Origin of the sequence: Laceyella sacchari (genome assembly GCF_024927925.1) — a bacterium.
GTDB classification, from domain to species: Bacteria; Bacillota; Bacilli; order Thermoactinomycetales; family Thermoactinomycetaceae; genus Laceyella; species Laceyella sacchari.
This window is the reverse complement of record NZ_CP103866.1, coordinates 2,035,001-2,082,500: the sequence shown is the minus strand read 5'-3', so window position 1 is coordinate 2,082,500 and position 47,500 is coordinate 2,035,001. Positions and strand designations below refer to the sequence as shown.

Genomic DNA, 47,500 nt, shown 5'->3' with positions numbered 1-47,500 from the left:
TGAAAAACCATAGGATGAGGTGTGGGTAGGGGTGAAATGCCAATCGAACCCGGAGATAGCTGGTTCTCCCCGAAATAGCTTTAGGGCTAGCCTCGGATCAAGAGTCATGGAGGTAGAGCACTGATTGGGCTAGGGGCCCCCACAGGGTTACCGAACTCAGTTAAACTCCGAATGCCATCGACTCATGTCCGGGAGTCAGACTGCGAGTGCTAAGATCCGTAGTCAAGAGGGAAACAGCCCAGACCACCAGCTAAGGTCCCCAAGTAATCGTTAAGTGGCAAAGGATGTGGAGTTGCCCAGACAACCAGGATGTTGGCTTAGAAGCAGCCACCATTCAAAGAGTGCGTAATAGCTCACTGGTCAAGTGACTCTGCGCCGAAAATGTAACGGGGCTAAACGATTCACCGAAGCTGTGGATGCCGCCACATTCACTCTGTCTTTCATGATCGTCGGCGAAGGACATTTGCCGAAAACATCTTTTCGGCTAAATGCCATAGCGAAACGATGTGTGGAAGCTGGAGTGAATGCGGTGGCATGGTAGGGGAGCGTTCCAAGCAGCAGCGAAGCTGCTTCGTGAGAAGTGGTGGAGCGCTTGGAAGTGAGAATGCCGGTATGAGTAGCGAAAAGAGGGGTGAGAATCCCCTCCACCGTAAGCCTAAGGTTTCCTGAGGAAGGTTCGTCCGCTCAGGGTTAGTCGGGACCTAAGCTGAGGCCGAAAGGCGTAGGCGATGGACAACAGGTTGATATTCCTGTACCACCTATTTTCGTTTGTACGATGGGGGGACGCAGGAGGGTAGGGAATCGCGCGACTGGAAGTGCGCGTCCAAGCAGTGAGGCCGAAAGGATAGGCAAATCCGTCCTTTCTACAGGCTGGGCTGTGATGGCGAGGGAAATTATCAGTACCGAAGTTCCTGATCTCACACTGCCAAGAAAAGCCTCTAGGAGAAAATAGGTGCCCGTACCGCAAACCGACACAGGTAGGCGAGGAGAGAATCCTAAGGTGCTCGGGAAAACTCTCGTTAAGGAACTCGGCAAAATGACCCCGTAACTTCGGGAGAAGGGGTGCCCCGGTAGGGTGAAAGCCCGAGGGGGCCGCAGTGAAGAGGTCCAGGCGACTGTTTAGCAAAAACACAGGTCTCTGCTAAGCCGCAAGGCGATGTATAGGGGCTGACGCCTGCCCGGTGCTGGAAGGTTAAGGGGAAGGGTTAGCGCAAGCGAAGCTCTGAACCGAAGCCCCAGTAAACGGCGGCCGTAACTATAACGGTCCTAAGGTAGCGAAATTCCTTGTCGGGTAAGTTCCGACCCGCACGAAAGGCGTAACGATCTGGACGCTGTCTCAACGAGAGACCCGGTGAAATTGTACTGCCAGTGAAGATGCTGGCTACCCGCGACAAGACGGAAAGACCCCGTGGAGCTTTACTGTAGCCTGATATTGAATCTAGGTACGACTTGTACAGGATAGGTGGGAGTCTGAGAAGCCGGAGCGCCAGCTTCGGTGGAGACGCCGGTGGGATACCACTCTGGTCGTATCGGGGTTCTAACTCGCCGCCGTCACCCGGCGGGAGGACCGTGTCAGGTGGGCAGTTTGACTGGGGCGGTCGCCTCCTAAAAAGTAACGGAGGCGCTCTAAGGTTCCCTCAGCGCGGTCGGAAATCGCGCTCCAGAGTGCAAAGGCAGAAGGGAGCTTGACTGCGAGACCTACAAGTCGAGCAGGGACGAAAGTCGGACTTAGTGATCCGGTGGTTCCGAGTGGAAGGGCCATCGCTCAACGGATAAAAGCTACCCCGGGGATAACAGGCTTATCTCCCCCAAGAGTCCACATCGACGGGGAGGTTTGGCACCTCGATGTCGGCTCATCGCATCCTGGGGCTGTAGTAGGTCCCAAGGGTTGGGCTGTTCGCCCATTAAAGCGGTACGCGAGCTGGGTTCAGAACGTCGTGAGACAGTTCGGTCCCTATCTGTCGTGGGCGTAGGAAATTTGAGAGGAGCTGTCCTTAGTACGAGAGGACCGGGATGGACGCACCTCTGGTGTACCAGTTGTTCCGCCAGGAGCACCGCTGGGTAGCCAAGTGCGGACGGGATAAGCGCTGAAAGCATCTAAGCGCGAAGCCCCCCTCAAGATGAGATTTCCCATTCCCCTGTGGAAGTAAGACCCCTTGTAGATGACGAGGTTGATCGGTCCGAGGTGTAAGCGCAGCAATGCGTTTAGCTGACGGATACGAATCGGTCGAGGGCTTATCCTACTTCATCTCTTCATCTTGCAACACGCTTTATTCCAATCTAATTTTCAGGGTGTGGTTCACACCTTGAAACAACAACATAACGTCTGGTGATGATGGCGGAGGGGATCCACCCGTTCCCATACCGAACACGGAAGTTAAGCCCTCCAGCGCCGATGGTACTTGGGTCTAAGCCCTGGGAGAGTAGGTCGTTGCCAGGTCACCAACCCCCACTTCATTCTGAAGTGGGGGTTTTTGTTGAATAAGGGCAGAGTGAGGGGGTACAGCACTCTTTTTGCAAAACAAATTAAAGAAAATTCATTTACTCGGTTGCATTTACAGGCGATTCTGATATACTACTGATAACAACAGAGATCATACCTATTAACACTTTGTTTTTAGCAAGAGTTCGAATCCTTAAGCAAATTAAAAATGAAGCAGCCGACTTATGCAAGAGAATGATCGTAAACTTATTTTAAACAATAGGATTATTTATTTTATTCATTATATAACTACAATAGTTGTTGACAAGATGAATAGAGGTTACTATAATCGTTTTTAATAACTTGACAAAGCAATCATTTCACATTCTCACAAACTCACACCCTTACAAAATGGTTTACCGGTGGCTTCAACCGGATGACAGGCAAGAAGACGGTTAAGTGTTTTAAGATTGAATTTTTAGAAAATAACAACACAACTTTATCACTCAACTACGGTGAAGAGGACAAGCGGAAGTGGGCGCTGACGGTACAGAGAACCATCTCATGGCTGAGAAGATGGGCGTCATCCCATTTCATGCATCACCTCTGAGTTTTGCCTTTCAAAGAGGAAGCATTCTCAAGTAGAAGGCAACGGCTGGTTTCCGTTAGCAAACTAAGGTCCTGCAAAGGACTTGGTGAGTCTGCTTTTCGTGAGAAAAGTAGAGAAGCTGAGTGGTACCGCGAGTGTTTCTCGCCTCAGCGTCAAATCAAACGTTTGAAAGGAAGAGAAACGTTTGTTTGATCGCTGGGGCTTTTTTGTACTGACTCATGGGATGGCAATCGCTTAGGAGAACTCCCGACCATGCCTTCAATAAACAAATCAGCTTGTAGGCGTTTCTTGTTGAGAAGCGAATGTTGGGTAAACCATTGTGAGGAAAGGTTGTGAAACAGGATGAACACTGGAGTTAGTCAGAAGATTGAAAAAATATCCGGTGCCAGGATGGTTGTCCAGTGTTTGAAACGCTTAGGTGTCGACACGATTTTTGGATATCCTGGTGGTGCGATATTGCCGATTTATGACGCGCTTTACAACAGTGGAATCCGTCATGTGTCGACGCGACATGAACAGGCAGCCATCCATGCTGCCGAAGGATATGCCCGCGCAACGGGGAAGGTGGGAACGGTGATGGTCACCTCGGGGCCAGGTGCAACCAACTTGGTAACCGGCATTGCTGACGCTTTTATGGATTCTGTCCCTCTTGTCATCATTACGGGTCAGGTGGCCACATCTATGTTGGGAACAGATGCTTTTCAAGAAGCGGATGTGCTGGGAATCACGTTGCCTGTAACCAAATACAGTTACCAAGTGCATGATCCAGCCGAGATTCCAAAGATTATCCAAGAGGCTTACCATGTAGCTGGTTCAGGTCGACCCGGGCCCGTTTTGATTGACATACCGAAAGATGTGTCTAATGCGGAGGCTGAATGTCAGTATCCAGACCGAATCTCTTTGCCCGGCTATCGTGTCGCGGAAGAACCCGATCCAGAGCAAATTGCCAAGATCGCCACTGCGATTGCCCAAGCTCGGCGCCCCCTTTTATATATCGGTGGTGGCATCATTCACGCTGAAGCGTCAAGGGAGTTGAGGAATTTTGCCAAACAGGCCAACATTCCCGTTGTCACGACGCTGATGGGCTTGGGGGCATTTGAACCAGATGATCCGTTGTTTTTGGGAATGCTGGGCATGCATGGAACCTATGCCGCCAACATGGCTGCTTATGAATGTGACTTGTTGATCGCCTGTGGTGTGCGCTTTGATGATCGAGTCACAGGCAAGTTGGAACGATTCTCTCCCCATTCAAAGAAGGTGCATATCGACATCGACCCCGCGGAGATCGGCAAAAATGTAGCAATTGATTATCCGTTGGTATGTGATGTGCGAAAGGCGTTACTGCGACTGTTGGATCAAGCCCCCCGACCAGACAGCGATGCGTGGGTTAACCAAACAACAAACAGGGCACAAGCGTTTCCTTTAACCTATGAGCAACGTCCGGATGGGGAGTTGAAACCACAATTTGTTATCGATTATTTGAGTAAGGTGACGGAGGGCAAAGCGATCGTCACGACTGAAGTAGGGCAACACCAGATGTGGGCGGCGCATTTTTACCGGGTATGCCAACCGCGCAGTTTTATCACATCAGGTGGTTTGGGGACGATGGGATTTGGCTTTCCGGCGGCCATGGGGGCGCAGTTAGCCAAACCGGATGCGACCGTCGTTTGCATCGCCGGGGACGCTTCATTCCAAATGAATATACAGGAACTGCAAACGATCGCGGAAATGAACATCCCCGTGAAGATTTTTGTCATCAACAATCATTTCTTGGGGATGGTGCGGCAATGGCAGGAGATATTCTACGATGGACGTTATTCAGAATCGCGGCTTAGTTCGCCCGATTTTGTGAAAGTGGCGGAAGCGTTCCATGTGAGAGGGATACGCGCCACCACCAAGGAAGAAGCGGAACGCGCCATTGACGAAGCGTTGCGTTATCCTGGTCCGATCGTGGTTGACTTCCAAGTAGAAGAAGAGGAAAGTGTGTTTCCGATGGTACCTCCGGGCAAAGGCAATAATGAGATGATTTTGGGAAGGTGGGAAGGATGAAGCAGACAATCAAGCTGAGGGTGAATCCCAAGTCTAGCGCATTGGCGAGAGTTGTGGGGATGTATGTGCGCAGGGGCATCGACATAGAACACCTGCTGGTGGAGAAAGAGGAGCGATCCGACTTTTCTACCATGACGATCACCATGGATTGTGACACTTTCAAATTGGAGCAGATGATAAGGCAGTTAAGCAAGCAAATTGATGTCATCGCTGTTCAGAAATTGTCTGGCGAAAGCCATTAAATCTCACATTCACACAAATATCGAAAAAGGGAGACGGATAACATGCATATGTATTATGACAATCATGCGGATTTAAGCGTTTTGGCAAACAAGACGGTGGCGGTGATCGGCTATGGGTCTCAAGGGCATGCTCAAGCACAAAACTTGCGGGATTCCGGCGTAAACGTGGTGATTGGGTTGAGACCCGGCAAATCATGGAAACAAGCAGAGGCTGACGGATTTGAGGTGCTGACGGTTAGAGAAGCGAGCGCCCGCGCCGATGTGATCCAACTTTTGTTGCCTGATGAATACCAAGCCAAGGTGTACAAGGAAGAGGTGGCGCCTGGATTGACTGCCGGCAACATGCTGCTGTTTTCACACGGGTTTAATGTTCACTTCGGCCAAATCGTTCCTCCTGAAGATGTGGACGTGGCCATGGTGGCACCCAAGAGCCCTGGTCACTTGGTGCGTCGCGTATTTAAACAAGGCGGTGGTGTGCCGGGGTTGCTGGCGGTTTATCAGGATGCGACGGGCCAAGCCAAACAGGTTGCACTTGCTTATGCCAAAGGATTGGGCTGTACCAAAGCGGGGGTATTTGAAACAACTTTCCGTGAAGAGACCGAAACAGATCTGTTCGGTGAGCAAGCTGTTTTGTGCGGAGGCATGACGGCCTTGGTCAAAGCAGGATTTGAAACGTTGGTGGAGGCCGGATACAGTCCTGAGATTGCCTACTTTGAATGTCTGCACGAATTGAAACTGATCGTAGATTTGATGTACGAAGGAGGTCTTTCCCGGATGCGCTATTCCATCTCCGACACAGCCGAATTTGGGGATTACATGACCGGGAACCGCATTGTCACTGATGCGACCAAAGAGGAGATGCGCCAAGTGTTGCGTGAAATTCAACAAGGGGAATTCGCGAAAAAATGGATTCTCGAAAATCAGGCAGGGCGTCCTTCTTACAACGCGATCAAGCAGCAAGAGGCCAATCATCCGATTGAAGAAGTGGGGGCCAAATTGCGTCAAATGATGAGTTGGATGCAGAAATAAGCGAAGCAGAGGGCTGGATGCGGAGGTCGGTGAGGAGATGATCAATGTAAAAGAGGCCGTCGGCCCGGGCGATGTGGTGAGTGCCCGGAGCGCGCTCAAGGACGTCATCAGACAAACGCCACTGGAGTATGACGCGCTATTATCCGATCGGCATCAATGTCAGCTTTATCTCAAACGTGAAGACTTACAGGTTGTTCGTTCTTTTAAACTCAGAGGGGCTTATCACTTTTTAAGCCGCCGTTCAAGAGATGAATTGGATCGCGGGGTCGTATGCGCGAGCGCTGGCAATCATGCGCAGGGGGTTGCCTACTCTTGTCGCATGTTGCAGGTGCAAGGAAAAATATTCATGCCTACCACTACGCCTAATCAAAAGGTGAACCAGGTTGCGCGTTTTGGCGGTCCATATGTGGAGATCGTCTTGACCGGAGATACGTTTGACGCTTCGTTCGCTGAGGCGATGCGAGTGTGTGAGCGAGAACGAAAGCTGTTTGTGCATCCTTTTGATGACCCGGATGTGATCGCTGGGCAAGGAACTGTGGGATTAGAGATCATTGAACAGTTTCCCGGTTCCATTGATTACTTGTTTGTCGGCATTGGCGGAGGAGGATTAGCTGCCGGTTTGGGCACCTACCTAAAAAAGGTCAGTCCTATGACCAAAATCATTGGTGTGGAGCCCGCCGGCGCCCCGGCGATGCATGCGTCATTGTGCCAAAACGAAAGAGTCATGTTGCGCGAACTGGATAAATTTGTTGATGGTGCGGCAGTGCAGCAAGTGGGCACGCTGACACTGGAGATTTGCAAACAAGTGCTGGACGACGTGGTACTGGTGCCAGAAGGGAAAGTTTGTTCTACCATCCTGCAATTGTACAATGAGAATGCGATAGTTGTAGAACCTGCAGGAGCGTTGGCTTTGGCTGCCCTCGATTTTTATCGGAATGAGCTCAAGGGCAAAAACGTGGTCTGTGTGATCAGCGGCGGGAACAACGATATTGACCGTATGTCTGAGATTAAGGAAAGATCGTTGATTTATGAAGGATTGAAGCATTATTTCATCATTAACTTCCCGCAACGAGCCGGCGCTTTGCGGGAATTCATCAATGGGACTTTGACGGAGCAGGCGGACATCACCCGATTTGAATATATCAAGAAAAATAACCGTGATAGCGGCCCCGCTCTGGTGGGAATTGAGTTGAAGGAGAGGGATGAATATCCACTGTTGATTGAACGAATGGAACAAAATCAGGTGGATTACATGGAAATCAATAAGGATCCGAACTTATTTCATCTGTTGATTTGACTGACCAGGAGGGATGCCGTGTGAGAAAAATGAGAAGCGACACGATCAAACGAGGGTTTGACCGCGCTCCGCATCGTAGCTTGTTGCGGGCGACTGGACAAATTCGGGATGAGTCCGATTGGGATAAACCGTTCATCGCCATCGCCAATTCATATATTGACATTATTCCCGGACACGTTCATCTGCAAGCGTTTGGCGAATTGGTGAAAGAAGCGGTGCGTGAAGCGGGCGGCGTACCGTTTGAATTTAACACGATCGGGGTGGATGATGGGATTGCCATGGGACACATCGGCATGCGCTATTCCCTTCCCAGTCGAGAGATTATCGCTGATTCCATAGAAACGGTGGTGTCAGCCCATGCGTTTGACGGTTTGATCTGCATTCCCAACTGTGACAAAATCACTCCGGGCATGATGATGGCGGCTTTGCGAGTAAATATTCCCACCATCATCGTGTCCGGCGGTCCCATGAAAGCGGGGAAAACAAGTGACGGTCGCTCCATTTCTTTGGCTTCCGTGTTTGAAGGTGTCGGCGCTTACCAAGCGGGCAAGATTAACCAAGCCAACCTGGAGGAATTGGAACGGTATGGCTGTCCAACATGCGGCTCTTGTTCAGGGATGTTCACCGCCAATTCTATGAACTGCCTGCTGGAGGCAATCGGTTTGGCTCTCCCGGGCAATGGAACCATCCTGGCTGTGAGCGAAGAGAGAAAAGAGCTGGTCAAGCAAGCGGCGAAACAACTTTTGCGATTGATCGAGTTGGATTTGAAGCCGCGTGACATTGTGACCGAGAAGGCCATTGACAACGCGTTTGCTTTGGACATGGCCATGGGAGGATCTTCCAATACAGTGTTGCATACGTTGGCTATTGCTCATGAGGCGGGATTAGACTATTCATTGGAGCGGATCAACCAGTTGGCCCAAAAAGTGCCGCATTTGTGCAAAGTCAGCCCCGCTTCCGACTATCACATTGAAGACGTGCATCGGGCAGGCGGCGTCTCCGCCATTTTGAACGAGCTTAGTAAAAAAGAGGGAGCCTTGCACTTGGATCAGATCACTGTCACGGGCAAAACCTTGGGAGAGAATATCTTGGGAGCGGATATCTTGGATCAAGATGTTATTCGGCCATTGCCGGATGCCTACTCGCACACAGGTGGTTTGTCGATCCTGTTTGGCAACTTGGCTCCCGATGGCGCTGTGATCAAATCAGGCGCCGTTCAAAACGGCATCACCCGCCACGAAGGGCCGGCCATTGTTTTTGATTCCCAAGATGAAGCTTTGCAAGGTATTGCTTCAGGAAAAGTGCAAGCGGGACATGTTGTCGTCATCCGATATGAAGGTCCCAAAGGAGGGCCGGGCATGCCCGAAATGTTGGCGCCAACATCTCAAATTGTGGGGATGGGCTTGGGAACGAAAGTGGCCTTGGTGACAGATGGGCGCTTTTCGGGGGCAACTCGAGGGATTTGCGTTGGCCATGTTTCCCCTGAAGCTGCGGAAGGAGGCCCCATTGCCTTCATTGAAGACGGAGATATTGTAGTGATTGACATCGAGCAAAAGAAATTGGAAGTGCAGTTGTCGCCAGAAGAGCTTGAACGAAGACGAGCCAAGTGGTCCGGTTTTGAGCCAAAGGTGAAAACGGGGTATCTTGCTCGTTATTCCAAACTGGTTACCTCCGCCAGCACCGGGGGAGTTATGAAAATTTGAGGGTAGTAAAAGCGGGCACAGCCAATCTTATTCATATTGTTGCCCGCCTCCTCCTCATTCCCGCAGGATAAAGAAGTGAAATAATCTGAATAGATGAAATAAGGGTTTATGTGTTGACTTAAATGCAATCATTTAGTAAGATCGTATTTGTCGCCGCGATGAGCGGTGCAAAATGATATGAAGTGTTCCTTGAAAACTAAAGAGTGACAACGTGACCTGTCAATTCGATGAAACACTAAACACTAAAGTGTTAAGTGTTTCACAACTCCGCGAGCTTTGCTCGGCGGAGTATCAACTTCGAGCATAGACTCAAACCTCAGTTTCGCACTTCGGTGTGAAACCTTTAACGGAGAGTTTGATCCTGGCTCAGGATGAACGCTGGCGGCATGCCTAATACATGCAAGTCGTGCGGGGGTCTCCGGACCCTAGCGGCGAACGGGTGAGTAACACGTGGGCAACCTGCCCGTAAGACTGGGATAACTCCGGGAAACCGGTGCTAATACCAGATAATCTCTTTCTCCGCATGGAGAAAGAGTAAAAGGCTTCGGCCACTTACGGATGGGCCCGCGGCGCATTAGCTGGTTGGTGAGGTAACGGCTCACCAAGGCGACGATGCGTAGCCGACCTGAGAGGGTGATCGGCCACACTGGGACTGAGACACGGCCCAGACTCCTACGGGAGGCAGCAGTAGGGAATTTTCCGCAATGGGCGAAAGCCTGACGGAGCAATGCCGCGTGAGTGATGACGGCCTTCGGGTTGTAAAACTCTGTTCTGAAGGAAGAAGTTCTGACGGTACTTCAGGAGAAAGCCCCGGCTAACTACGTGCCAGCAGCCGCGGTAATACGTAGGGGGCGAGCGTTATCCGGAATTATTGGGCGTAAAGCGCGCGCAGGCGGTCATTTAAGTCAGGTGTGAAAGGCTGCGGCTCAACCGCAGAGCGGCACCTGAAACTGGATGACTTGAGTGCAGGAGAGGAGAGCGGAATTCCCGGTGTAGCGGTGGAATGCGTAGAGATCGGGAGGAACACCAGTGGCGAAGGCGGCTCTCTGGCCTGTTTCTGACGCTGAGGCGCGAAAGCGTGGGGAGCAAACAGGATTAGATACCCTGGTAGTCCACGCCGTAAACGATGAGTGCTAGGTGTCGGGGGGTCCTACCCTCGGTGCCGAAGGTAACCCATTAAGCACTCCGCCTGGGGAGTACGGCCGCAAGGCTGAAACTCAAAGGAATTGACGGGGGCCCGCACAAGCGGTGGAGCATGTGGTTTAATTCGAAGCAACGCGAAGAACCTTACCAGGGCTTGACATCCCGCTGACCGCTCCAGAGATGGAGCTTCCCTTCGGGGCAGCGGTGACAGGTGGTGCATGGTTGTCGTCAGCTCGTGTCGTGAGATGTTGGGTTCAGTCCCGCAACGAGCGCAACCCTTATCGCTAGTTGCCAGCATTCAGTTGGGCACTCTAGCGAGACAGCCGGTGAAAGCCGGAGGAAGGTGGGGATGACGTCAAATCATCATGCCCCTTATGTCCTGGGCTACACACGTGCTACAATGGCCGGTACAATGGGTCGCCAACCCGCGAGGGGGAGCTAATCCCACAAAACCGGTCTCAGTTCGGATCGCAGGCTGCAACTCGCCTGCGTGAAGCCGGAATCGCTAGTAATCGCGGATCAGCATGCCGCGGTGAATACGTTCCCGGGCCTTGTACACACCGCCCGTCACACCACGAGAGTTTGCAACACCCGAAGTCGGTGAGGTAACCTTTTGGAACCAGCCGCCGAAGGTGGGGCAGATGATTGGGGTGAAGTCGTAACAAGGTATCCCTACCGGAAGGTGGGGATGGATCACCTCCTTTCTAAGGAGCTCTTTCTAGAGCATATCGATCATTTTCTTGGGTCACGTGATACTCACTCTTTAGTTTTCAGGGAATACCAAGCCCCAGCCTTAGGCTGGGGCTTTTTGATTTGCATGGATAGGATGTCGGACGGTTGGGATGTTGACCTAGTTTGGATAGAAAAAACACGTTTCCTTAGAATGATTATATGTGCAAGATGAAGGGTTTGAGAAAGCGTAGGGACATGTTCATTGTACATGGATAGAAGAGGTGAACTAAATGAATGAAGACAATTCCTGCAATTGATCCAAAAGCATGAACAGTATGCAAACCAAAAACCGCAAGGATATCGCTTGATTGGATTTTTTGGGCTATGCCGTTTTTGGCGGCGCGTTAATTTTGACTTTGGGCTTGCTGGCGCTTTCGATATTTATATTTATTTAAAAAGGATTTAGTTTTGGCGCCTTAAAGCTATTATTGATGACTCTGCCATTGTCCTACTTCCTGCTTCGTGTACATAAGGTGAAAAAATACCAACCTAAGGGGATTGTTTTGTCTCCAAAAGATGTGCCACAGTTGTTTCGCACATTGGATGAGTTGACTACTAAAATGAAAGCGCCGCGATTTGATACCGTTATTTTGGACGACAAGTGGAACGCTTCTGTTGTGAGCATATCCAAGTCGATGCTTCTAGGTTCTCGACGGCATGTGTTACATATTGGCTTGCCTATGCTTATTGGTCTCGATGATCAGCAAGTGAAAGCTGTATTGGCGCATGAGATTAGGGCGTGTCTGGTGAATGATTAATTGAGCCACATGATCAAGGAAATCAAGGTAATGGCGGCACAAAAATAAACCGCCCGTTTTTCATAACGAGTGGCGAAGCCACGCCATTGCTTCAGGCGGTTAATACAGCGTTCAATCACGTTTCGGCGTGAATATTGTTCTTTGTTGAAGGTCAGAGGACGCCCCGGCTTTTTGGCCCGACGCTCCGCCTGATCTCTGCGTTCGGGGATGGTATGGGAAATCCCACGTTTTTGAAGAAATCGACGACAAGACGGATAACTGTAGCCGCGATCGGCAATCAGATGATCCGGCCTCTTGCGAGGCCTTCCTTTTCCCAAACAGGGAACGGAAATGGAATCGAGTAATGCTTGTAATTGGGTACAGTCATGCTGTTGACCGGGAGTGATTGTAAAAGCAAGCGGTCGACCTTTTCCGTCACAAGCAAGATGGATTTTGGTCGTCAGACCTCCGCGGCTTCGTCCGAGTGCCTCATTCTGGAAGCGAGGGTCCCCCTTTTTTCGGCGCGCCTGCGGCGTGCTGATGAGCTCGGACAATCGTGCTGTCAACGAAAACAACCCAATCGACATCGGAAACGGCGTGGGAGTAAGTCTGAACATGCTTAAGCAAGCGATCCCACGTCCCATCCTTTTGCCAACGTGTAAAACGATAGTAGCAAGTTTTCCAAGAACCATAACGTGCAGGCAGATCCCGCCAGGGAGCTCCCGTCCCAAACTTCCACAGGATTCCGTTCAAAATGGTTCGGTGGTCTTTCCACTGTCCGCCTCGTTTCCCATTCGAAGGCAATAAAGGCTCGATCTTTTCCCAAGCCTCATCTGTAATCTCATAACGCCGTCTCATCATGATGTCTCCTTGCTTTTGTTGTTATGAACATTCTAACAGGAAATCATGATGGATTCACCAGACACGCCCTAGCCACATATCGGGCAAAGATACCACCTTGGGAGCGTGGGTGTACCGTTGGATCAGCAGTGGAAAGGATTGGTGCATTATTTTGAACAAGATGAAGACGAATGGCTGCAAGCGCTGTTCCGCAAATTTATTCAATGGTATTATCCCCGCTTTTGTGCCTTAACCTTTGTCATGCGTCGTCAACAAGAGTATATTGCTGATGCCAATGCGGCCAATGCGACTTCAGCACAAGTGACGGCCGAGAGCCTGGTGATGAATCATGCAGGCGGACGGTATTATTATCAGGAGTTTTTGCCGGCGGTGTTGGAAGAAGCTGAGCAAAGCAACGAAGAACCACGGCCGTTGACCCGGCTCTATGAACTCATGGCAAGTATGGATGAGAAGCGGGAGAGGCTTGAGGAATATATGCAGAAAGCATTGGTTGAAAAGACCGGGTATGCCGATTCTCATCCTTCGCTCTCTGACCGATTGAATGCATTACGGTGCCAACCGGTGTTGCCGAGCTTGCGCAATCAAGCCGTTGATGTCTATTTGAAGAATGGCGCCGGATTGGGTGAGCAAGGTGGAGGAGTTCCTCAATCTTATGGAAGTGACTGGTGAACTCACCAACTTTGAAGAAGCTTATGCCTATGCCAAACAAGTGAAGCAACAACTGAAAGAGGAAGAAGAAAAAGAGTTGGCGCTGTATCAGGAGCTAAAGAACAAGCCTTCTAAGACGTTGGATGAGCTTTATCAGCTTGCTGATCTCGCTTTTAGCGTAGATAACCCGTTAGAAGGAGTCAAAGTGTTGCGGCAGATCATAAGCACCTATAAAATCCTGCTGACAAGGGCCCTTGCGCTTTTTAAATTGGGTAAAGTCCAGCTGGCTATCGATGAAGTAGAACAAGGAGTGAAACTGTTTGAGATAGCCACACAGCGATTATCGACTGCGCTGGGAAGCATATGATTTTTTGAGGAATTTTTTTACAGAGCGAGGAAAAGCGGCCCAATATGAAAGAAAACTAGAGCACTGGGAAGAACTTCTGGCATTGTCTGATGAAGAGTGTGAACAGGATTTTGATGGGGAAGAGGAATTACTTCCACATGGTCTCTCGTCTGAGACGTTTGAAAAAATCAGAGAGGATTTAGAAAGTGTGACGCAGATCGGTGCGGTTTATATCGCACGGCGCGACATGTCATATATTCCGCAACGAGCTTGTTATTTTATTGCCGTTGAGCCGCTGACACCGCTCAATGAAGAAGAAAGCGAAGCGCTCGGCGACCAAGTCGATGAAATGTTGGTGCATTGGATTGGTGATGACTATTACCATCTTTATGTTTTGGAGGAGCAAGATTTGTTGGAGCCTTTCATTGAAGCGCCCCATACTTGTGTGTTTCGTGCAAAGGCGTATCAGAAATAGGATTGTCGTCAGCCCGGCTACCCTTGGGGGACCGGGCTTTCTTTGTGCATGAGGATTGAACGTGACGATTATAGACTGAGTTTTGTGAGTTTAAATGACAAGACTGACCCAGGGCATGCCGTTTTATGATATATTTTGGTTGAGCCTTGTTTAGGGTTTGGTCAAATCTGCTTTATAAAGGGTGAAATTATCATATATGTTCAAGCCAATTTTTGAAGAACGATCGTCGATGAGTGAACGAATTATTTCGCAGATTATGGATGCCATTGTAAAAGGAGAAGTGAAGCCTGGAGAGCGGTTGCCGACAGAACGGGATCTGGCTTCTTTGTTCCAAGTCAGCCGCACTGTGGTTCGTGATGCGATCAAAACGCTGGCCGGCCGTAACATTTTGCATGTGAAGCATGGGAAGGGCATCTTTGTGGCCAACATTCAACCGACAGACATCGAGTCTTTTTCCCAGGCTAATTGGGAGGATGCTGCTGTCCATGATTTGTTCGAGATTCGAAAAGTGTTGGAGACGGAAGCAGCAGCCTGGGCGGCAGAGCGGCGACAAGCGCATCATTTGGAGAAGCTGGAATGGATTATCCAAGATGCAAAAGCGCATTCAGACGAACCGGAAGTGTTGGATGAACGGGATGCGCAATTCCACATGGCTATTGCAGAAGCTTCTTGCAACTTGGTTTTGGTGAAGATCATGCTCTCTTTGCTTGACTTATTGGCCAAAAGCAGACAGGGAAGTTACAGTATTCCTGGACGGTCGTTAGAATCATTGCAAGACCATGAATTGATCATCGAAGCGATCAGGGAACAGGATCGAGAGCTAGCCCGGCAACGGATGTTGCAACATCTCGAAGGAGTGGAACAAACGGTCAGCAAACATGGAAACAAAGGATAGCCATCCATATCAATGAAATCGCTTCCAATTTGAAGGGGATTAAATTTTCAAAGTGGCATCTCTTATGCGTTCGACAAGCTCGGACTGTCTGGAGGATTGATGAGCAACGCCTGGTTTTTCGCCCATGCGACCGGCAACAAATGCTTTGCTGGTTTCGTCCCAGTGCCCAACAGGCTAAGAATGACCGATAGGGCGGATGGGGCCTAGCAAAAAGGCGATGGTTAAGACCGAGATGAGCATACAAACTCCGCCCAAGGTCAGAGCCGCGGCAAATCCCGCCATTTCGGCGACCAAGCCTGTTAAGATCGGCGAGACGATGGCTGCCGCTGCCCCTGCGGTGTTCATCAATCCCCCCAGTCGACCCGTAAGCTTTTCGGGAGCGATATCCTGAGGGAGAGTCCATAAGATGGCTGCAGATGCCGATTCAGCGGCCATAGCGATGATCAAAAGGATGGCCGCGGTGTGGACAGATTCGACAAAGGCGGCGAAGATGACTGACGCCGCCACCAATTGCGTGATAATCAATATAAATTTTTTTATTTTTGTTGGAGAGTGTCCACGACTGATAAAAAAATCAGATGTCAATCCGGCCAGCGGCTGCGCAATCATCCCGGCAATCCAAGGGATGGTGGCGTAAAAAGCTACGGATGTCAATGATAGATGACGCTCCGTGACAAAGTACATAGGCAACCAAGTCAAATACAAATAATAAAGGTAATCCTGCAAAAATTTGATGATCAGGATGGCCCATGTGTTGCGGTGTTTTAGCAAAATACGAGTGGAGGCCGTGGGTGAGGTTGGTTTTGGAGTCAGTGGAGCATGTTCTTGGTAAGTGGCCAACCATATCAAAACAAAACCCAATCCACCCAACCCCGTTGCCAAAAATGCGCTTTGCCAATCGGGACGGGTATCGCTTCCAAATGTGAGCATCAACCATGCCATCAGCCCTGGTGTCACAGCGTACCCCAAGCGTAATCCGGCCAAATAAATCCCTGTCGCCAAGCCGCGCTCGGTTGTGGCGAAATGTTCGCGCACGACTTTGGTCGCAACGGGGAAGTTGGCCGACTCACCGATCCCTACCAACGTTCGACTCACCAGCAACGTACTAACATTGCGGGCTAATCCGGTCATCGCGCATGCGACGGACCAAAGCGTTGCGGCCCAGCCGTATACTCGCTTGGCCCCGAAGCGATCGACCAACCAACCGGATGGAAGATTACACAACAAGTAAGTCCAGCCGAATGACGAAAGGATCAACCCCATGGTGCTCATATCGAGATGAAGTTCCTGCGCGATATACGGACTGGCAGTTGCTAAGCTTGAACGGTCAATCGCGTTAATTAGCGTGCCGCTGAAAATCAATAGCAGAATCCACCACTGTTTGCCGGTAAAATGATACTTCATTTGGACACCTCGCGCTCCCCATGAGACGTGGGTAATTGTTTATGAATAACTTTATGCCTTGTATCTGCGTGAAAGACTACGTCTTGGGCGAGGTGGAAATTATTGGTCTGGAAATTAGTATAAAAAAATGTTGTTTTTAAATTGGGTTCGTGATATATTATTTCTTGTCGCCGCGATGCGGTGATAACAAAGAGAGACGTACCTTGAAAATTAGATATGGAATAAAGCAACGAGGTTAAGAAGGAGATCCTTCTTAGATCGTCGATGTTGCAAATCACCGAGGAGATACCGAGCGGCATAGCAATATGCCGGATAAACCTGGTAGGTTAAGCTACTAAGGGCACACGGTGGATGCCTTGGCGCTAGGAGCCGATGAAGGACGGGACGAACTCCGATAAGCTTCGGGGAGCTGTAAGTAAGCTTTGATCCGGAGATTTCCGAATGGGGCAACCCACCAGCTTGAAGAGCTGGTACCGCCACCTGAATCCATAGGGTGGTCGGGGGCAGACCAGGGGAACTGAAACATCTAAGTACCCTGAGGAAGAGAAAGCAAACGCGATTCCCTGAGTAGCGGCGAGCGAAACGGGAACAGCCCAAACCGATGGCACAAGGCCATCGGGGTTGTAGGACGTCTCACACGGAGTCACAAAGGGAGCGAATAGGTGAACTGGTCCTGGAAAGGCCGGCAATATAAGGTAACAGCCCTGTAACCGAAATTCGTTCCCCTCCGAGACGGATCCTGAGTACCGCGGGACACGTGAAACCCCGTGGGAAGCTGGGAGGACCACCTCCCAAGGCTAAATACTCCCTAGCGACCGATAGTGAACCAGTACCGTGAGGGAAAGGTGAAAAGCACCCCGGGAGGGGAGTGAAAGAGAACCTGAAACCGTGTGCTTACAACCAGTCGGAGTCCCCTTGAGGGATGACGGCGTGCCTTTTGTAGAATGAACCGGCGAGTAACGGTTGCGTGCAAGGTTAAGGTGAAAAGCTGGAGCCGCAGCGAAAGCGAGTCTGAACAGGGCGCTTCAGTACGTAGTCGTTGACCCGAAACCGGGTGATCTACCCATGTCCAGGATGAAGTTCCGGTAACACGGAATGGAGGTCCGAACCTGTTGGTGTTGAAAAACCATAGGATGAGGTGTGGGTAGGGGTGAAATGCCAATCGAACCCGGAGATAGCTGGTTCTCCCCGAAATAGCTTTAGGGCTAGCCTCGGATCAAGAGTCATGGAGGTAGAGCACTGATTGGGCTAGGGGCCCCCACAGGGTTACCGAACTCAGTTAAACTCCGAATGCCATCGACTCATGTCCGGGAGTCAGACTGCGAGTGCTAAGATCCGTAGTCAAGAGGGAAACAGCCCAGACCACCAGCTAAGGTCCCCAAGTAATCGTTAAGTGGCAAAGGATGTGGAGTTGCCCAGACAACCAGGATGTTGGCTTAGAAGCAGCCACCATTCAAAGAGTGCGTAATAGCTCACTGGTCAAGTGACTCTGCGCCGAAAATGTAACGGGGCTAAACGATTCACCGAAGCTGTGGATGCCGCCACATTCACTCTGTCTTTCATGATCGTCGGCGAAGGACATTTGCCGAAAACATCTTTTCGGCTAAATGCCATAGCGAAACGATGTGTGGAAGCTGGAGTGAATGCGGTGGCATGGTAGGGGAGCGTTCCAAGCAGCAGCGAAGCTGCTTCGTGAGAAGTGGTGGAGCGCTTGGAAGTGAGAATGCCGGTATGAGTAGCGAAAAGAGGGGTGAGAATCCCCTCCACCGTAAGCCTAAGGTTTCCTGAGGAAGGTTCGTCCGCTCAGGGTTAGTCGGGACCTAAGCTGAGGCCGAAAGGCGTAGGCGATGGACAACAGGTTGATATTCCTGTACCACCTATTTTCGTTTGTACGATGGGGGGACGCAGGAGGGTAGGGAATCGCGCGACTGGAAGTGCGCGTCCAAGCAGTGAGGCCGAAAGGATAGGCAAATCCGTCCTTTCTACAGGCTGGGCTGTGATGGCGAGGGAAATTATCAGTACCGAAGTTCCTGATCTCACACTGCCAAGAAAAGCCTCTAGGAGAAAATAGGTGCCCGTACCGCAAACCGACACAGGTAGGCGAGGAGAGAATCCTAAGGTGCTCGGGAAAACTCTCGTTAAGGAACTCGGCAAAATGACCCCGTAACTTCGGGAGAAGGGGTGCCCCGGTAGGGTGAAAGCCCGAGGGGGCCGCAGTGAAGAGGTCCAGGCGACTGTTTAGCAAAAACACAGGTCTCTGCTAAGCCGCAAGGCGATGTATAGGGGCTGACGCCTGCCCGGTGCTGGAAGGTTAAGGGGAAGGGTTAGCGCAAGCGAAGCTCTGAACCGAAGCCCCAGTAAACGGCGGCCGTAACTATAACGGTCCTAAGGTAGCGAAATTCCTTGTCGGGTAAGTTCCGACCCGCACGAAAGGCGTAACGATCTGGACGCTGTCTCAACGAGAGACCCGGTGAAATTGTACTGCCAGTGAAGATGCTGGCTACCCGCGACAAGACGGAAAGACCCCGTGGAGCTTTACTGTAGCCTGATATTGAATCTAGGTACGACTTGTACAGGATAGGTGGGAGTCTGAGAAGCCGGAGCGCCAGCTTCGGTGGAGACGCCGGTGGGATACCACTCTGGTCGTATCGGGGTTCTAACTCGCCGCCGTCACCCGGCGGGAGGACCGTGTCAGGTGGGCAGTTTGACTGGGGCGGTCGCCTCCTAAAAAGTAACGGAGGCGCTCTAAGGTTCCCTCAGCGCGGTCGGAAATCGCGCTCCAGAGTGCAAAGGCAGAAGGGAGCTTGACTGCGAGACCTACAAGTCGAGCAGGGACGAAAGTCGGACTTAGTGATCCGGTGGTTCCGAGTGGAAGGGCCATCGCTCAACGGATAAAAGCTACCCCGGGGATAACAGGCTTATCTCCCCCAAGAGTCCACATCGACGGGGAGGTTTGGCACCTCGATGTCGGCTCATCGCATCCTGGGGCTGTAGTAGGTCCCAAGGGTTGGGCTGTTCGCCCATTAAAGCGGTACGCGAGCTGGGTTCAGAACGTCGTGAGACAGTTCGGTCCCTATCTGTCGTGGGCGTAGGAAATTTGAGAGGAGCTGTCCTTAGTACGAGAGGACCGGGATGGACGCACCTCTGGTGTACCAGTTGTTCCGCCAGGAGCACCGCTGGGTAGCCAAGTGCGGACGGGATAAGCGCTGAAAGCATCTAAGCGCGAAGCCCCCCTCAAGATGAGATTTCCCATTCCCCTGTGGAAGTAAGACCCCTTGCAGATGACGAGGTTGATCGGTCCGGGGTGTAAGCGCAGCAATGCGTTTAGCTGACGGATACGAATCGGTCGAGGGCTTATCCTACTTCATCTCTTCATCTTGCAACGCGCTTTATTCCATTCTAATTTTGAAGGTGTGGCTAAAGAAAATCTGTGGTGACGACTGCAGAAATCCTTTTGGGTGACCAAAGGAATGCTTTATGTAACATCTTCAGCCATTAATTAAATAAATCGTCTGGTGATGATGGCGGAGGGGATCCACCCGTTCCCATACCGAACACGGAAGTTAAGCCCTCCAGCGCCGATGGTACTTGGGCTTAAGCCCTGGGAGAGTAGGTCGTTGCCAGGCCATTATAAAACCCCGCTTCAGCTTGAAGCGGGGTTTTCATTTGAAAACCATATAATGCAGTAAAAGATAGCTTTTAGTGACGAGGGGAATAGACCACAATCACTATATGATCGATCGAAAATGGTTGATCTGGTTATGGCAGTTGACAATACCACCTTTAAAATCACTATAATATTTTTTATTATAAGACTTTAATTTATCTACTTGTCATGCTGATAGATTCATGTTAATATAACAAAGTCGCTGCTGATTGAGATAATAATTTCCAGCAAAGGAAATAGAAGGAATTATATCTGGCCCGTTGGTGAAGCGGTTTAACACACTAGCCTTTCACGCTAGCATGCAGGGGTTCGAATCCCCTACGGGTCACCAAACTTGGACGCTTAGCTCAGCTGGGAGAGCATCTGCCTTACAAGCAGAGGGTCGGCGGTTCGATCCCGTCAGCGTCCACCATAAGGAGCTGTGGTGTAGAGGCCTAACATGCCTGCCTGTCACGCAGGAGATCGCGGGTTCGAATCCCGTCAGCTCCGCCATATTTCTTGGCGGCCGTGGCGAAGTGGTTAACGCACCGGATTGTGGCTCCGGCACTCATGGGTTCGATTCCCATCGGTCGCCCCACTTCACAGGTACATAACAAACGGCTCGGTAGCTCAGTCGGTAGAGCAGAGGACTGAAAATCCTCGTGTCGGCGGTTCGATTCCGTCCCGAGCCACCATCCAATTTGGACCCGATTTGATACGCCAAAAAATCTGTGTGATAACCCCTGCTTCATCCGTATGTGTTTGCCAGGCGGATAGGTAGGGGTTTTATTATTATTGGTAGAAAATCCTCAGATACCCGGGATACGACGCGAAAATGATTGCGAAGAAATTTTCTACGAGGATAGTACAAAGTACAGAAGATAATTAACATTCGTTGCGGTCGCCTTCTATGAGGGTGACCGCTTCATTATGTATAATATAAGATTCAAAAGTGGATGAGCAATTGAAAAAGTTATTGGTTGACTTTGAAGCGTTTCTAATGGGTTTAATACCTGCTCTGTACGGAACTGCTGCTTCACCAAATTACACAGCTAATTTCCACTTATTAGAGCGTTATGGATGTGTTACGAAAGGGATAAACCAGCACACCGATGCCGAGTTTTTTCTCTTTTTTCAATCGGAACAGATGAAAGAAGACTTTCTAAAAAAGCTTGCTAGCGTAGAGCGTCTTTCTCCTGAATTCCATGAATTTGATGAATAGGCCAGCGGCGGGAAAACATTTATCATTCGCTTCACTTGTGCATCGTCGCCCCTCGAGAAAAGTTTTTTTGCACTACCTCCCTATCAATTTGATTTACCAGACACGCCCTGGCGACTTGGTCGAACAGGTTTTACAAATCGTGTATAAAACGATGTGATTAAGGAGATATATTTAATAAAAGTATTGACTTATGATACGTATAAATGATAGAATCATTTTTGTCGCCGCAAAGAGCGGTGCAAAATGAAACAAAGCGTTCCTTGAAAACTAAAGAGTGACAACGTGACCTGTCAATTCGATGAAACACTTAACACTTTAGTGTTTAGTGTTTCACAACTCCGCGAGCTTTGCTCGGCGGAGTATCAACTTCGAGCATAGACTCAAACCTCAGTTTCACACTTCGGTGTGAAACCTTTAACGGAGAGTTTGATCCTGGCTCAGGATGAACGCTGGCGGCATGCCTAATACATGCAAGTCGTGCGGGGGTCTTCGGATCCTAGCGGCGAACGGGTGAGTAACACGTGGGCAACCTGCCCGTAAGACTGGGATAACTCCGGGAAACCGGTGCTAATACCAGATAATCTCTTTCTCCGCATGGAGAAAGAGTAAAAGGCTTCGGCCACTTACGGATGGGCCCGCGGCGCATTAGCTGGTTGGTGAGGTAACGGCTCACCAAGGCGACGATGCGTAGCCGACCTGAGAGGGTGATCGGCCACACTGGGACTGAGACACGGCCCAGACTCCTACGGGAGGCAGCAGTAGGGAATTTTCCGCAATGGGCGAAAGCCTGACGGAGCAATGCCGCGTGAGTGATGACGGCCTTCGGGTTGTAAAACTCTGTTCTGAAGGAAGAAGTTCTGACGGTACTTCAGGAGAAAGCCCCGGCTAACTACGTGCCAGCAGCCGCGGTAATACGTAGGGGGCGAGCGTTATCCGGAATTATTGGGCGTAAAGCGCGCGCAGGCGGTCATTTAAGTCAGGTGTGAAAGGCTGCGGCTCAACCGCAGAGCGGCACCTGAAACTGGATGACTTGAGTGCAGGAGAGGAGAGCGGAATTCCCGGTGTAGCGGTGGAATGCGTAGAGATCGGGAGGAACACCAGTGGCGAAGGCGGCTCTCTGGCCTGTTTCTGACGCTGAGGCGCGAAAGCGTGGGGAGCAAACAGGATTAGATACCCTGGTAGTCCACGCCGTAAACGATGAGTGCTAGGTGTCGGGGGGTCCTACCCTCGGTGCCGAAGGTAACCCATTAAGCACTCCGCCTGGGGAGTACGGCCGCAAGGCTGAAACTCAAAGGAATTGACGGGGGCCCGCACAAGCGGTGGAGCATGTGGTTTAATTCGAAGCAACGCGAAGAACCTTACCAGGGCTTGACATCCCGCTGACCGCTCCAGAGATGGAGCTTCCCTTCGGGGCAGCGGTGACAGGTGGTGCATGGTTGTCGTCAGCTCGTGTCGTGAGATGTTGGGTTCAGTCCCGCAACGAGCGCAACCCTTATCGCTAGTTGCCAGCATTCAGTTGGGCACTCTAGCGAGACAGCCGGTGAAAGCCGGAGGAAGGTGGGGATGACGTCAAATCATCATGCCCCTTATGTCCTGGGCTACACACGTGCTACAATGGCCGGTACAATGGGTCGCCAACCCGCGAGGGGGAGCTAATCCCACAAAACCGGTCTCAGTTCGGATCGCAGGCTGCAACTCGCCTGCGTGAAGCCGGAATCGCTAGTAATCGCGGATCAGCATGCCGCGGTGAATACGTTCACGGGCCTTGTACACACCGCCCGTCACACCACGAGAGTTTGCAACACCCGAAGTCGGTGAGGTAACCTTTTGGAACCAGCCGCCGAAGGTGGGGCAGATGATTGGGGTGAAGTCGTAACAAGGTATCCCTACCGGAAGGTGGGGATGGATCACCTCCTTTCTAAGGAGCTCTTTCTAGAGCAAACAAACGGAATCCCCGACGAGCAAAGCTCGCGGGACGTGAAGGACTAAGTGCGAAACGCACTAAGCCCTTCAACGCAGGTCACGTGATACTCACTCTTTAGTTTTCAGGGAATGCGCTCAAAACCACTTCTGCTTATGCAGAGGTGGTTTTTTTATAATGAATGGGCGCGGCAAGAAAACCGAATGACTGAAATATACCGATGTGCCTAGTGCTTTGGTGAACAGAGGAAGATGTGTTTTATTTGAGAAGATAAGTAGAGTAACATTTTTGAATGAACGCAACACGAGCTATTTGATAAGATGAATATAAATGTGCTGAAGGAGGGATAGAGTGAAATGGTTGTACGACCGAGACATCATCAGTGAGCAATTCGGGCAGGCAAGTGCCAAGTTTATTGAGATTGTAGATGGGGATACAGCTAAGTTTGAGATAGACGGCAAGGTGGAGTCAGTCCGATTTCTTCTCGTCACCCGAAACCCAGATAGAGCAAGGTGCGAAGAGTATAACGTCTTATCAATTAATTATCATGTGATCCGTGAATGTGGTATACGGCAAAAGATGTTATAACAGAAGTGGTGCATTACTCGCTATCACCCATTTCCGTACAATTAAAATGGTTAAGCTTAGCTTTGAGTTGCAACCATCATGGTATTGAGAAAGGTGTGTTTTTTTATGAGAGTGGAAGTGACGTTTCATATTGCTGATGAAATGTTATTGCCTTACGACTTGAATTATCCGATTAGCAGCTTTATCTATCACTGTGTGATGCAAGCGGATCCCGATCTTGCACAATGGTTGCATGACACAGGCTTGGAGCATCGCGGGAAGAAGTATAAACCCTTTGTCTTTTCTCGCTGCTATTTTACCTCCAGAATTAATCTGAAATCCGCCATGAAGGTAAAAGGGTCACTTGCATTCCAGTTGGACTCCATCAAGCCGGAGATCGTGCAACGTTTTATTGAAGGGGTTTGGAAAGTGGGACAATTAACTTTACATGACGCTATATTCCCGCTGGCAGATGTGCGAATTTTGCCGCCAGTACCCTTTGAGCGCAAGATGGTGTATCAGGCGTTAGGCTCGATTGTGGTGCCAACACAGATTGACGGGCAAGTCATCTATTGTCATCCACTGGACAGCCAGTTTTATGACAGTATGCGTTTCTCATTGAAAAATTGGTATACTTTGCGCTGGAATGAAGAGTTTCCTGAGGAGGAGATATTGCGCATCCAACTTTATCGCCCTGAGAAATTTCATTTAAAAAAAGCGGCCGTCCTTACTCGATACAAAGAGAAAAATTTGAAAGGGTATCAAATCCCCTTGGTTATTGAAACCTCGACTAAGATGCATCAGGTGATTTATGAAAGCGGATTAGGCTCCTATGGTTCCCAAGGGTTTGGCATGGTGTCTCCTCTTAATGAGAGAGGTTGAAACTCACCAGATGCCATGATTAGACAATCTTACTATGAATAAAAGCGCCTTATTAAAGGCGTTTTTTCAGTCTTCAAATTCTTGACAATTAACCAATCCATTGATGAAGGTTTTGAAATCCTTTGAGAGGACCGTAATTTTAGGTTGATCGGGATTTTCAACATCAACATGGATAACTCGGGGCTCACCATTTCTTCCGCATTGACTATAATCTAACATGACGGCATCATGACCAGCTGATGGACAATCACATATTACAAATCCTAAATGAATGGGATAACCCCAATCTTCATCAATGCTTCGGACATCTTCGGAATCAATGCCTTCCTCTCCTCCAAGGCCACGGATTTTTTCGATTGCAATATGATTCTTGGCCCAAGAGGTTGGAACCGTTGTTGGAAAGCAAGAGTTGACAGGGATTCCGCCATTTTTGGTTTTGATTAGTTCTATATAAGAACGGGGAAGTTTGAAATTTAACTTTTGTTCTGCCTGTGCGATCATTTCATCTGTCACTGAAACGGGATTAGTATATTGATCGCATGGTAGCCAAAAACCTTTAAAATGCTTTCTCATGTTACCCACCCATTTTTAAAAAATAAAGTTTCATGATGATAATGCCAAAAAGATGGTAACATGTGCAGGTTGTTTGCGGTATGAGGTGGCTTATGTATTTATATTTTTTTAAAAAAATTGTCAACACGAGGAGTGTTCTGTTATGATTTAATTGAAAGATTCACCATGAAAATAACTTTTTTGGGTTAGTTTCCGTGGGAAGTTCAGTCGGATGAATCCTTGATACTATCACTTTGATGGAGGTTTTGCTCATGTTTCAAGTCCGAGTGAAAAGTCAGTTGAAATTATTCACCTCCGTTATTCTCGCGATGCTCATTTCGATGGTGACAGCTTTGCCTGCATTTGCGGCCACTCCAGGGAAGACGGTTAATGCGTCGGCAACACTCGCATACAACCTCAAAGGGCTTAAGCACAATGTGGCTGTTCAAAAAGCTTATATTGCTTCCAAGTATATTTACGTAACGCAACGGTCTGGGGGTACATGCTATCTTTCAAGATTGCTTATTAATGGGCGTGACGCTACATACGTTGATGAAATGACTGTTACCAATGCGGGTCATTGTCAAACATTAGACATGTACACATACAATGGTAAAAATTATTTTTATTTCAGTTCGAAAGCAGATCCTTCAACGTCCTATTACTGGTCCCTCCAAGTGGCAAGACTGCAATACTCACCCGGCGCGAAATATAATTATACCGATCTTCACCGGTTTACCTATATGAATTATGCCAATAAGACCGGCACAAGACTAGGTGATACGTACCGTGTCGATGGTGGTGGCAATAGTAACTACACGATTTTCCGAGTCCAGACCAAACAAGGAACTGTAACTTGGTCCATTTATGACACAGTGGCATTAAACCGGCTTCTTGACAGTAATAAACAGGTACAGATGAATAGCGCGGAGGCGAAGAAAGCCTGTGTTGGCAGCTTTACGCAGTCGGGCAGTGGCATAGTCAGACCGAACGGTTCTTTCCAAGGCGTTGATATGCTCAGTAATACGAAGATTTATACGTCAGGTGGCGCAGAAGGCGAAACTCCGCAAATTGCCATGATGTCAAACACGGGTGCATATAAAACCCTTGTGAAAATTACCAATGTGGGGACTCATGAAATTGAGGGAGTACAGACGAAGAACGGGAACGTTTATTTTACAATCGTTACAGACCCGGTGAACAAGAAAAATACACAAAAAATTTACTACGTATCTGATAGCATTTTTTAACTGGGTAGATGCTGCGGAGAACCCTTTCCCAGTGAGCTTCGTCATGCGAGAAGCGAATGAGGAGCTGCTGTTCTGCTTTCGACGGGGTTAGCTCGCGTCATCATTATTCCATGGAAAAGAAAATGCCAGAGCCAATCACTAGAGTGTCAGGCAAATCAAGTTGACAGTGAAGGCCTGGCATTTTTTATTTGCTATTTACCATACTAACTTTCTTATACTACGGAATTTCGAATAAGCGTAGATAGATGATGAGATCCTTGTTCACGAAATAACTCAGCTAATTTTTTTCTTCCTGCAGCACCATTTTGTAAGATGTATTGCAGCTCTTGTGAGGTGAGTATTTTGATGCTTACCAAACGTATATCACTGGCTGGACCGATTATACTGGTTGGAATTTGCTCAGATTCGAGACCGAGCAAGACACCTACGCGGCCTTCCTCATTACTGAAAGGTTCTGGTACATCTAAATACGAAAACTCCATTGACAAAACACCATGACGCTCCAATAACTCTTTTACACCTCCATGATGAGCAAAGTTTTGAGCAACTTCGTATAGCAACTGAAATTGCCATGTTTGATCGAGTTCAGCAATGTTTTTGCGAAGGGCAGGATCGTCTGATTCAAGGTAACACTCCAATGAAAACCCTTGGTTGGGTTCCTCAACATCATCAAACGGATCAGACAAGCCGTCACTTGCCAAAATGATGGAATTCGGAGTCTCTATTTTCACAAATGCTTGTCTCAATGCCGGCCATCTAGGCCCACCTCTAAAAGCTGGATTGATGAGGTGGGTCAACACATCTGGATCTATTTTTCCAATTGTTTTCCAAAAGTTGTTTCTCACAGAAACGGTTGCGTTGAACAAATCATCTTTCATGATGCATACCTCCTTGGGGTCATTTGAATATCACAATATGTTATTCTTTTATTGGTTGTAAAGCGGTGATTAGGTGTTACTTGGCATGCGGGAGGAATGTTATTGAAACTTCGAAAAGAGTTGGAGTTGAAACCAATATCTCCAGAGTGGAAAAGCATTATCAGATCAAAAGTTCAACGGATTATCCATTTGTTGGAAACGAAACAACCTGTTGATAAAGAGATAGAAGAGTTCAACCAACTAACAGGAAAAGATTATATCGATGTTGACTTTATGCATCAGGAAGCCATGGATTTAGAAACGTTTGTTGACCTTGCTTCATTACCTGTTCCAAGTAAAGTGGAGGATATCACGACAGAAGAGTTGATTGAAATTGTCACCAGGGCTATGGATGTTGAAACATATGGAATTGAAACGCACTATTATATAGAACTCTTTGATATTCATGTTCCTATGCCCAATGCTTCCAACCTGATTTTTTATCCGGACGAAACGTTTAAGGTTAACAGGGGTGACGATGGTCTCACCCCGGAAGAAATAGTGGAGAAAGCGTTGGCATACAAACCGATATGCTTATAATGGAATGATTTATGTGTGGCGTTTAATTGTTAACCAAGGAGGTTTGACATTCATTTTAGGTCGTGTTTTGAATATTGTAATCAAGAAAAAGAAGTGCAAACTGACTACAATCGGGCACTTCATTTTTTGTGTCGATTTGGTTTTGCATCTCAAGATGGAATCCATTGTGCTTATAAAATCGCCTACTAATTTTATACGACAAGTATCTTGCATTCCTGCTGGAGCGAGGCTCATTCACCTCGTGCAAGTATGCCTTGGTTCCAATTGATGGTTGAAACGGATTGCCGATTTCATCCCCACTATGCCACAACACTGGATGTTGAATAGAATCCCTTTGTTACTTATTTTTAACATTTAGCCTATTCGTTCGTTTACTTATTATTAGTGAAATATTATATTGGAAAGAGAAACAATCATATACAAAATCATGAAATACTCTGCTTTGCTACTCTTCATTGTAGATCCATAAATAGATTTAATCCACAAATAATCAGATTTGTTGTAATTGGGTATGAGGTGGTGAGTGCTGGTTCAAAGCCCGTTCCAAATCAAATACACGAGCAACCATAAAGATAGGAGGGGATAAGATGGAACAAAAGCTGATTCGCTTAAAAGATCGATTGAGTGATCTGAGCCGGAGAAATCGTTCTCTGAGGCTACTTAGGTTACAAAGTAAATGGGTCTTCGATCTAACGGCGTTAGACCAAGAGAAGGCACCACGCTCAAAACAGATTTTAGATCAGGTGATAACAGGTAAAAAGAAAATGGTGCTTACTCACTCATCTTTAACTGAAAAACAGTTACAAACCGTAGCACATAGTTTAACCCATCTTAATCGCAATATGAAGGCAATTGAAGAAGAAACGGGATTGTATGATTTATACATAGGTTATCCTTTTTTATCGGGTAACTTGAGGGACGGTTCTTTTATTCAAGCCCCATTGTATTTATATCCGGTTCGTTTAGAACGAAAGGATCGAAGTAATTTACATTGGGAATTGCACGCTTTCCCGGATTCTGAGCCACAATTAAATCGCACACTCTTTTTAGGACTCAGACGTTTTCATCAAGCTACATTTGAAGAGAGTATGTTTGAAGATAGTGCGCAGTTGAAGATGGTTGATAAAGCGAACTTGTCCTCATGGGCAGAATGGTTAAGTCAGTTTAACATCCATGTAACCTGTGCTGAAGAAGGATTGAAACCACTTCAAACGTATCGCAGAGAAACCCTTCCTCAAGGTCAGCCACTCAAGCTTGAGCCTTATGCAATATTAGGCAGTTTCCCACAAGGTAATACGGCGTTGATCCGGGATTATGATGAATTGATTGCCTTATCGACAAAACAACAACCATTACCCTTTATACAAGAGCTCATTCATTCTAATGAAGATCATACCTACGATCCTATGCCGGATTCCCAACCGGAGGAGCTGATTGAGGTTCAAGAGATGCAACCAACAAAAGAAGAGGAACAATTCTTTATCTTGCCAACGGATTTTTCTCAAGAAACGATTCTTCATAGAGCGCGTACCACAAAAGGATTAGTGGTGCATGGTCCTCCGGGAACGGGTAAATCTCAAGTCATTGTAAACTTAATTACTGATGCGTTAGCCAATGGGAAAAAAGTGCTTGTCGTCTGTCAGAAGAGAGCCGCTCTGGATGTTGTATACCAACGGTTAGATAGTATCGATTTGACTTCCTATGTAGCCTTAATTCATGACGAAAAACAGGACCGGAGCGGATTATATCAAAAAATCAATAAGCTCATTCCCGAAACTGTTACTCACATTCAAGGAAAAGAATCCTCCTTGCGCCATTTGTGCAAGCGAATAGAAGAGCGTGAGCAGAAGCTAAATGCCATTTGTAAAGGGCTGCATGAACGGCAATCATGTGGGTTTAGTGCATATGAACTTTATGGGCGAGCTAAGAAACAAGATGATGTTGTGCAAACCATCATGGTCTCCGACTTAGCAAAAAGTGTGCATCGAGATGGGTTAGATGATATGCTCTCAACAATCTCGAGGTATGGTTCTTATCAGCAACGTTTTGGTAAAGAAGCGTACATCTTAAGAAGAAGGAAGTCCCTAGCTAATCTTGAGCTAAGAGATCAGACTCATCTGATTGAGCAATTGGAACTTGCGTTAGAAAAAGCAGATGCTACAACCCGAAAACTGAACCAATTGGATCATGAGAAAATCACTCCTGCTTACCTATGGTTAAACAGTGATCGCTTAGCTAAAATTTACGATGATTTAGATCCGAAAGAAAAGAAGACTTTACAGAAGCTGCGGCTGTGGTGGTGGACCTCCTTTACAGGAAAAAGTTTGATTGAAGAATTATTAAATGGACAGAAGTTTAAAGGGATTTCTTCTGCAGAATGGCCCCACATTCAAGAAAGCTTGCGTTTAATGTATGAAATTGCTCAGATCACCCAATCTCTGAAACAACATATCCGCTTTTTAGAAGAGATTTTAGACGATGATTTTTTCAAACAGATACAGAAAGAACTGGCTGAAGGGAAAATTCCACAGCGTACGCTGTTACAGATCCGCGAAGCGATTTCACGTGACTTTGATGACCTCAAAGCCATGGATCGCTGTTATGCTGAGGCTACCCCCATTGTGCAAAAGCTCATCAACAGATTAAAAGAGAAGGAGTTGGGCCAGGAAGGGGAGCTTTCTGAGAAGTGGGTAGATACCGTCAAACAATCCTTTTATCTATTTTGGATTGATGAAATTGAACGGAAACATCCCTGTCTAAGTTACGTATCAACGGGTGAGTATCAGCAAATTCGGGAAGAATTCGGCAAACTTCTTCTTGAAAAAAAGAAGTTAGCCTTACATGTTCTTCAAGAACGCATGGTCACTAAGATTAACCAAACATTGCAAAGTCATGTAAAAGCCTTTCGAGAGCTACGGCATCAAACAGGAAAACAACGTCAGATTTGGCCTGTGCGTCGATTAGTCAAACATTTTGCTGAGAAAGGATTATTAGACCTCCTCCCTGTGTGGTTGGCTTCTCCTGAAACCGTTTCTGCTATGTTTCCTTTAAGACAGGGATTGTTTGATTTAGTTATCTTTGATGAGGCATCACAGTGTACGGTGGAAAGTGGATTGCCAGCTGTATATCGTGGAAAGCAAGTAGTCATCGCAGGGGATGAAAAGCAGTTGCAGCCATTCGAACAGTTTCGCGTCTCTTTGTATGATGAAGACGAAGATGAAATGGATTATGAAATGGAAGAGTCAAAAAGCTTGCTAAATCTAGCTAAACGGATATATCCTGTGCGGATGCTTCAGTATCATTACCGTTCCAAGTTTGAGGAGTTGATCCATTTCTCCAATCATGCCTTTTATCATGGAGCGATGCAGGTTGTACCCAATGTATCTTCTCATCATTCAACGCCAGCCATTCGTTGGATTAAGGTAGATGGGCATTGGATTAACCAATGTAACGAGCAGGAAGCAAGGGCGGTTGTTGATCAGCTTAAACAGCAATTGGAAAAGCATCCTGATCAAACCGTGGGGATTATCACATTTAATGTGAAACAACAAGATAAGATTTTGCAGTTGATCGAGCATCGAACCAAGGAGGATCCCCACTTTTCCGCTTTATATGAAGAAGTGATGAAGAGGGAGTTGGATGAACGCATCTTTGTTAAAAACATCGAAAACGTACAAGGGGATGAGCGGGATGTTATCATCTTCTCTGTTGGCTATGCCCCTAATGAAGAAGGAAGAATTTATAACCGATTTGGTCTTCTCAATATACAGGGGGGAGAGAATCGATTAAATGTAGCAATTACAAGGGCGAAAGAGAAAATTCTTGTGGTTGCAAGTATTGACCCGCATGAACTAAATGTAGCTGGAACGAAACATGAAGGGCCTAAACTGTTCCGGCATTATCTGGAATACGCCAAGGCTGTTTCTGAAGGGAATAAAGAGCAAGTCCTGAGTATATTACATCGAATTAATCCCCAGTCAGAAACCAAAAAGCAGTATCATGATGACCAGTTTGACTCTCCGTTTGAAGTGGAAGTATGCAATTATTTACGAAGCATTGGCTATGAAGTTGATACACAGATTGGAGTCTCGGGATATCGGATAGATCTTGGAATTGTTCATCCAAAAGATCCAGGTCGCTATATCTTGGGAGTTGAATGTGATGGAGAGACCTATCATCGCTCGCCGCACGCAAAAGAGCGTGACTTATACCGGCAAGAATTCCTAGAGTCAAGAGGGTGGAACATTCAACGGATTTGGAGTCGAAATTGGTGGAGAAATCCGGGGATAGAAATAGAGAAGATCGATAGAAAGGTAAAAGAACTATTGGAGAAAGAGGAGCATAAAAAGAAGGTGACTTTGTCTTCAACCTAGGAAGTAACCATATATCCATGAGCAAGTACACTGAAAAAAGGATGAGATGATGTCCATCAAATTTGTCAAGGCAAGGGGTGAACACCCCTTGTTTTTTTACAGATGGATAGACACAATTTATAATGGTAGGCTTTATCATCGTATTAATCGCCGAGATAATTATGTTCGAGTAGGTCGTGTTACAATTTATATGAGCTGTAGTGGCATCGCCTATTGCCAAACAGATGGGTATCTGCGTGCTCACGATGGAACACTGAAATATAAGTGGGAGCAAAGCATTCGACAAAGATTGCCTCGTATTGATTGCCCTATATCTCTTTTGTAATTCATGTGGTTTTGACTCGTGAAAAAAAGGGTTGCATTTGTATTTCAGTCATGATATATTATTCCTTGTCGCCGCGATGCGGTGATAACAAAGAGAGACGCACCTTGAAAATTAGATATGGAATAAAGCAACGAGGTTAAGAAGGAGATCCTTCTTAGATCGTCGATGTTGCAAATCACCGAGGAGATACCGAGCGGCATAGCAATATGCCGGATAAACCTGGTAGGTTAAGCTACTAAGGGCACACGGTGGATGCCTTGGCGCTAGGAGCCGATGAAGGACGGGACGAACTCCGATAAGCTTCGGGGAGCTGTAAGTAAGCTTTGATCCGGAGATTTCCGAATGGGGCAACCCACCAGCTTGAAGAGCTGGTACCGCCACCTGAATCCATAGGGTGGTCGGGGGCAGACCAGGGGAACTGAAACATCTAAGTACCCTGAGGAAGAGAAAGCAAACGCGATTCCCTGAGTAGCGGCGAGCGAAACGGGAACAGCCCAAACCGATGGCACAAGGCCATCGGGGTTGTAGGACGTCTCACACGGAGTCACAAAGGGAGCGAATAGGTGAACTGGTCCTGGAAAGGCCGGCAATATAAGGTAACAGCCCTGTAACCGAAATTCGTTCCCCTCCGAGACGGATCCTGAGTACCGCGGGACACGTGAAACCCCGTGGGAAGCTGGGAGGACCACCTCCCAAGGCTAAATACTCCCTAGCGACCGATAGTGAACCAGTACCGTGAGGGAAAGGTGAAAAGCACCCCGGGAGGGGAGTGAAAGAGAACCTGAAACCGTGTGCTTACAACCAGTCGGAGTCCCCTTGAGGGATGACGGCGTGCCTTTTGTAGAATGAACCGGCGAGTAACGGTTGCGTGCAAGGTTAAGGTGAAAAGCTGGAGCCGCAGCGAAAGCGAGTCTGAACAGGGCGCTTCAGTACGTAGTCGTTGACCCGAAACCGGGTGATCTACCCATGTCCAGGATGAAGTTCCGGTAACACGGAATGGAGGTCCGAACCTGTTGGTGTTGAAAAACCATAGGATGAGGTGTGGGTAGGGGTGAAATGCCAATCGAACCCGGAGATAGCTGGTTCTCCCCGAAATAGCTTTAGGGCTAGCCTCGGATCAAGAGTCATGGAGGTAGAGCACTGATTGGGCTAGGGGCCCCCACAGGGTTACCGAACTCAGTTAAACTCCGAATGCCATCGACTCATGTCCGGGAGTCAGACTGCGAGTGCTAAGATCCGTAGTCAAGAGGGAAACAGCCCAGACCACCAGCTAAGGTCCCCAAGTAATCGTTAAGTGGCAAAGGATGTGGAGTTGCCCAGACAACCAGGATGTTGGCTTAGAAGCAGCCACCATTCAAAGAGTGCGTAATAGCTCACTGGTCAAGTGACTCTGCGCCGAAAATGTAACGGGGCTAAACGATTCACCGAAGCTGTGGATGCCGCCACATTCACTCTGTCTTTCATGATCGTCGGCGAAGGACATTTGCCGAAAACATCTTTTCGGCTAAATGCCATAGCGAAACGATGTGTGGAAGCTGGAGTGAATGCGGTGGCATGGTAGGGGAGCGTTCCAAGCAGCAGCGAAGCTGCTTCGTGAGAAGTGGTGGAGCGCTTGGAAGTGAGAATGCCGGTATGAGTAGCGAAAAGAGGGGTGAGAATCCCCTCCACCGTAAGCCTAAGGTTTCCTGAGGAAGGTTCGTCCGCTCAGGGTTAGTCGGGACCTAAGCTGAGGCCGAAAGGCGTAGGCGATGGACAACAGGTTGATATTCCTGTACCACCTATTTTCGTTTGTACGATGGGGGGACGCAGGAGGGTAGGGAATCGCGCGACTGGAAGTGCGCGTCCAAGCAGTGAGGCCGAAAGGATAGGCAAATCCGTCCTTTCTACAGGCTGGGCTGTGACGGCGAGGGAAATTATCAGTACCGAAGTTCCTGATCTCACACTGCCAAGAAAAGCCTCTAGGAGAAAATAGGTGCCCGTACCGCAAACCGACACAGGTAGGCGAGGAGAGAATCCTAAGGTGCTCGGGAAAACTCTCGTTAAGGAACTCGGCAAAATGACCCCGTAACTTCGGGAGAAGGGGTGCCCCGGTAGGGTGAAAGCCCGAGGGGGCCGCAGTGAAGAGGTCCAGGCGACTGTTTAGCAAAAACACAGGTCTCTGCTAAGCCGCAAGGCGATGTATAGGGGCTGACGCCTGCCCGGTGCTGGAAGGTTAAGGGGAAGGGTTAGCGCAAGCGAAGCTCTGAACCGAAGCCCCAGTAAACGGCGGCCGTAACTATAACGGTCCTAAGGTAGCGAAATTCCTTGTCGGGTAAGTTCCGACCCGCACGAAAGGCGTAACGATCTGGACGCTGTCTCAACGAGAGACCCGGTGAAATTGTACTGCCAGTGAAGATGCTGGCTACCCGCGACAAGACGGAAAGACCCCGTGGAGCTTTACTGTAGCCTGATATTGAATCTAGGTACGACTTGTACAGGATAGGTGGGAGTCTGAGAAGCCGGAGCGCCAGCTTCGGTGGAGACGCCGGTGGGATACCACTCTGGTCGTATCGGGGTTCTAACTCGCCGCCGTCACCCGGCGGGAGGACCGTGTCAGGTGGGCAGTTTGACTGGGGCGGTCGCCTCCTAAAAAGTAACGGAGGCGCTCTAAGGTTCCCTCAGCGCGGTCGGAAATCGCGCTCCAGAGTGCAAAGGCAGAAGGGAGCTTGACTGCGAGACCTACAAGTCGAGCAGGGACGAAAGTCGGACTTAGTGATCCGGTGGTTCCGAGTGGAAGGGCCATCGCTCAACGGATAAAAGCTACCCCGGGGATAACAGGCTTATCTCCCCCAAGAGTCCACATCGACGGGGAGGTTTGGCACCTCGATGTCGGCTCATCGCATCCTGGGGCTGTAGTAGGTCCCAAGGGTTGGGCTGTTCGCCCATTAAAGCGGTACGCGAGCTGGGTTCAGAACGTCGTGAGACAGTTCGGTCCCTATCTGTCGTGGGCGTAGGAAATTTGAGAGGAGCTGTCCTTAGTACGAGAGGACCGGGATGGACGCACCTCTGGTGTACCAGTTGTTCCGCCAGGAGCACCGCTGGGTAGCCAAGTGCGGACGGGATAAGCGCTGAAAGCATCTAAGCGCGAAGCCCCCCCTCAAGATGAGATTTCCCATTCCCCTGTGGAAGTAAGACCCCTTGTAGATGACGAGGTTGATCGGTCCGGGGTGTAAGCGCAGCAATGCGTTTAGCTGACGGATACGAATCGGTCGAGGGCTTATCCTACTTCATCTCTTCATCTTGCAACACGCTTTATTCCATTCTAATTTTGAAGGTGTGGTAAGGTTTGCATCATATCTGAGCAACACCTGATTACAATGAAAACATGTGCCCTTAGCTCAGCTGGATAGAGCGTTTGACTACGGATCAAAAGGTCGGGAGTTCGAATCTTCCAGGGCACGCCAATATTGCCTGGTGATGATGGCGGAGGGGATCCACCCGTTCCCATACCGAACACGGAAGTTAAGCCCTCCAGCGCCGATGGTACTTGGGCTTAAGCCCTGGGAGAGTAGGTCGTTGCCAGGCATATCCCATCTTTTGATGGGAACGGCGCGGGGTGGAGCAGTCTGGTAGCTCGTCGGGCTCATAACCCGAAGGTCGCAGGTTCAAATCCTGTCCCCGCAACCAAAAGCAAAAAAGACACCTTTCATCAATGAAAGGTGTCTTTTTTATATTTTATAGGATGAAGATAGGAAAATCTAAATCGGATACAAAACACAGACGAAAAATCGGTTTGGATTCAATGTGTTGACAAATCTATGGTGCACACTCCTGAACGGTTTTGTACACTCCAGTTTTTTTCCTGTGGTATAGTGAATAGTGTTCGAAACCGGAACGGAAAGGATATGAAACATGGATGCGATTCTAGCAGAAAAACCGGATCAAGCGCGGAAATTGGCTTCTCCGTTTGCGCATAAAAAGGAAAAGACACGAATAACCATTGCACCATGTCCTGAATTTCCGCGTGGAGCGATAATTGTGTGGGCGATTGGGCATCTTTGCGAATTAGCTGAGCCGGAAAAGTATGACCCAGCCTGGAAAAAATGGCGATTAGACACCCTTCCCATCATTCCTGACCAATTCAAGCACCAAGTGATCAAACAAAAGGCGGGGCACTTCAAATTGGTGAAAGACGTGTTGAACCAAGCAGACACCATTATCATCGCAACGGACCCAGCCCGTGAAGGCGAATATATCGCCCGGATCATCATCCAAATGGCTGGGGCTTCCCGAAAAAAAATCAAACGCTGGTGGTGTAGTTCGTTGACGGAGCAAGCAATTAAAGAGGCATTTGGCCGGCTCCGTTCTGACAGCGAAACAAAGCCTTATTTTGAAGAAGCGTTGGCTCGATCATACAGCGATTGGTTGGTGGGCATCAATACGAGTCGGGTGTATACATTATTGATGCAACAAAAAGGAATCAGAGAGGTTTTTTCAACGGGCAGGGTGCAAACTCCCTTATTATGCCTGATCCGCCGGCGTGAAGAGGAGATAGAGCGCTTCAAGCAGGAGCCTTTTTGGGAGATTGTCGCCGTTTTTGATGCGGATGGAGAGAAGTACAAAGGAAAATTAGAAGTGCGTTTTTTTGATAAAAAACAGGCAGAGCGTTTGCTGGAACAAATGAGGGACAAGCCTGGCGTAGTGGGAAAAATCGAAACCAAGCTGAAAAAAATAAGCCCGCCTTTGTTGCATAGCTTAAGCACCCTTCAAGCTAAAATGAACCGCATGTATAAGTTGGCGCCGTCCAAAGTGTTGCAATTGGTCCAATCCTTGTATGAAAAAGGGTATGTTTCTTATCCCCGAACAGATAGCCAGCATGTGACTGCTGCCGAGGCCAAGGCATTTCCGAAGATCTTACGTTTGCTCACCTCCCATTACAATATCGCGGACGACTTGCGAGACGTCAGCCGAAACAAGCGAGTGGTCGATCCGAAAAAGGTGTCAGATCATCATGCGATTATACCGACGGAGCAAGTTCCCACCCTCACCAAGCTGACACCAGATGAGCGGAAAATTTATGATGAGTTGGCGCGGAGTTTGATTGCCGTCCATTATCCTGATCATGAATTTTTGCAGACGACAGTATTGACCATGATTGACAAGCATGCCTTCAAAACGGTCGGCAAAAAAGTGGTGAAGATCGGATGGAAAGCGGTATTTCAACATGAGCAAGAGCAGGGAGATGAGGGGAATCAACCGCTTCCTACTTTGCGGGAGGGTCAGATAGTCGAGCCGGAAGTGGCGTTAAAAGAAGGAATGACACAACCACCTAAGCCTTATACTGAAGGCCAATTGATTACATTGATGAAAACGGCTGGAAAACACATCGAGGATGAGCAGCTATCGTCGATGAAAGGGCTTGGATTGGGAACGGAAGCAACTCGCTCTGGCATTATCCAAACTCTCAAAGATCGCAAGTATATCAAAGTGCAGAAAAATGTGGTGTCCACTACAGAGAAAGGAAAAGCCTTGGTTGCGGCCGTTGCGGACACGATTTTGGGGAAAGCGGATTTGACTGCAAAGTGGGAACAGTATTTGCATGCGATTGGCCGTGGGGAAAAAGCGGCTGCTCCATTCATCGAAAAATCAAAAGAGTTGGCTAAACATTTGGTTGCTGATGCAATCAAACGCGCTGAAGGATGGGAAGTAGCTGCGGCGATCCAGGAAAAAACGAAAACAAGTGGACGGAAGGGGTCTGCGCAGGAGTCCGTGGGGTCATGTCCGTTATGCGGGCAAGCGGTGGTTGACCGGAAAAAGTTTTATGGTTGTCAGGGTTATCAAACTGGATGCAAATTCACCCTTCCCAAAACGTTGTTGGGAAAAAAGCTGAGTTCGGCGGTTGTGAAAAAACTGTTAAGTGGAAAAGAATCAGGCATACTCAAGGGCTTTGTCTCAAAGAAAGGCAAACGGTTTGACGCCCGGTTGCGATTGGAGAACGGGAGTATCGCCTTCACTTTCCCCGAAGGTACAGCCAAAAGAGAGAAGGCTTAGTGCTTTCCGTTAGATTGAAATGTGCGGTTGCATGTCGGATGCAACCGTTTTTTGTGCAGAGAAAGCGAGAAAATGAGTTGTCTAAATATTATAATCATTATGGGGGCTTGTTTGATTATGCTTGAACCGCAATGTAACGGAGGTGCCTGATGAACGCGTTTAAAAAGCGCTTTATGGTGCTGTGCCTGCTGGTGTTGGTGATTAGTCCTGTTTGGACGGGAGCGGCTGAACCCCTTGCCGCACAGCCGCCTGCCATTCACGATTCGGCTGAAGTCTTAACGGCAAAACCGCCGGAACCGTCTCAGCAAAGTGAGCCGGAATTGCCCCAATTGATTCATGAGGAAACGGAAGAAGAGCAGATTGCGCAAGGAATTTCCCTGATGCAGTTTACTAGGTTTGACACCAATGGTTGGCTGGAAGGGGCATCGCTGACGGTGGACTTGGCCGAACCTAGTGTGAAAACGAATTTGTTGACGCCTCCCCATGTGGCGCAAAGTATGCCGCTCAGCCAGCAAATGAAAGCAACGGGCGCGATTGCAGGAGTGAACGGGGATTTTTTTGATATTGGCAATACGCAAGCGGCATTGGGGGCGGAAGTTCGGTCGGGGGAATTGCGAAAAAGTGGCGAGGACCGCTTGGCAGCGAGCGTCTCACAAGACCGGATCGGTCAAATCAGCCCCCTCGTATTGCAGGGCAAAGTGATGGCCAATGGGGAGACGACGACGTTGCATGTTATTAATGCTCCCCAGTTGCCGGCTGATCATTTGGCGATGTACACCCCGGACTGGGGTACGGCGAAGCGTACGCATCTGGTCAGCCCCGATTTTTTTGAAGTGTTGGTGGAAGACGGGAAAGTGAAAATGACTTATGCCGGCGAGGTGCACAATGAAGCATTGCATGAAGGCCAATTCATATTGAGTGGCAAAGGGGCCAGTGCGGCGTTTCTCAAAGCGTTACCGGTGGGGAGCGCGGTTGAAGTTCGTGTTGAGACCAGACCGGACTTTAGGAAACTGGCTTTTGCGATCGGAGGCGGTGCATTACTGGTGGACCAGGGGAAGGTGGTGACTAAGGATCATGGCGCAGTCCATCCCCGCACTGCAGTCGGCTTTACCAAAGACGGCAAGAAGATGATATTGGCAACCATTGATGGAAGATCGTCTCGTAGCAGAGGGATGACGTTGTTGGAATTGGCCCAATGGATGAAAGAAAAAGGGGCTTGGACGGCCTTAAACTTGGATGGCGGAGGCTCCTCCACTCTGGTTGCGCGCATGCAGGGACAGACTGGATTGAAAGTTGTCAATACACCTTCCGATGGACACGAACGCCCTGTTCCTAACGGAATAGGCGTATGGAACGACAAACGAACGGGCCAGTTGGGTGGATTTAAGATTGAATCGGGGTCTTTGCGTGTATTTTCTGGATTAACCCGCAAATTTCATGCCATGGCGTATGATACTGCTTATGCTCCTCTTCAAACGGATCAGATTCGGATGCATTGGAGGGCTTTGCCATCTGCGCTCGGCCGTTTTGACGGGGCAGTGCTACGGGCTGCACATCCTGGCAAAGGTCGAATTTCCGTACGGAGCAGGGGGGTGGAGTCGACGGCAGAAGTGCATGTATTGGGTAAACCGGTCTCCCTGGCAATTGAACCCCGGTTGATGGGTTTAGAAAAAGGAAAAACAGCAACTTTTTTGGTGACAGGAAAAGATGCGTCTGGCTATCAGACTTATGTGGAGCCAGAGGATGTCCAATTGAGCTATGACCGACAAATCATCGATGTGAAAGCCAATGCCGACGGCAGTTTGACGGTAGTGCCGCAAGTGGAGCAAGGGGTGACGCGCATTACGGCTCGGGTTGGCAATTTGCAGGCGGTTGCCGGAGTTTCCATCGGTTGGGAACAACAACGCATAGAAACATTTGAAGATGCCTCGAGACCATGGACTTTTGCCAAAGCGCCTGCTGAAACAACGGGTGAGTTGCAGTATGTGGATGACGCAGAGCGAAAAAGCAAAGCGCTAAAATTGACTTATGATTTTACCAAGTCCACCAAGACGCGGGCTGTGTACGCCTTGCCGCCAACGGGGCTGATGCCACTACCGGGGGAAGTGAAAAAAATCGGTGTCCATGTGCGTGGAGATGGAGGCAACGGGCATTGGCTACGAACGCGGATCAAGGATGCAGCGGGAGTATACCATACATTGGATTTGGCGGCGGAGGTAAATTGGCATGGTTGGAGATATGTAGAAACAGATGTGCCAGCAGGGGTGCAATATCCGATTCAATTAAATCAGATTTATTTGGTTGAACCGGATGCCAAAAAGCAGGACAAAGGGGACATCTTGTTGGACGACGTGATCGTGTATGTGTCTGCACCCTTGCATCTTCCTGATGAACCGGTGCAACCGCATCCCATGGTATTGCAACAAGAAACCATGCCACAATCCGGTTGGCGGTTCGCTGTGTTGAACGACTTGCATATTGTAAGCGCGGATCCTGACAGCAAAGAGGTAAAACACACGGTGCAGGTGTTGCGAGATCTTTCGCGTGAGGACGTTGATTTTGTCATCTTTAACGGGGATTTGGTGGATGATGCTTCCCTTGAAAATGTTACCTTTGTCAAGACATTGATCGAGCAAAACCTGGATAAACCGTATTATGTGACACCTGGCAATCACGAAACGTATGGCACGGGCAATCTGGATCTTTTTGTACAGGTTTTTGGCTCGAAGGCAGCGTTGCATCATTTTGACCACAAAGGCGTGCGCTTTATTTTGAGCAATACTGCGCTGGGTGGTTGGCGGGTGAGCGATGATGCTCAGTGGCGCCAGTTGGATGCTTGGCTGGAACAAGGAAAGCGAGATCGAAAAGTGCGGCAACTCGTTTTTTTGGCGCATAATCCTCTCAACGATCCCAACCCGTCCAAGACATCACAAATATCCGATGCAAGGGAGGCGGGATTGTTGCAGAAGAAGCTGACCGACTTTTCCGAACGAAGTGGCAAGCCGGTCATCATGATTGCGGCACATGCGCATGTCCATCACTGGACGCAACGTGACGGGGTTGCCTATGCGGTGGTGGGACCCGTCGGTAAGCGAGTGTATGGTTCTCCGGATCGGGGTGGATTTTACGGGTATGGTGTATTCAGCATTAACGGGGAGAAAAAAGGGAACGTTGACAAGCGACCGTGGCTGGTGGCTGATGTGCGACCGATCCTTGAGGATATCGCGTTGGAGCGGACGGAGTTTTCTGTGAATGAAACGGCTGAGGTGAAAGTGTCAGGTTTGCAAACAGGTGGTTGGAGCTTTCCGCTCTCCTATCCGGCGACTGTGCGGTATCGAGGAGAGAATGGTTTGACCGTCACGCGTTTGGATCAAGCGAAGGGTTCCAGCATCGCCGTGTTTGATCCTGTCACCCATTTGCTTCGTTTCAAACGGCCAGGGAAGGTAGTTTTAGCAGTTCAGAGTGGAGGTATCAGCAAGCGGTTTGTATTGGTTGGCACTCGGGCCAACAGCGGTGGTAAATGAACGGAAATGGCAAAAAAGGTACGCTTCTAAATTGAAAAGGCGGGTTATTTCACCCGCCGCAAATGATTTCGTTTTCTCTTTTTTTTCTTGATGGTTTCCAGTGTATGCAGATCTTTGTAAAATTGCGCATCCCGATTGACAGTCATCGCCCGCAAGAAAAAGAGCAGCCATCTGGGCATGTCATCCATCCTCCTCTATGTTATTCATTTTTTTCACTTCCGAACTGGTTGATGGTGGAAACCATCATCTTGCTGTCGTCGAGGGTAGCTGAATCGGGTTGCTAGCTCCACTTTCCTGATGGAGCCGGCTGACTGCCGTTACGACATAGGTGTAGGGCTTTGTCGGTTGTGCCGTGTCGTCAAAGAAGATTTGTTGTGTGTTTGAAACCGTTTTGCGGATGATACCGACGATGTTGCGGGGCTGGTTTATGGTGATGGATTCCCCCTCATCAAAGCGGTAAATGACAAAATAACTTGCCTCACTGGCACGATTGGTGAACTGTAGGGTGACGCCACCATATCGGCGCGTGGCGGAGAGGAGCGAAGGCGCGGCAGGTGTCTGTCCACCTAGCCAAGGCATGACCGGAATGAGAGAGGGATAGCGGTAGAGATCTGTGCGCAAGCGGTCGGCCAAGCCCAATGGGTTTTTCAACAGATCTTTGGTGCTGAAAAAGATGCTGCCTTTTACTTCCGGGTATTGCCGATTTAATTGCAGTTGGTTAGGAATTTCTTCGGGCTTGTCCCAGTCCGCGCCGCTCCCTGCTTTGTACACGGCATGACCGATATACAAATGCGTTGCTCTACCTTTCACTTCATTGGCCCACCAGGGAACGAGCTTTTCATAAGCGGCGGCTGGAAAACCGATGTTCCAGTATATTTGGGGAGCGATGTAATCGATCCAGTCTTGGCGGATCCATGTGCGAGCATCGGCGTACAGAGAATCGTAAGCCTGAAAACCGGAGGTGTCTGATCCGCTGGGGTCTGTCGATTTGTTCCGCCAGATGCCAAATGGGCTGATGCCAAACTTCACATGGGGCTTGAGCTGTTTGATCTGCGCATTTACTTCTTTAACCAAGCGGTTGACATTGTCCCGCCGCCAATCCGCTTTGTTGGGAAAGGAGGCTTTGCCGTAAGTCAAGTAAGTTTGCTCATCGGGAAAGTCAGTGCCATCAGGATAAGGGTAAAAGTAATCGTCAAAATGGACGGCGTCGATGTCATAGTTGCGCACCACTTCTTTGATGGTGTCCACGATATGCGACCGTACTTGGGGAATCCCCGGATCATACCACAGCTTGCCGCCGTAGCTGACCACCCAATCGGGGTTTTGCCGTGCGGGATGGTTTGGCAACAAGGCGTTCAATTGGGTATCCATGCTGACGCGATAGGGGTTGAACCAAGCATGGAATTCCATGTTGCGTTTGTGGGCGGCTTGTACCATAAACGCCAAGGGATCATAATCGGGTGATACGCCTTGAGTTCCCGTCAAATACTTGGACCAAGGGTTAAGCGTGGACGGATAAAATGCGTCGGCGGTTGGCCTTACTTGAACAATGACGGCATTGATGCCCATCGCCTGTAGGCGGTCCAATAGCGTGATGAACTCGGCTTGTTGCTGATCCTTACTGAGCCCGGTTTTGGAAGGCCAATCAATGTTTAGTACTGTGGAGATCCATGCGGCACGCAATTGCCGCTTTTCTTCAATGGAAGCGCTTAACGAAGGATCCGAATTTTCTTGTGCCCGCCCTTGCAAGGGGACGGAAAAAAGAAGGAGAAGCAGGGCCAACAGGCACGAAATCAACTCTCCACGCATCCTTGATTCACTCCTCTAAAAATTCATAATGTTCTTTGTTTGTTAAATTATACCCTAGCCTGTGGGTATTTGAAAGCAGGAACCCGGGTGATCTGATCGAGCAGAGGTTTTAAAAGTGGTTGCGATGAGTTGGAAAAGTGGAGGAGGTACCTTTTTTAAAATCGCATGTCCGGCCTGTTGGCTATCCTAAAAATATTTTAATCGCCAAGGTAATTTGTCTGGTTATTCATTGTTTTATTAGTATAATCTAATTTGGAATAATAAAGAAAGAAGGCCGGGTTTGTATGTTCTTACCAAGAAAATGGGAAATGCGTTATCCTCGCAAAGTGTGGGTGCTTGGCTTTGGCATGTTTGTTTATTTGACAGGCATGTCTTTTCTATGGCCGTTGATAACGATTTATACCACGCAACAATTGGGGGGATCCATGCGGATCGCCGGGTTGGTGCTGATGGCTTACCAAGGAGCAGGTATGGTTGGTAGCTTGTTGGGTGGGATGCTTTATGACCGCTATGGGGCGAGGCGTATCATTCCCATCGGAGCGGTCGGCACGGCTGTGTTTGTATTCATCCTACCGTGGATCGAATCGATTGGGATCTTCGCTTTTATCCTTTCTCTAAGTGGAGTTTGTATCAATGTGGTTTTTCCGATTATGTATGCTTTGGTGGGAGAAAGGCGTTTAACTTATTGTACGTGAGTAGTAATTTAGGTGTGGCTCTCGGAGCGGCGATTGGCGGAATGCTTGCACAAATTTCGTTTATGTATGTCTTTTTGGCCAATGGTCTTTTGTATTTGGCTTTTTTGTGGATCGTGTTGAAGCGGTTTCCTTACCCTGATCGAGATTCAAAAGCTTTAAAGGAAATTTCATCCGCCGGATTGGCGGTTGGGAGCGGAAAGCGGCGATGGATTTCGTTATTGGTTTTATGTGTGGGCTACATGCTTTGTTGGATGGCTTATGTGCAGTGGCAATCCAACATTTCCACTTTCATGCTCACGTTGGATTACCCAACTGCATTATACAGTTTGTTGTGGACGGTGAATGGTTTAGTGATTTTATGCGCCCAACCGCTGATTACATATGTGACCAAGCGATGGTTGGTCTCTCTGCGTAGCCAATTGATAGCTGGTGTCATTCTGTTTATGCTCGCGCTGTTAGGGCTGAGTCAATTTCATCTGCCTTTTGCGTGGATGATTGTGTGGATGACACTGATGACCTTGGGTGAAATCTTGATTTGGGCAGCAGTACCGACGGCGGCAGCGGAACTGGCGCCTCCGCGCCAGTCTGGGCGCTATCAGGGGATGGTTAGTTTTGCGGTGACGGCGGGGCGAATGGTTGGCCCAGTGTTTGGCGCTATTGTGGTTGAGCGTGGAAGAGCGGAGGGAATGTTGTGGGTCATGTCCGCTATTCTGTTGATACCGATTGTCCACTTTGCCTGTTATCATCTGTTTGCCAAGGATATGCTTCATGCGCACCAGCCATCCCAGTGATTGAGGACGATGGACACGCGTCGATATGCTCATAGTGTGCAGGGCACAACAGCACGGTATTTTGAAAAAACGCATGCGAAGCAGTCACGTGCGTTTGTCTCTTCCCATATGATGAAGGGAAGTGATTTTTATGTAAAAAATTAATGGAAAATGGCGATAAAGGTATTGCGTTTTTGATTAAGTCATGTTAAAGTTATATCTTGTGAATGGCTTTTTTCAAATATGGGGCTATAGCTCAGCTGGGAGAGCACCTGCCTTGCAAGCAGGGGGTCAGCGGTTCGAATCCGCTTAGCTCCACCAATACGGAGGGATACCAAAGTGGCCAAATGGGGCGGACTGTAAATCCGCTGGCTTTGCCTTCGTAGGTTCGAATCCTACTCCCTCCACCATCATTTTACACTGGGGAATAGCCAAGTGGTAAGGCAACGGACTTTGACTCCGTGATGCGTAGGTTCGAATCCTACTTCCCCAGCCAATAGGAGCCATTAGCTCAGTTGGTAGAGCACCTGACTTTTAATCAGGGTGTCGAAGGTTCGAGTCCTTCATGGCTCACCATATTTGTGCGGTCGTGGTGGAATTGGCAGACACGCTATCTTGAGGGGGTAGTGATCCCTGATCGTGCGAGTTCGAGTCTCGCCGACCGCACCAATTTTTGCGGGTGTAGTTCAGTGGTAGAACATCGGCCTTCCAAGCCGAATGCGAGGGTTCGATTCCCTTCACCCGCTCCAGATGTTCCTCAGTAGCTCAATGGCAGAGCAACCGGCTGTTAACCGGTAGGTTGTAGGTTCGAGTCCTACCTGAGGAGCCAGTATGCTTCCTTAGCTCAGTCGGTAGAGCGCTTCCATGGTAAGGAAGAGGTCACCAGTTCGAGCCTGGTAGGAAGCTCCAGACATGGCCCGTTGGTGAAGCGGTTTAACACACTAGCCTTTCACGCTAGCATGCAGGGGTTCGAATCCCCTACGGGTCACCATTTCTTGGCGGCCGTGGCGAAGTGGTTAACGCACCGGATTGTGGCTCCGGCATTCATGGGTTCGATTCCCATCGGTCGCCCCACAACATGCGGAAGTGGCTCAGGGGTAGAGCATCGCCTTGCCAAGGCGAGGGTCGCGGGTTCGAATCCCGTCTTCCGCTCCAACTTAACAATTCATATATATGTGCCCTTAGCTCAGCTGGATAGAGCGTTTGACTACGGATCAAAAGGTCGGGAGTTCGAATCTTCCAGGGCACGCTGAAAAAACAGCAGACATCATGTCTGCTGTTTTTTGTTTTAACAACTGTTCATAGTGTGCGTGAAAGCACTAGTTACTTGAGGGTTGCATGGTGGATTTTGAAATTTTCCCTTTTTTTGTTTTTTGTAGAAGGAATAACTAATTTTCTGTTGAATTAAGTCTAAGCATAAGGAGGGATACATACATGATTAAAAACTATTTAAAATCAATTATCATGTGTATGTTGTTGTTGTTTGCATTGTCGTTTTCTTTCCCAGGAATTTCAAATGCTTCCCAAGAGGGTACCACTCTTGAGATGAAAGCAGAAGCGCTGAAGAGTGCCAATTTTTTGACTGTGTTGCGGTTTGATAATGATTGCACCTCTTTGTATATGGATGCAAAAGTTAATCCGTTTATGGATCAGCTCGGTGATGTGCCAAAAGGAACAAATTATGATGTGGTCTACCATATTTATGAGATGCCGGCTACAGACAGCTCCCTGTCCGAAGGAAAGCTGGTGTCATCAGGGAAGATTGCCAATGCCACAGACAATAAGCGGTTTTCCATCAAGGTACCTAATGCCGAGAAATCCAAAAAATACACTGCTAAATTGGAATTGCGGGCTGAAGGTACCAAATTGGGCAAAACGTTGGTG

General features: G+C 48.7%; 25 protein-coding genes, 19 tRNA genes, 8 rRNA genes and 1 pseudogene (2 of these 53 cut by a window edge). 47 read left to right on the top strand and 6 right to left on the bottom strand.

Annotation, left to right across the window (positions count from 1 at the left end; genetic code table 11):
* From NYR52_RS10180 to NYR52_RS10140, 9 genes are all read left to right on the top strand, one after another.
* Positions 1-2,243 (top strand): 23S ribosomal RNA (locus tag NYR52_RS10180) (it extends 795 nt beyond the left edge of the window).
* 82 nt (positions 2,244-2,325) lie between these two features.
* Positions 2,326-2,440: ribosomal RNA gene (gene rrf, locus NYR52_RS10175) — 5S ribosomal RNA — on the top strand.
* Positions 2,441-3,374: 934 nt separating this feature from the next.
* Positions 3,375-5,081 carry a biosynthetic-type acetolactate synthase large subunit gene (gene ilvB, locus NYR52_RS10170; RefSeq protein WP_132223934.1) on the top strand — a complete coding sequence of 569 codons (1,707 nt, stop codon included), beginning with the start codon at positions 3,375-3,377 and terminating at the stop codon, positions 5,079-5,081.
* Positions 5,078-5,323, top strand: coding sequence for an acetolactate synthase small subunit (gene ilvN / locus NYR52_RS10165; protein ID WP_022739119.1), 246 nt, complete (start codon positions 5,078-5,080; stop codon positions 5,321-5,323). Before ilvB ends, ilvN begins: the two co-directional genes overlap by 4 nt.
* A gap of 42 nt (positions 5,324-5,365) precedes the next feature.
* Positions 5,366-6,352: a ketol-acid reductoisomerase gene (locus NYR52_RS10160; RefSeq protein ID WP_132223931.1), complete on the top strand. Its 987-nt coding sequence runs from the start codon at positions 5,366-5,368 to the stop codon at positions 6,350-6,352.
* A 37-nt stretch (positions 6,353-6,389) separates the two neighbouring features.
* Positions 6,390-7,649 carry a threonine ammonia-lyase IlvA gene (gene ilvA / locus NYR52_RS10155; RefSeq protein ID WP_132223928.1) on the top strand — a complete coding sequence of 420 codons (1,260 nt, stop codon included), beginning with the start codon at positions 6,390-6,392 and terminating at the stop codon, positions 7,647-7,649.
* A 20-nt stretch (positions 7,650-7,669) separates the two neighbouring features.
* The gene (ilvD, locus tag NYR52_RS10150) at positions 7,670-9,352 is read left to right on the top strand and encodes a dihydroxy-acid dehydratase (protein WP_132223925.1); all 1,683 of its coding nucleotides are present in this window, start codon (positions 7,670-7,672) and stop codon (positions 9,350-9,352) included.
* Positions 9,353-9,695: 343 nt separating this feature from the next.
* Positions 9,696-11,199: ribosomal RNA gene (locus NYR52_RS10145) — 16S ribosomal RNA — on the top strand.
* Between the two features lie 531 nt (positions 11,200-11,730).
* Positions 11,731-11,985, top strand: coding sequence for a M48 family metallopeptidase (locus NYR52_RS10140; RefSeq protein ID WP_259435583.1), 255 nt, complete (start codon positions 11,731-11,733; stop codon positions 11,983-11,985).
* On the opposite strand, the gene NYR52_RS10135 is transcribed toward NYR52_RS10140, so the two are convergent.
* Positions 11,982-12,822, bottom strand: a protein-coding gene (locus tag NYR52_RS10135; RefSeq protein WP_375163144.1) for an IS5 family transposase whose coding sequence is annotated in 2 segments (ribosomal slippage) — positions 11,982-12,485 and positions 12,487-12,822 — 840 coding nt in all. Because the reading frame shifts where the segments join, the coding sequence is not laid out codon by codon here. The genes NYR52_RS10140 and NYR52_RS10135 overlap by 4 nt on opposite strands.
* Before the next feature lie 120 nt (positions 12,823-12,942).
* On the opposite strand from NYR52_RS10135, the gene NYR52_RS10130 reads away from it, so the two are divergent.
* The 4 genes from NYR52_RS10130 to NYR52_RS10115 all read left to right on the top strand — a co-directional run bounded on the left by NYR52_RS10130 (position 12,943) and on the right by NYR52_RS10115 (position 15,189).
* Positions 12,943-13,494 carry a M48 family metalloprotease gene (locus NYR52_RS10130; RefSeq protein WP_259435582.1) on the top strand — a complete coding sequence of 184 codons (552 nt, stop codon included), beginning with the start codon at positions 12,943-12,945 and terminating at the stop codon, positions 13,492-13,494.
* Positions 13,478-13,840, top strand: coding sequence for a hypothetical protein (locus NYR52_RS10125; protein WP_132223967.1), 363 nt, complete (start codon positions 13,478-13,480; stop codon positions 13,838-13,840). Before NYR52_RS10130 ends, NYR52_RS10125 begins: the two co-directional genes overlap by 17 nt.
* A gap of 4 nt (positions 13,841-13,844) precedes the next feature.
* On the top strand, positions 13,845-14,294 hold the full coding sequence (locus NYR52_RS10120) for a hypothetical protein (protein ID WP_132223970.1): 450 nt from the start codon (positions 13,845-13,847) through the stop codon (positions 14,292-14,294).
* Between the two features lie 196 nt (positions 14,295-14,490).
* The gene (locus tag NYR52_RS10115; protein WP_022739181.1) at positions 14,491-15,189 is read left to right on the top strand and encodes a FadR/GntR family transcriptional regulator; all 699 of its coding nucleotides are present in this window, start codon (positions 14,491-14,493) and stop codon (positions 15,187-15,189) included.
* 174 nt (positions 15,190-15,363) lie between these two features.
* Here the strand turns inward: NYR52_RS10115 and NYR52_RS10110 are convergent, their stop codons facing one another.
* Positions 15,364-16,593 (bottom strand): MFS transporter, encoded by a 1,230-nt coding sequence (locus NYR52_RS10110; RefSeq protein WP_259435581.1) that lies wholly within the window; start codon positions 16,591-16,593, stop codon positions 15,364-15,366.
* A gap of 324 nt (positions 16,594-16,917) precedes the next feature.
* Between NYR52_RS10110 and NYR52_RS10105 the strand changes: the two genes are divergently transcribed.
* The 11 genes from NYR52_RS10105 to cas6 all read left to right on the top strand — a co-directional run bounded on the left by NYR52_RS10105 (position 16,918) and on the right by cas6 (position 24,831).
* Positions 16,918-19,955, top strand: a 23S ribosomal RNA gene (locus tag NYR52_RS10105).
* A 149-nt stretch (positions 19,956-20,104) separates the two neighbouring features.
* Positions 20,105-20,219 (top strand): 5S ribosomal RNA (rrf, locus tag NYR52_RS10100).
* Positions 20,220-20,514: 295 nt separating this feature from the next.
* Positions 20,515-20,591, top strand: a tRNA-Glu gene (locus NYR52_RS10095).
* A 5-nt stretch (positions 20,592-20,596) separates the two neighbouring features.
* A tRNA-Val gene (locus tag NYR52_RS10090) sits at positions 20,597-20,672 on the top strand.
* 3 nt (positions 20,673-20,675) lie between these two features.
* Positions 20,676-20,752 (top strand) — tRNA-Asp (locus tag NYR52_RS10085).
* Positions 20,753-20,761: 9 nt separating this feature from the next.
* Positions 20,762-20,837 (top strand) — tRNA-His (locus NYR52_RS10080).
* A 21-nt stretch (positions 20,838-20,858) separates the two neighbouring features.
* Positions 20,859-20,934 (top strand) — tRNA-Phe (locus tag NYR52_RS10075).
* A gap of 269 nt (positions 20,935-21,203) precedes the next feature.
* Entirely contained in the window at positions 21,204-21,461 is a 258-nt protein-coding gene (locus tag NYR52_RS10070) for a hypothetical protein (protein WP_259435580.1), read from the top strand.
* Positions 21,462-21,875: 414 nt separating this feature from the next.
* Positions 21,876-23,379: ribosomal RNA gene (locus NYR52_RS10065) — 16S ribosomal RNA — on the top strand.
* Between the two features lie 354 nt (positions 23,380-23,733).
* Positions 23,734-23,970 (top strand): hypothetical protein, encoded by a 237-nt coding sequence (locus NYR52_RS10060; RefSeq protein ID WP_259435579.1) that lies wholly within the window; start codon positions 23,734-23,736, stop codon positions 23,968-23,970.
* Positions 23,971-24,075: 105 nt separating this feature from the next.
* On the top strand, positions 24,076-24,831 hold the full coding sequence (gene cas6 / locus NYR52_RS10055) for a CRISPR-associated endoribonuclease Cas6 (protein WP_158283424.1): 756 nt from the start codon (positions 24,076-24,078) through the stop codon (positions 24,829-24,831).
* Positions 24,832-24,897: 66 nt separating this feature from the next.
* On the opposite strand, the gene NYR52_RS10050 is transcribed toward cas6, so the two are convergent.
* Entirely contained in the window at positions 24,898-25,404 is a 507-nt protein-coding gene (locus tag NYR52_RS10050) for an SMI1/KNR4 family protein (RefSeq protein ID WP_259435578.1), read from the bottom strand.
* Positions 25,405-25,655: 251 nt separating this feature from the next.
* Here NYR52_RS10050 and NYR52_RS10045 point away from each other — a divergent pair, with 251 nt between their 5' ends.
* Positions 25,656-26,633 carry a helveticin J family class III bacteriocin gene (locus NYR52_RS10045; protein WP_132223875.1) on the top strand — a complete coding sequence of 326 codons (978 nt, stop codon included), beginning with the start codon at positions 25,656-25,658 and terminating at the stop codon, positions 26,631-26,633.
* A 212-nt stretch (positions 26,634-26,845) separates the two neighbouring features.
* Here NYR52_RS10045 and NYR52_RS10040 read toward each other — a convergent pair whose 3' ends face one another.
* Positions 26,846-27,511, bottom strand: coding sequence for a suppressor of fused domain protein (locus NYR52_RS10040; RefSeq protein WP_259435577.1), 666 nt, complete (start codon positions 27,509-27,511; stop codon positions 26,846-26,848).
* 102 nt (positions 27,512-27,613) lie between these two features.
* On the opposite strand from NYR52_RS10040, the gene NYR52_RS10035 reads away from it, so the two are divergent.
* The 8 genes from NYR52_RS10035 to NYR52_RS10000 all read left to right on the top strand — a co-directional run bounded on the left by NYR52_RS10035 (position 27,614) and on the right by NYR52_RS10000 (position 42,342).
* A complete protein-coding gene (locus NYR52_RS10035; RefSeq protein WP_259435576.1) occupies positions 27,614-28,090 on the top strand; it encodes a bacteriocin immunity protein in 477 nt (158 codons plus the stop codon).
* Positions 28,091-28,677: 587 nt separating this feature from the next.
* Positions 28,678-32,463, top strand: a complete 3,786-nt coding sequence (locus tag NYR52_RS10030) for a PDDEXK-like endonuclease domain-containing protein (protein WP_259435575.1) — start codon at positions 28,678-28,680, stop codon at positions 32,461-32,463.
* 550 nt (positions 32,464-33,013) lie between these two features.
* Positions 33,014-36,052 (top strand): 23S ribosomal RNA (locus NYR52_RS10025).
* A 102-nt stretch (positions 36,053-36,154) separates the two neighbouring features.
* Positions 36,155-36,231 (top strand) — tRNA-Arg (locus NYR52_RS10020).
* 6 nt (positions 36,232-36,237) lie between these two features.
* Positions 36,238-36,352 (top strand): 5S ribosomal RNA (gene rrf / locus NYR52_RS10015).
* Between the two features lie 25 nt (positions 36,353-36,377).
* Positions 36,378-36,454 (top strand) — tRNA-Met (locus tag NYR52_RS10010).
* A 225-nt stretch (positions 36,455-36,679) separates the two neighbouring features.
* Positions 36,680-38,818 (top strand): type IA DNA topoisomerase, encoded by a 2,139-nt coding sequence (locus tag NYR52_RS10005; RefSeq protein ID WP_259435574.1) that lies wholly within the window; start codon positions 36,680-36,682, stop codon positions 38,816-38,818.
* Between the two features lie 149 nt (positions 38,819-38,967).
* Positions 38,968-42,342 carry a phosphodiester glycosidase family protein gene (locus NYR52_RS10000; protein ID WP_259435573.1) on the top strand — a complete coding sequence of 1,125 codons (3,375 nt, stop codon included), beginning with the start codon at positions 38,968-38,970 and terminating at the stop codon, positions 42,340-42,342.
* 44 nt (positions 42,343-42,386) lie between these two features.
* Here NYR52_RS10000 and NYR52_RS09995 read toward each other — a convergent pair whose 3' ends face one another.
* Both NYR52_RS09995 and NYR52_RS09990 read right to left on the bottom strand, forming a co-directional pair.
* Positions 42,387-42,521, bottom strand: a complete 135-nt coding sequence (locus tag NYR52_RS09995) for a hypothetical protein (RefSeq protein ID WP_259435572.1) — start codon at positions 42,519-42,521, stop codon at positions 42,387-42,389.
* A 64-nt stretch (positions 42,522-42,585) separates the two neighbouring features.
* Complete coding sequence (locus tag NYR52_RS09990) at positions 42,586-44,151, bottom strand: glycoside hydrolase family 10-like protein (protein ID WP_259435571.1); 1,566 nt, start codon at positions 44,149-44,151, stop codon at positions 42,586-42,588.
* Positions 44,152-44,435: 284 nt separating this feature from the next.
* On the opposite strand from NYR52_RS09990, the pseudogene NYR52_RS09980 reads away from it, so the two are divergent.
* From NYR52_RS09980 to NYR52_RS09915, 14 genes and pseudogenes are all read left to right on the top strand, one after another.
* A pseudogene (locus NYR52_RS09980) lies at positions 44,436-45,637 on the top strand (MFS transporter).
* Positions 45,638-45,861: 224 nt separating this feature from the next.
* Positions 45,862-45,937 (top strand) — tRNA-Ala (locus tag NYR52_RS09975).
* A gap of 4 nt (positions 45,938-45,941) precedes the next feature.
* Positions 45,942-46,026 (top strand) — tRNA-Tyr (locus NYR52_RS09970).
* 11 nt (positions 46,027-46,037) lie between these two features.
* Positions 46,038-46,112 (top strand) — tRNA-Gln (locus NYR52_RS09965).
* A gap of 4 nt (positions 46,113-46,116) precedes the next feature.
* Positions 46,117-46,192, top strand: a tRNA-Lys gene (locus NYR52_RS09960).
* A gap of 7 nt (positions 46,193-46,199) precedes the next feature.
* Positions 46,200-46,285: transfer RNA gene (locus tag NYR52_RS09955), tRNA-Leu, on the top strand.
* Positions 46,286-46,291: 6 nt separating this feature from the next.
* A tRNA-Gly gene (locus tag NYR52_RS09950) sits at positions 46,292-46,365 on the top strand.
* Between the two features lie 5 nt (positions 46,366-46,370).
* Positions 46,371-46,445, top strand: a tRNA-Asn gene (locus tag NYR52_RS09945).
* A 4-nt stretch (positions 46,446-46,449) separates the two neighbouring features.
* Positions 46,450-46,525, top strand: a tRNA-Thr gene (locus tag NYR52_RS09940).
* A 5-nt stretch (positions 46,526-46,530) separates the two neighbouring features.
* A tRNA-Glu gene (locus NYR52_RS09935) sits at positions 46,531-46,607 on the top strand.
* A 7-nt stretch (positions 46,608-46,614) separates the two neighbouring features.
* A tRNA-His gene (locus NYR52_RS09930) sits at positions 46,615-46,690 on the top strand.
* Between the two features lie 6 nt (positions 46,691-46,696).
* Positions 46,697-46,771: transfer RNA gene (locus NYR52_RS09925), tRNA-Gly, on the top strand.
* 20 nt (positions 46,772-46,791) lie between these two features.
* Positions 46,792-46,865 (top strand) — tRNA-Arg (locus NYR52_RS09920).
* A 185-nt stretch (positions 46,866-47,050) separates the two neighbouring features.
* Positions 47,051-47,500, top strand: the 5' portion of a protein-coding gene (locus NYR52_RS09915) for a hypothetical protein (protein WP_259435569.1). It continues 303 nt past the right edge of the window; only the first 450 of its 753 coding nucleotides appear in the window; the start codon lies at positions 47,051-47,053; its stop codon lies beyond the right edge, outside the window.

Bases quoted from the DNA above. Each gene is read 5' to 3' on its own strand.
- ilvB (WP_132223934.1), top strand. From the start codon at position 3,375: ATGAACACTGGAGTTAGTCAGAAGATTGAAAAAATATCCGGTGCCAGG.
- ilvN (WP_022739119.1), top strand. From the start codon at position 5,078: ATGAAGCAGACAATCAAGCTGAGGGTGAATCCCAAGTCTAGCGCATTG.
- NYR52_RS10160 (WP_132223931.1), top strand. From the start codon at position 5,366: ATGCATATGTATTATGACAATCATGCGGATTTAAGCGTTTTGGCAAAC.
- ilvA (WP_132223928.1), top strand. From the start codon at position 6,390: ATGATCAATGTAAAAGAGGCCGTCGGCCCGGGCGATGTGGTGAGTGCC.
- NYR52_RS10125 (WP_132223967.1), top strand. From the start codon at position 13,478: ATGGAAGTGACTGGTGAACTCACCAACTTTGAAGAAGCTTATGCCTAT.
- NYR52_RS10115 (WP_022739181.1), top strand. From the start codon at position 14,491: ATGTTCAAGCCAATTTTTGAAGAACGATCGTCGATGAGTGAACGAATT.
- NYR52_RS10110 (WP_259435581.1), bottom strand. From the start codon at position 16,593: ATGAAGTATCATTTTACCGGCAAACAGTGGTGGATTCTGCTATTGATT.
- cas6 (WP_158283424.1), top strand. From the start codon at position 24,076: ATGAGAGTGGAAGTGACGTTTCATATTGCTGATGAAATGTTATTGCCT.
- NYR52_RS10050 (WP_259435578.1), bottom strand. From the start codon at position 25,404: ATGAGAAAGCATTTTAAAGGTTTTTGGCTACCATGCGATCAATATACT.
- NYR52_RS10045 (WP_132223875.1), top strand. From the start codon at position 25,656: ATGTTTCAAGTCCGAGTGAAAAGTCAGTTGAAATTATTCACCTCCGTT.
- NYR52_RS10040 (WP_259435577.1), bottom strand. From the start codon at position 27,511: ATGAAAGATGATTTGTTCAACGCAACCGTTTCTGTGAGAAACAACTTT.
- NYR52_RS10030 (WP_259435575.1), top strand. From the start codon at position 28,678: ATGGAACAAAAGCTGATTCGCTTAAAAGATCGATTGAGTGATCTGAGC.
- NYR52_RS10005 (WP_259435574.1), top strand. From the start codon at position 36,680: ATGGATGCGATTCTAGCAGAAAAACCGGATCAAGCGCGGAAATTGGCT.
- NYR52_RS10000 (WP_259435573.1), top strand. From the start codon at position 38,968: ATGAACGCGTTTAAAAAGCGCTTTATGGTGCTGTGCCTGCTGGTGTTG.
- NYR52_RS09995 (WP_259435572.1), bottom strand. From the start codon at position 42,521: ATGCCCAGATGGCTGCTCTTTTTCTTGCGGGCGATGACTGTCAATCGG.
- NYR52_RS09990 (WP_259435571.1), bottom strand. From the start codon at position 44,151: ATGCGTGGAGAGTTGATTTCGTGCCTGTTGGCCCTGCTTCTCCTTCTT.